Origin of the sequence: Micromonospora sp. NPDC051543, from assembly GCF_044454415.1 — a bacterium.
Lineage (GTDB): Bacteria > Actinomycetota > Actinomycetes > Mycobacteriales > Micromonosporaceae > Micromonospora.
Map to the genome: position 1 here is coordinate 17,264 of NZ_JBITDT010000022.1, position 56,584 is coordinate 73,847.

53 protein-coding genes and 1 pseudogene are annotated in these 56,584 nt (G+C 71.3%); 20 read left to right on the plus strand and 34 right to left on the minus strand.

What is annotated here, in order from left to right; translation table 11 throughout:
- Positions 1–161: 161 nt before the first annotated feature.
- The 8 genes from ACIA3K_RS28845 to dapE all read right to left on the minus strand — a co-directional run bounded on the left by ACIA3K_RS28845 (position 162) and on the right by dapE (position 12,553).
- A complete protein-coding gene (locus ACIA3K_RS28845) occupies positions 162–362 on the minus strand; it encodes a hypothetical protein (protein ID WP_396804743.1) in 201 nt (66 codons plus the stop codon).
- 201 nt (positions 363–563) lie between these two features.
- Positions 564–1,877, minus strand: a complete 1,314-nt coding sequence (locus ACIA3K_RS28850; protein WP_396804744.1) for a DEAD/DEAH box helicase — start codon at positions 1,875–1,877, stop codon at positions 564–566.
- Between the two features lie 224 nt (positions 1,878–2,101).
- Complete coding sequence (locus ACIA3K_RS28855; protein ID WP_007464836.1) at positions 2,102–2,305, minus strand: cold-shock protein; 204 nt, start codon at positions 2,303–2,305, stop codon at positions 2,102–2,104.
- Between the two features lie 226 nt (positions 2,306–2,531).
- Entirely contained in the window at positions 2,532–5,942 is a 3,411-nt protein-coding gene (locus tag ACIA3K_RS28860) for an ATP-dependent helicase (RefSeq protein WP_396804745.1), read from the minus strand.
- Complete coding sequence (locus ACIA3K_RS28865; RefSeq protein ID WP_396804746.1) at positions 5,939–9,580, minus strand: ATP-dependent helicase; 3,642 nt, start codon at positions 9,578–9,580, stop codon at positions 5,939–5,941. The genes ACIA3K_RS28860 and ACIA3K_RS28865 overlap by 4 nt, the downstream gene beginning before the upstream one ends.
- A 126-nt stretch (positions 9,581–9,706) precedes the next feature.
- A complete protein-coding gene (locus tag ACIA3K_RS28870) occupies positions 9,707–10,252 on the minus strand; it encodes a TIGR00730 family Rossman fold protein (protein WP_396804747.1) in 546 nt (181 codons plus the stop codon).
- Positions 10,252–11,115 (minus strand): TIGR00730 family Rossman fold protein, encoded by an 864-nt coding sequence (locus tag ACIA3K_RS28875; protein WP_396804748.1) that lies wholly within the window; start codon positions 11,113–11,115, stop codon positions 10,252–10,254. The genes ACIA3K_RS28870 and ACIA3K_RS28875 overlap by 1 nt, the downstream gene beginning before the upstream one ends.
- Positions 11,116–11,479: 364 nt before the next feature.
- Positions 11,480–12,553, minus strand: coding sequence for a succinyl-diaminopimelate desuccinylase (dapE, locus tag ACIA3K_RS28880; RefSeq protein WP_396804749.1), 1,074 nt, complete (start codon positions 12,551–12,553; stop codon positions 11,480–11,482).
- A gap of 78 nt (positions 12,554–12,631) precedes the next feature.
- Here dapE and dapD point away from each other — a divergent pair, with 78 nt between their 5' ends.
- Positions 12,632–13,591, plus strand: coding sequence for a 2,3,4,5-tetrahydropyridine-2,6-dicarboxylate N-succinyltransferase (gene dapD, locus ACIA3K_RS28885; protein WP_396804750.1), 960 nt, complete (start codon positions 12,632–12,634; stop codon positions 13,589–13,591).
- Between the two features lie 175 nt (positions 13,592–13,766).
- Here the strand turns inward: dapD and ACIA3K_RS28890 are convergent, their stop codons facing one another.
- Positions 13,767–17,111, minus strand: a complete 3,345-nt coding sequence (locus tag ACIA3K_RS28890) for a S8 family serine peptidase (protein ID WP_396804751.1) — start codon at positions 17,109–17,111, stop codon at positions 13,767–13,769.
- 155 nt (positions 17,112–17,266) lie between these two features.
- Between ACIA3K_RS28890 and ACIA3K_RS28895 the strand changes: the two genes are divergently transcribed.
- The gene (locus tag ACIA3K_RS28895; protein WP_355050592.1) at positions 17,267–17,824 is read left to right on the plus strand and encodes a sugar O-acetyltransferase; all 558 of its coding nucleotides are present in this window, start codon (positions 17,267–17,269) and stop codon (positions 17,822–17,824) included.
- On the opposite strand, the gene ACIA3K_RS28900 is transcribed toward ACIA3K_RS28895, so the two are convergent.
- The 5 genes from ACIA3K_RS28900 to fdxA are packed head-to-tail and all read right to left on the minus strand — an operon-like array spanning position 17,821 to position 21,759.
- Positions 17,821–18,456, minus strand: coding sequence for a nucleoside/nucleotide kinase family protein (locus ACIA3K_RS28900; protein ID WP_396804752.1), 636 nt, complete (start codon positions 18,454–18,456; stop codon positions 17,821–17,823). The two genes, ACIA3K_RS28895 and ACIA3K_RS28900, sit on opposite strands and share 4 nt — an antisense overlap.
- Positions 18,456–19,103, minus strand: coding sequence for an SIMPL domain-containing protein (locus ACIA3K_RS28905; RefSeq protein ID WP_396804753.1), 648 nt, complete (start codon positions 19,101–19,103; stop codon positions 18,456–18,458). The genes ACIA3K_RS28900 and ACIA3K_RS28905 overlap by 1 nt, the downstream gene beginning before the upstream one ends.
- 59 nt (positions 19,104–19,162) lie before the next feature.
- Entirely contained in the window at positions 19,163–20,314 is a 1,152-nt protein-coding gene (locus ACIA3K_RS28910; protein ID WP_396804754.1) for a prephenate dehydrogenase, read from the minus strand.
- A gap of 15 nt (positions 20,315–20,329) precedes the next feature.
- A complete protein-coding gene (dapC, locus tag ACIA3K_RS28915; protein ID WP_396804806.1) occupies positions 20,330–21,436 on the minus strand; it encodes a succinyldiaminopimelate transaminase in 1,107 nt (368 codons plus the stop codon).
- Positions 21,433–21,759 (minus strand): ferredoxin, encoded by a 327-nt coding sequence (fdxA, locus tag ACIA3K_RS28920; RefSeq protein WP_007464872.1) that lies wholly within the window; start codon positions 21,757–21,759, stop codon positions 21,433–21,435. The genes dapC and fdxA overlap by 4 nt, the downstream gene beginning before the upstream one ends.
- Before the next feature lie 79 nt (positions 21,760–21,838).
- Here fdxA and ACIA3K_RS28925 point away from each other — a divergent pair, with 79 nt between their 5' ends.
- On the plus strand, positions 21,839–22,846 hold the full coding sequence (locus tag ACIA3K_RS28925; RefSeq protein WP_396804755.1) for a GNAT family N-acetyltransferase: 1,008 nt from the start codon (positions 21,839–21,841) through the stop codon (positions 22,844–22,846).
- Between the two features lie 63 nt (positions 22,847–22,909).
- Here the strand turns inward: ACIA3K_RS28925 and ACIA3K_RS28930 are convergent, their stop codons facing one another.
- The 3 genes from ACIA3K_RS28930 to mshB all read right to left on the minus strand — a co-directional run bounded on the left by ACIA3K_RS28930 (position 22,910) and on the right by mshB (position 24,835).
- Positions 22,910–23,374, minus strand: coding sequence for a hypothetical protein (locus tag ACIA3K_RS28930; RefSeq protein ID WP_396804756.1), 465 nt, complete (start codon positions 23,372–23,374; stop codon positions 22,910–22,912).
- A gap of 79 nt (positions 23,375–23,453) precedes the next feature.
- Positions 23,454–23,891 carry a hypothetical protein gene (locus tag ACIA3K_RS28935; protein WP_396804757.1) on the minus strand — a complete coding sequence of 146 codons (438 nt, stop codon included), beginning with the start codon at positions 23,889–23,891 and terminating at the stop codon, positions 23,454–23,456.
- Between the two features lie 17 nt (positions 23,892–23,908).
- Positions 23,909–24,835, minus strand: coding sequence for an N-acetyl-1-D-myo-inositol-2-amino-2-deoxy-alpha-D-glucopyranoside deacetylase (mshB, locus tag ACIA3K_RS28940; RefSeq protein ID WP_396804758.1), 927 nt, complete (start codon positions 24,833–24,835; stop codon positions 23,909–23,911).
- Between the two features lie 87 nt (positions 24,836–24,922).
- Here mshB and ACIA3K_RS28945 point away from each other — a divergent pair, with 87 nt between their 5' ends.
- Complete coding sequence (locus ACIA3K_RS28945) at positions 24,923–27,067, plus strand: prolyl oligopeptidase family serine peptidase (RefSeq protein ID WP_396804759.1); 2,145 nt, start codon at positions 24,923–24,925, stop codon at positions 27,065–27,067.
- A 72-nt stretch (positions 27,068–27,139) separates the two neighbouring features.
- On the opposite strand, the gene ACIA3K_RS28950 is transcribed toward ACIA3K_RS28945, so the two are convergent.
- From ACIA3K_RS28950 to ACIA3K_RS28970, 5 genes are all read right to left on the minus strand, one after another.
- On the minus strand, positions 27,140–27,514 hold the full coding sequence (locus ACIA3K_RS28950; RefSeq protein WP_396804760.1) for a DUF805 domain-containing protein: 375 nt from the start codon (positions 27,512–27,514) through the stop codon (positions 27,140–27,142).
- A 132-nt stretch (positions 27,515–27,646) separates the two neighbouring features.
- Entirely contained in the window at positions 27,647–28,300 is a 654-nt protein-coding gene (locus ACIA3K_RS28955) for a DUF7003 family protein (protein ID WP_396804761.1), read from the minus strand.
- Positions 28,301–28,555: 255 nt separating this feature from the next.
- Positions 28,556–29,101, minus strand: a complete 546-nt coding sequence (locus tag ACIA3K_RS28960) for an AAA family ATPase (protein WP_396804762.1) — start codon at positions 29,099–29,101, stop codon at positions 28,556–28,558.
- A 16-nt stretch (positions 29,102–29,117) separates the two neighbouring features.
- On the minus strand, positions 29,118–29,804 hold the full coding sequence (locus tag ACIA3K_RS28965) for a uridylate kinase (protein WP_396804763.1): 687 nt from the start codon (positions 29,802–29,804) through the stop codon (positions 29,118–29,120).
- 73 nt (positions 29,805–29,877) lie between these two features.
- Positions 29,878–30,171, minus strand: coding sequence for a hypothetical protein (locus ACIA3K_RS28970; protein WP_396804764.1), 294 nt, complete (start codon positions 30,169–30,171; stop codon positions 29,878–29,880).
- 94 nt (positions 30,172–30,265) lie between these two features.
- On the opposite strand from ACIA3K_RS28970, the gene ACIA3K_RS28975 reads away from it, so the two are divergent.
- Positions 30,266–31,078 carry a DUF427 domain-containing protein gene (locus ACIA3K_RS28975; protein WP_396804765.1) on the plus strand — a complete coding sequence of 271 codons (813 nt, stop codon included), beginning with the start codon at positions 30,266–30,268 and terminating at the stop codon, positions 31,076–31,078.
- A 95-nt stretch (positions 31,079–31,173) separates the two neighbouring features.
- Here the strand turns inward: ACIA3K_RS28975 and ACIA3K_RS28980 are convergent, their stop codons facing one another.
- From ACIA3K_RS28980 to ACIA3K_RS29000, 5 genes are all read right to left on the minus strand, one after another.
- Positions 31,174–32,916 carry an ABC transporter substrate-binding protein gene (locus tag ACIA3K_RS28980; protein ID WP_396804766.1) on the minus strand — a complete coding sequence of 581 codons (1,743 nt, stop codon included), beginning with the start codon at positions 32,914–32,916 and terminating at the stop codon, positions 31,174–31,176.
- A gap of 146 nt (positions 32,917–33,062) precedes the next feature.
- Positions 33,063–34,049 (minus strand): ABC transporter permease, encoded by a 987-nt coding sequence (locus tag ACIA3K_RS28985; protein ID WP_396804767.1) that lies wholly within the window; start codon positions 34,047–34,049, stop codon positions 33,063–33,065.
- Positions 34,050–34,060: 11 nt separating this feature from the next.
- Positions 34,061–35,068, minus strand: a complete 1,008-nt coding sequence (locus ACIA3K_RS28990; RefSeq protein ID WP_396804768.1) for an ABC transporter permease — start codon at positions 35,066–35,068, stop codon at positions 34,061–34,063.
- Complete coding sequence (locus tag ACIA3K_RS28995; protein ID WP_396804769.1) at positions 35,065–36,174, minus strand: dipeptide ABC transporter ATP-binding protein; 1,110 nt, start codon at positions 36,172–36,174, stop codon at positions 35,065–35,067. The genes ACIA3K_RS28990 and ACIA3K_RS28995 overlap by 4 nt, the downstream gene beginning before the upstream one ends.
- Complete coding sequence (locus tag ACIA3K_RS29000) at positions 36,171–37,214, minus strand: ABC transporter ATP-binding protein (RefSeq protein ID WP_396804770.1); 1,044 nt, start codon at positions 37,212–37,214, stop codon at positions 36,171–36,173. Before ACIA3K_RS29000 ends, ACIA3K_RS28995 begins: the two co-directional genes overlap by 4 nt.
- 215 nt (positions 37,215–37,429) lie before the next feature.
- Here ACIA3K_RS29000 and ACIA3K_RS29005 point away from each other — a divergent pair.
- The 6 genes and pseudogenes from ACIA3K_RS29005 to ACIA3K_RS29030 all read left to right on the plus strand — a co-directional run bounded on the left by ACIA3K_RS29005 (position 37,430) and on the right by ACIA3K_RS29030 (position 45,071).
- Positions 37,430–37,979 (plus strand): annotated as a pseudogene (locus ACIA3K_RS29005) (Uma2 family endonuclease).
- Positions 37,980–38,011: 32 nt separating this feature from the next.
- Positions 38,012–39,448: a TldD/PmbA family protein gene (locus ACIA3K_RS29010; RefSeq protein WP_396804771.1), complete on the plus strand. Its 1,437-nt coding sequence runs from the start codon at positions 38,012–38,014 to the stop codon at positions 39,446–39,448.
- Positions 39,449–39,630: 182 nt separating this feature from the next.
- A complete protein-coding gene (locus tag ACIA3K_RS29015; protein ID WP_396804772.1) occupies positions 39,631–41,028 on the plus strand; it encodes a TldD/PmbA family protein in 1,398 nt (465 codons plus the stop codon).
- A 231-nt stretch (positions 41,029–41,259) separates the two neighbouring features.
- Entirely contained in the window at positions 41,260–42,066 is an 807-nt protein-coding gene (locus ACIA3K_RS29020) for a hypothetical protein (RefSeq protein ID WP_355050620.1), read from the plus strand.
- Between the two features lie 12 nt (positions 42,067–42,078).
- Complete coding sequence (locus tag ACIA3K_RS29025) at positions 42,079–44,007, plus strand: fumarate reductase/succinate dehydrogenase flavoprotein subunit (protein ID WP_396804773.1); 1,929 nt, start codon at positions 42,079–42,081, stop codon at positions 44,005–44,007.
- Complete coding sequence (locus ACIA3K_RS29030; protein ID WP_396804774.1) at positions 44,004–45,071, plus strand: succinate dehydrogenase/fumarate reductase iron-sulfur subunit; 1,068 nt, start codon at positions 44,004–44,006, stop codon at positions 45,069–45,071. The genes ACIA3K_RS29025 and ACIA3K_RS29030 overlap by 4 nt, the downstream gene beginning before the upstream one ends.
- A 181-nt stretch (positions 45,072–45,252) precedes the next feature.
- Here the strand turns inward: ACIA3K_RS29030 and ACIA3K_RS29035 are convergent, their stop codons facing one another.
- A complete protein-coding gene (locus ACIA3K_RS29035; protein ID WP_396804775.1) occupies positions 45,253–45,693 on the minus strand; it encodes a (deoxy)nucleoside triphosphate pyrophosphohydrolase in 441 nt (146 codons plus the stop codon).
- 183 nt (positions 45,694–45,876) lie between these two features.
- On the opposite strand from ACIA3K_RS29035, the gene ACIA3K_RS29040 reads away from it, so the two are divergent.
- From ACIA3K_RS29040 to ACIA3K_RS29055, 4 genes are all read left to right on the plus strand, one after another.
- On the plus strand, positions 45,877–46,185 hold the full coding sequence (locus ACIA3K_RS29040) for a 4a-hydroxytetrahydrobiopterin dehydratase (protein WP_357126121.1): 309 nt from the start codon (positions 45,877–45,879) through the stop codon (positions 46,183–46,185).
- Between the two features lie 40 nt (positions 46,186–46,225).
- Positions 46,226–46,588: a PH domain-containing protein gene (locus tag ACIA3K_RS29045; protein ID WP_355050625.1), complete on the plus strand. Its 363-nt coding sequence runs from the start codon at positions 46,226–46,228 to the stop codon at positions 46,586–46,588.
- A gap of 219 nt (positions 46,589–46,807) precedes the next feature.
- Positions 46,808–47,539, plus strand: a complete 732-nt coding sequence (locus ACIA3K_RS29050) for a class I SAM-dependent methyltransferase (protein ID WP_396804776.1) — start codon at positions 46,808–46,810, stop codon at positions 47,537–47,539.
- 146 nt (positions 47,540–47,685) lie between these two features.
- Positions 47,686–48,993 (plus strand): MFS transporter, encoded by a 1,308-nt coding sequence (locus ACIA3K_RS29055; protein WP_396804777.1) that lies wholly within the window; start codon positions 47,686–47,688, stop codon positions 48,991–48,993.
- 57 nt (positions 48,994–49,050) lie between these two features.
- On the opposite strand, the gene ACIA3K_RS29060 is transcribed toward ACIA3K_RS29055, so the two are convergent.
- The gene (locus ACIA3K_RS29060) at positions 49,051–49,812 is read right to left on the minus strand and encodes a class I SAM-dependent methyltransferase (RefSeq protein ID WP_396804778.1); all 762 of its coding nucleotides are present in this window, start codon (positions 49,810–49,812) and stop codon (positions 49,051–49,053) included.
- Positions 49,813–49,931: 119 nt separating this feature from the next.
- Positions 49,932–50,363: an ArsI/CadI family heavy metal resistance metalloenzyme gene (locus tag ACIA3K_RS29065; protein WP_396804779.1), complete on the minus strand. Its 432-nt coding sequence runs from the start codon at positions 50,361–50,363 to the stop codon at positions 49,932–49,934.
- A gap of 93 nt (positions 50,364–50,456) precedes the next feature.
- On the opposite strand from ACIA3K_RS29065, the gene ACIA3K_RS29070 reads away from it, so the two are divergent.
- The 3 genes from ACIA3K_RS29070 to ACIA3K_RS29080 are packed head-to-tail and all read left to right on the plus strand — an operon-like array spanning position 50,457 to position 51,957.
- A complete protein-coding gene (locus ACIA3K_RS29070; RefSeq protein ID WP_396804780.1) occupies positions 50,457–50,825 on the plus strand; it encodes an ArsR/SmtB family transcription factor in 369 nt (122 codons plus the stop codon).
- Entirely contained in the window at positions 50,822–51,559 is a 738-nt protein-coding gene (locus tag ACIA3K_RS29075; protein ID WP_396804781.1) for an aquaporin, read from the plus strand. Before ACIA3K_RS29070 ends, ACIA3K_RS29075 begins: the two co-directional genes overlap by 4 nt.
- Positions 51,556–51,957: an arsenate reductase ArsC gene (locus ACIA3K_RS29080; protein ID WP_396804782.1), complete on the plus strand. Its 402-nt coding sequence runs from the start codon at positions 51,556–51,558 to the stop codon at positions 51,955–51,957. Before ACIA3K_RS29075 ends, ACIA3K_RS29080 begins: the two co-directional genes overlap by 4 nt.
- A 403-nt stretch (positions 51,958–52,360) precedes the next feature.
- Here the strand turns inward: ACIA3K_RS29080 and ACIA3K_RS29085 are convergent, their stop codons facing one another.
- Both ACIA3K_RS29085 and ACIA3K_RS29090 read right to left on the minus strand, forming a co-directional pair.
- A complete protein-coding gene (locus ACIA3K_RS29085) occupies positions 52,361–53,095 on the minus strand; it encodes a cation transporter (RefSeq protein ID WP_396804783.1) in 735 nt (244 codons plus the stop codon).
- Complete coding sequence (locus tag ACIA3K_RS29090) at positions 53,095–53,424, minus strand: ArsR/SmtB family transcription factor (protein ID WP_396804784.1); 330 nt, start codon at positions 53,422–53,424, stop codon at positions 53,095–53,097. The genes ACIA3K_RS29085 and ACIA3K_RS29090 overlap by 1 nt, the downstream gene beginning before the upstream one ends.
- 114 nt (positions 53,425–53,538) lie before the next feature.
- On the opposite strand from ACIA3K_RS29090, the gene ACIA3K_RS29095 reads away from it, so the two are divergent.
- Positions 53,539–54,120, plus strand: a complete 582-nt coding sequence (locus tag ACIA3K_RS29095; RefSeq protein WP_396804785.1) for a Uma2 family endonuclease — start codon at positions 53,539–53,541, stop codon at positions 54,118–54,120.
- A 38-nt stretch (positions 54,121–54,158) separates the two neighbouring features.
- Here ACIA3K_RS29095 and ychF read toward each other — a convergent pair whose 3' ends face one another.
- A complete protein-coding gene (gene ychF, locus ACIA3K_RS29100) occupies positions 54,159–55,244 on the minus strand; it encodes a redox-regulated ATPase YchF (protein WP_396804786.1) in 1,086 nt (361 codons plus the stop codon).
- Between the two features lie 109 nt (positions 55,245–55,353).
- Between ychF and ACIA3K_RS29105 the strand changes: the two genes are divergently transcribed.
- Entirely contained in the window at positions 55,354–55,698 is a 345-nt protein-coding gene (locus tag ACIA3K_RS29105) for a hypothetical protein (protein ID WP_396804787.1), read from the plus strand.
- A gap of 7 nt (positions 55,699–55,705) precedes the next feature.
- Here ACIA3K_RS29105 and ACIA3K_RS29110 read toward each other — a convergent pair whose 3' ends face one another.
- Complete coding sequence (locus ACIA3K_RS29110) at positions 55,706–56,440, minus strand: Type 1 glutamine amidotransferase-like domain-containing protein (RefSeq protein ID WP_396804788.1); 735 nt, start codon at positions 56,438–56,440, stop codon at positions 55,706–55,708.
- Between the last annotated feature and the right edge of the window lie 144 nt (positions 56,441–56,584).

The window sequence follows — 56,584 nt, forward strand, 5'->3', positions numbered from 1 at the left end:
AATAATAAAAAAAAAAACCCCAAACCGCGCGGCCCCCGCCCCCCCGGGCCAACGGGGGGCGGGGGGTGGTGGGGGGGCGGGGCCCCCGCCGCCCCCACCACACCTCGTACCGATCCTGACCGGGCCTGCCCCTCCGCCGGCGCCGGTCGGCCGGTCGCTGCTCAGCCCCGGTGCTCGACCGTCGGGCCGGAGCCCGGGTCGCCGGGACTGCGCAGCTCCACCAGACCGGCGGGAGCGTTGCCCGCCGTGGTGGCATGCCAGGGGCCGAAGGCCGCGAGCATGGCGAGGAGCAACCCGGCGAGCCCGACCGCGACCACCAGGATCAGTTCACGCAGCGCCCCCGAGCCGGCTTCGCCCACCATTGCCGCTCCTCCCCCGTGCCGGGCCCCCGCCCAATTCCCCCGCTGGTCAGCTTCGACCACCCGGGGGCAGGGCACAGTCGGCCAGCCGACCCAACGGAGGCTGATTACCGATTCAACCGAACGGTCAAGTGGCGGGAAGCCGCACGGAACGAACCGACCCGCCCAGCCGAAGCGGGACGGGTCGGTGTCGTGCGGAGAAGATCAGACCGTACGCGGGCGGCGCGGGCGGCGGGACCGGCCCGACGCCCGGTGCGCGGAGCGGGGCGCGCCGTCGGCGGCCGAGCCACCTGCGGCCCGTCCCCGGTTGGCCGCGGCCTGCGGGACGGCGATGGTGACCGGCACACCGGAGGGCTCGCGGGCCCCGGTGACCCGGGCCAGCGCCTCGTCACCGGGACGCACCTGGAACGACTGCGGCCGGATGCCGGCGGTGGCCATCAGCCGGGACACGTCGCGGCGCTGCTCGGGCAGGACCAGCGTCACCACCGAGCCGGACTCGCCGGCACGGGCCGTCCGACCGCCCCGGTGCAGGTAGTCCTTCGCCTCGGTCGGCGGGTCCACGTTGACGACCATGTCGAGGCCGTCCACGTGGATGCCGCGCGCCGCCACGTCCGTGGCGACCAGGGCGGTCACCTGACCGTTGCGGAACTGCTCCAGGATGCGGGTGCGCTGCGGCTGGGACTTGCCGCCGTGCAGCGCGGCGGCGCGTACACCCTTGGAGAGCAACTGGCGGGCGAGCCGGTCGGCGCGGTGCTTGGTGCCCATGAACAGGATGGTGCGGCCCTCGCGGGCCGCGATCCGGGCCAGCGCGTCGGGCTTGTCGAGCGCGTCGACGTGCAGCACGTGGTGGGTCATCGCGGTGACCGTGGCGGTGCCCGGGTCGACCGAGTGGGTGACCGGGCTGCTGAGGAAGCGGCGGACCAGCCGGTCCACACCACCATCGAGGGTGGCGGAGAAGAGCATCCGCTGACCCTGCGGGGCGACCTGCTCCAGCAGCTTGGTCACCTGCGGCAGGAAGCCCATGTCGGCCATCTGGTCGGCCTCGTCCAGGACGGTGATCTCGACCTGGTCGAGCCGGGCGTCGCCGCGGTTGATCAGGTCGTGCAGACGACCGGGGGTCGCCACGACCACCTCGGCGCCGGCGCGCAGCGCGTCGGCCTGGCGCTGCAACGACAGTCCGCCGACGACGGTGGCGCAGCGCAGACCGACGGCGCGGGCGTACGGGGCCAGCGCGGTGGTCACCTGCTGAGCCAGCTCACGGGTCGGCACCAGCACCAGGGCCAGCGGGCGACCCGGCCGGGCCTTACGGCCGGCGGTACGCGAAAGCAGGGGAAGCCCGAAGGCGAGCGTCTTACCGGAGCCGGTACGACCCCGGCCGAGCACGTCCCGACCGGCGAGCGAGTCGGGCAGCGTGGCCGACTGGATCGGGAACGGCTCGGTGATGCCCTGCGCGGTCAGGGCGCTCAGCAGCGCCGGCGCCAGACCGGTATGGGCAAAAGACGGAATAACTGTGGTCACGCAGAAGCCTTCCTCGACGCGGCACGTGTCGAGGGAGGGCGCCGAACTCGGCGCTGTCACCGGCGTAACAAGGCCGCCAGGACTCACAAGCACGAACCGATTAGGGTACGGGCCGGCCCGCCGCCGAGCCGCCGCCCGCGTTGAGCGGGTCGACGGCGGGGCGGGCCGGTCCCGTCACCGTCACACCCGGAGGGCGCGACGGGTACTACGAACCGATCCGAAGATCAGAGCGGACGGATGTTCTCCGCCTGCGGGCCCTTCTGGCCCTGGGTCACCTCGAACTCGACCCGCTGGTTCTCGTCCAGGCTCCGGTAGCCGGAGGACTGGATCGCCGAGAAGTGGGCGAAGACGTCAGCGCCGCCGCCGTCCGGGGTGATGAAGCCGAAGCCCTTGTCAGCGTTGAACCACTTCACGGTGCCAATAGCCATGTGTTTCGTCTCCTTGACGGAACGTCGGACGCGCACTTGTTGCGCGCCCGAAGAGGAGCGCTCCGCGCGGGGATGCGCGAATCGCCTGTCGCTTCTGGTCGCCCCGCCCGGAGAACTCCGGACACAACAAAGAGCGCCTGGGGCCACAATCCCGCCAGGCGCACACAGAGTCTCTGGTAACCAAAACTGCAACCCGGTCAACGTACCACGGATTTCCCCGTCGTGGTCAAACTTGGTCGGAATCCACGGGCAAGTGGGCGATCATGGCGGTGAGCCCGGTCACGTCCAGCAGATCGGTCGGACGGACGGTCGCCCCGTCCCGCACGTAGTGGAACGCCGCGCCCACCCGCTCGACGTCGACACCGGCCAGCTCGGCCCAGGCCAGCCGGTACACAGCCAACTGGACCGCCGCCACCTGGGCCGCCGTGCCGGTGGGACGCGCGCCGGTCTTCCAGTCGACCACGTCGAACCGCCCGCCCGGGCGGGAGAAGACCGCGTCCATCCGCCCCCGGACCACCACACCCGCGATCACCGTGGCGAAGGGCACCTCCACCTCGACCGGCACCCGGTCGGCCCACTCGCTGGCCAGGAAGCGCTCCTGAAGCTCGACCAGGGCCTCGTCCGGCGCGGCGTCCGCGTCCGCCGCGCCGGGCAGCTCGTCCACGTCGAGCAACCGGTCGGCGCCGAAACGCTGCTCCAGCCACGCGTGGAAGGCGGTGCCCCGGCGGGCGTACGGATTCGGCTCGGTGGGCACCGGGCGGCGCAGCGTACGGGCCAGCGCGGCCGGGTCACGCCGCAACGCCACCAACTGGGTGACGCTGAGCTGCCCCGGCAGGGCCACCTCGACCGCGCCGGAGAGCCGGGTCAGCTCGGCCCGCTCGGCCAGCAGCAGGTCCGCCTCCTGCCGCCAGCGCGCCACCTCCGGGTCTGCGGTCTCGACCGTCTCGGCGTCCGACCCGGTCGACGGCAGCGCACCGGCGAGCGCCGGCCCGACCGGACCCGGCAGCGCCGACGCCGGACCGTCGCTCATCAGCCGGCGGACCAGTCCGGCCGCCTCGGCCAACGCCGGCCGGCGGCCGCCCAGCGGGTCGGCCGGCCACTCCGCGCGGAGCACCACCTCCGCCGTCGGGTTCGTGGCGTCCGGGGTGGGCTCCGGCGTCCACGTGTCGACCAGGTGCCCGGTGCCGCCGTCCAGGCAGGCGTCGTACACCTCGCGCAGGAAGACCGACGGACCCCGCGGTCGCTTCGTACCCTCGCCCCACCAGTACCCGGAGCACAGCAGCAGCCGGCGCGGCCGGGTCACCGCGACGTACGTCAGCCGGCGCTCCTCCCGCTCGTCGTGGGCCCGCCAGGCATCGGTGAAGTCGGCCACCGCCCGGGCCACGGCACGCTGGTCGGCAGCCTCGTCGAGCGCCAGCTCGGGAAGCCCGTCGGCGTCCCCCCGCAACGGGAACGGCAGCACTCCCAGACCGCCCAGCCAGTGGTCGGAGTTGCGGACCGGACCGGGCCACGACCCACGGCACAGCCCGGCCACCGCCACGACGTCCCACTCCAGGCCCTTGGCGGCGTGTGCGGTGACCACCTGCACCGCGCCCTCCACGACCTCGACCTCGCCCGGGGCCAGGCCGCGCTCCTCGTCCTCGGCGGCGGCCAGGTAGGACAGGAAGCCGGAGAGCGTCGCGCCGGGCGTCTCACCGCTGAAGCGGGCCGCCACGTCGGCCAGGGCGTCCAGGTGACCCCGCGCCAGCCCGGCGTCGCCCGCGCCGTCGCGGCCGGCGCGCACCGCGACCTCCACATCCAGGCCGATGGTCCGCTCGATGTCCGCGATCAGATCCGGCAGCGCCTGGTCCAGGCGGTAGCGCAGCAGCGCCAACTCCATGCCGTACGCCCGCAGCCGCGCGAACCCCTCCGCCGAGTACGCCTGCGCCGGCCCGAGATCGGCCAACGCCTCCACCAGGGTCGCCTCGTCCAGCAGGTCGGGGCTGATGTCCGAGTCCTCGTCGGCGGCCACCTGTTGGCGGGCCTTCGCGATGCCCCGCGCCCGTCGGTGCAGCGCCACCAGATCACGCGGTCCGATCCGCCACCGGGCGCCGGTGAGCAACCGCAGCAGGGCGGCCCCGTCGGTCGGGTCGGCCAGCACCCGCAGCGTGCACACCACGTCCCGGACCTCGGGAGTGTCGAGCAGGCCACCCAGCCCGACCACCTCCACCGGAAGGCCGCGCTCGCGCAGCGCCGACTCGATCGCCGGAATCTGGCTACGGACGCGGACCAGCACGGCCGTCGTCGGGCGCTGCGCCACCGGGATGTGCTCGGGCGCGGCGCCCGGCATCCGGGCCGCGCCACGCCACGCGGCGAGCACACTGTCGGCGATCCACGCGGCCTCGTCGGCGTACGTGTGCAGCAGCGCGCAGTGCACCGTGCCACCGGCCGCCCCACCGGGGCTGCGATGCGGAATCGGGTCTCGGACGGTCAGCGCGGAGCGCAGCTCCGGAACCCGGGCGCCGGCCGCCCGCAACGGCGTGGACAGCGCGTTCGCCACCCGTAGGATCTCCGGGCGGTTACGCCAACTGGTGGTCAGCCCCAACGCCCGCGCCGGCTCGCCGTCGGACCGCGCGAACTCGGCCGGGAACCGGTCGAGAGTGCCGGCGCTGGCACCCCGCCAGCCGTAGATGGACTGGCAGGGATCACCGACCGCGGTCACCGGGTGCCCGCCACCGAACAGCGCGTTGAGCAGCACCACCTGCGCGTGGCTGGTGTCCTGGTACTCGTCGAGCAGCACCACCCGGAAGCGGTCCCGCTCGATCTCGCCGACGGCCGGGTGATCCCGTGCCACCCGGGCCGCCCGGGCGAGCTGGTCGGCGAAGTCCATCGCCTCGAAGTCGAGCTTGCGCCGGGCGTACGCGCGGACCAGCGGCAGCAGGCGCAGCCGGGTCTGTTGCAGGGTGAGCGCCTTGCGCACGTCGGCGTAGACCCGGCCCGGTCGCGACTGCACCTCGGCGAAGAACCGACCGGTCCAGGCCGCCAACTCGTCCGGGCCGACCAGGTGCTCGTCCAGCTCCCCGGCGAGCGCCAGCACCGCGTCGGTGATGGTGCTCGGCATCCGGTCCACCTCGGACATGTCGCCGTCGTAGTTGCGCACCAGCAGGTCGACCAACTGCCAGCGGGACGCCTCGGTGAGCAGCCGGGTCGACGGCTCGTAGCCGGCGCGCAGACCGTGCTCGGTGACGATCCGCCCGGCGTACGAGTGGTAGGTGGAGACGGTGGGCTCACCGGCGAGCGGGTCGCGGTCCTGCCGGCCGACCCTCCGGATCAGTTGGTCGAGCCGGGTACGGACCCGGTGCGCCAGCTCACCGGCCGCCTTGCGGGTGAAGGTCAGCCCCAGGATCTGCTCCGGGCGCACGTACGAGTTGGCCACCAGCCAGACCACCCGGGCGGCCATCGTCTCCGTCTTGCCGGACCCGGCGCCCGCGACCACCAGCAGCGGCTCCACCGGGGCGGCGATGATCTCGGCCTGTTCCCGGGTCGGCGCCGGCAGCCGCAGCAACTTGGCCAGCTCCACCGGCGTGTAGCGGGGTCCGGAGTCCGCGAGCCGGGGTGTCGGCGCGGGACCCGCGCCGAACAGGGTGGGCTGGGTCATGAATTCTCCGGGGGACGGACGGTCGGCGGCTCGACCACCTGGCGTCCCTGCCCGGAGACTGGACAGCTGGTCCGCACCGGGCAGACCCGGCACTTCGAGTTGGCGACCGCCGCGAACGTGGCGGCTGCCATCGTATCGGCGGTCCGCCGGACCAGCGCCGTCGCCCAGCCGGCCGCCGGGCCCTCCCCCGCCGCGGCCTGGTTCTGCTCCCGGGCGTCCTTGGCGGAGGTGCCGAGCTGCACCAGCGCCGCGCCACCGGACTCGTCGCCGAACTCGGCGAACGCGCCCGCCTCCACCGCAGCCTGGTACGCGCCGAGCTGCGGGTGCTCGGCCAGTTCGCTGCCGGTGACCGCGGTGGACTTGCCGGTCTTGAGGTCGATCACCACGAGCCGGCCGGCCTCGTCGACCTCCAGCCGGTCGACCCGCCCGGTCAGGTCGACCGGGCGCTGCGGATCGTCCAGCCGGACCGCGAACTCGTGTTCGATGGCGAGCAGCCGACGCGGGTTGGTGGCGAGCCAACGCAGCAGCTTGTCGACCATCGCCTCGGCGCGCTCCCGCTCGGGGCCGGCCATCCACCGGGCGGCCAGCTCGATCGCGTCGAACCGGGCGGCCACGTAGTCGAGCAGTGCGCCCCGGTCGGCGCTGGCGTCCTCGGCGAGCATCGCGGCGGCGTGCACCAGGTTGCCGACGCCCTGCGCGGTGCTGGTCGGGCCGCTGCCGCCGTGCCGTTCCAGCAGCCAGCGCAGGCTGCACCGCAGCGCGCTCTCCATCGCCGAGGGCGTGACCCGCACCGGCGCGCCGTCGTCGACCAACGGCCGGTCGTCGGAGAGCGCCCGCAGCCCCCACCAGTCGTCGGGGTGCGCGCCGGGCACTCCGGCGGCGGCGAGCCGCGCCAACTCGGCCGCCGCCGCGCGCCGCCGGGCCGCCGGCGCGGCCGGGTCGATGATGGCGGTACGCAGCTCGGCGACCAACGCCGGCAGGGTGAGCGCCCGTGGCGGCCGGGTGACCGGCAGCCCACCGGGCTGGTCCGGTTCGTCGTCTCCATCGGCCAGACCGTCACCGCCACCAACGGCCGCGGCGGTACCGCCGTTGCGTGCCCCGCCGTTGCCGGTCGCGTTGGCGGCGACCACGCTGTCGTCGGTCGTGCTGGTGCTGGTCGCGTCGGCGGCGACCGCGCTGGTGCCGGCCGCGCTGGTGGTGAAGGCGGCGTCGGTGGCGGGCCCAGCACCGGGCGGGCCGGTGCGCGGGCCGGGCGGACCGGCTGGGCCGATGGGCGGCGTCGGCGCGTCGGGCGGACTCGGCGGAGCGATCGGGCCCAGCTCGTGCAGGAACCGGCTGGGCTGCTCCTCATGGTCGTCGCCACCGACCGCCGCCGACGCCACCGCGCTGACCAGCAGGCGGTGTCGGGCCCGGCTGATGGCGACGTGGAACAGCCGGCGCTCCTCGTCGAGCAGCGCCGAGGTCTGACCCACGACGTTGGCGGCCCGGGCGCCGCCGACGGACCGGCCGGCCAGGACGTCGACCAGCCGTTCCGACCCGAGCAGGCTGCCGCGCAGGCGCAGGTCCGGCCAGATGCCCTCCTGCACGCCGGCGATCGCCACCAGGTCCCACTCCAGGCCCTTCGCGGCGTGCGCGGTGAGCAGTCGTACCGCCGCGCCCCGGTCGGCGGTCGGCGCGATGGTGTCCGCCGGCAGGTCCTGGGCGAGCACGTGGTCGAGGAAGACCTCGGTGCGCGCGCCCGGTAGCCGGTCGGTGAAGCGGGCCGCCGCGTCGAAGAGCACGAGCACGGCGTCCAGGTCGCGGTCGGCCGCCTCGGCCCGCCGACGCCGGGCCAGGTCGCCCTCGCCGGCCACCGGCCGCCCCTGGGCGATCGCGCCGGCCCAGCGTTCGGCCAGGCCGCTGGCATCCCACACCTCCCAGAGGACGGTCTCCGCGGTGGCGCCCGGTTGGGCGGCGGCGTCCCGGGCGGTGGCGAGCAGACCGGCCACCGCCTGCGCCGGCTCCGCCCACCGTCGGTCGATGGTGGCCAGCTCCGTCGGGTCACGCAACGCCTCGACGATCAGCTCGCCGGACGGGCGGCGGTCGCCCCCGGCCAACGCCAGGGCGCGCAGCCCCTGCCGCAGCCGTCGTTCGGCCAGCGGGTCGGCGCCGCCCAGCGGCGAGTGCAGCAGCGCGACCGCGGCCTCCTCGTCGAGCCGGTCCGGTTCGAGGGCGCACCGCAGCAGCAGCAACAGCGGCGCCACCGCGGGTTGCAGGTGCAGCGGAAGGTCCTCGCCGTGCACCACGGTCGGGACGCCGGCGGCGTGCAGCGCGCGTCGCAGGGTCGGCAGTTGCAGGGCGGTGGACCGCACCAGCACCGCCATCCGCGACCACGGCACGCCGTCCAGCAGGTGGGCCGAGCGCAGCATGTGGGCCAGCCAGGCGGCCTCGCTGGTCGCCGACCGGAAGGTGTGCACCTCGACCACGCCGGCCGGGGCGTCCGGAAGCGGACGCAGTCGGCGGTGCGCCGTCGGGCCACGGAGCCGGCGGCCCAGCCGGGCCACCGCGTCGAGCAGAACCGGCCCGGCCCGGTACGACGTGCTCAGCAGCACCTGCGCGGCCGGCGCTCCGGAGGCCGTCCGGAAACGGTGCCGGAAGGTGGACACTCCCGCCGGGTCGGCACCCCGGAAGGCGTACGTGGAGGAGTCGGGGTCGGCGAAGGCCACGAGCGGCTTGCCACCACCGGCGATGACCGAGAGCAGTTCGAGTTGGGCGGGATCGGTGTCGGCCAGCTCGTCGACGTACACGTGGGCGAGGCGGTGGCGCTCGGCGGCCAGCAACTCCTCGTCGTCGCGCAGCAGACCGGTGGCCGCCCGGACCAGCTCGGCGGGGTCGTACGCGATCGAACCCCGGTTGCTGACGTCGCGCAGCGCGAGCACCTCGACGTACTCCCGCAGGAAGCGCGCGGCGGCCGGCCAGTCGGCGCGGCCGAGCTTCTCGCCCAGCCGGGCCAGGTCGCCCGGACCCACACCGCGTTCGGCGGCGCGCATGAGCAGGTCACGCAGTTGACCGGCGAAGGCCCGGGTGCGCAGTGCCGGCCGCAGGTCGGTGGGCCAGCCGACCGTGTCGTCCTCGGGCGCCTCGCCCACCGCGTCGAGCAGCTCGCGGATGATCAGATCCTGCTCGGGGCCGGTCAGCAGGCGGGGTGACGGCTCGCCGCGCTCGGCGGCGGCGCGACGCAGCAGCCCGAAGGCGTACGCCGGGAAGGTACGCACCAGCGGCTCCCGCAGCACCCGGTAGCCGTCCTGCGCGACCCGGGCCTCGATGCGCTGGCGCAGTGCGGTGGCGCCCCGGCGGCCGAAGGTCAGCACGAGGATCCGTTCCGGGTCGACCCCCTCGGCGATCCGGGCGGCGACCGCCTCGACGAGGGTGCTGGTCTTGCCGGTGCCCGGGCCGCCGACGACGAGCATCGGCCCGTCGGTGTGCCCGACGATCTCGGCCTGGACGGGATCGGCGTGCCAGCGCGGGCCCGCCGACCCGGTCGGGTCGGCCGCGACGGCGAGGACGCCACCGTCACCCGGCGCGGTCCCGTCCCCCGGCGCGGTCCCGTCCCCCGGCGCCGGCCCTCCGGGCCGCCGCACCAACCGGTACGACTGCATCACCAAATCCCATCACCTCCCTACGACAGCAACCCCATCCCACGCCGCCACGCCGATCGTGAAGGTGGCGGCACGACACGCCGACGGCCCTGCCGCCACCCTCACGACCGACGAGGTGGCCCGGAGTCAGGGTAGGTGGGACTCCAGCGCCTTCAGGGCCTCGGGGACCGTGGTGACCACGGTCAGCAGGTCGAGGCCGGCCGGTTTGAGGAAGTGCTGGTCGGTGATGGTGTGCAACCAGTCCAGCAGGGGGCGGTAGAAGCCGTCGGCGTCGATCAGCACCATCGGCTTGGTGTGCAGCGCCAGGGTGGCGGTGGTCCAGACCTCGAACAGCTCGTCCAGCGTGCCGAGGCCGCCGGGCAGGGCGAGGAACGCGTCCGACCGGTCGATCATCAGGGTCTTGCGATCGGCCATCGAGTCGGTGACCAGCAGTTCGTCCGAGGCCAGGTCGGCGACCTCCAGGTCGACGAGCGCCTGTGGGATGACACCCACCGTGCGTCCGCCGGCGGATCGGGCGCCGTCGACCACCGCGCCCATCATGCCGACGCAGCCACCGCCGCTGACCAGGGTGTGCCCGCGCCGGGCGAGCTCCGCACCGGTCTCGGTGGCGAGGTCGAGCCAGCGTTGGTCGAGGGTACGGGAGGAGGCGCAGAAGACGCAGACGGCGGCCATCAGTCCTCCCGGGGCCGGTCGGCGGCCTGCTCGGCGGCGGCCTGCTGGTCGGCGCCGGTACGCGCCACGGCCTCGTCGCGGACCGCGTCCTGCTCGGCGGAGAGCGCCGCCTCGGCCTCGACGATGTGGCGGACGGCGGCGTTGACGTCGTCGGTGAGGCAGATCAGGTCCAGGTCCACCGGGCCTATCTTGCCGCTGGCGGCCATCGTGTCGCGCAGCCAGTCGAGCAGTCCCTGCCAGTAGGCCACCCCCATCAGCACGACCGGGAACCGGGTGACCTTGCCGGTCTGCACCAGGGTCAGCGCCTCGAAGAGCTCGTCCATGGTGCCGAACCCACCGGGCAGCACCACGAACGCCTGGGCGTACTTGACGAACATGGTCTTGCGGGCGAAGAAGTAGCGGAAGTCGATGGCCAGGTCGACCCAGTCGTTGATGCCCTGCTCGAACGGAAGCTCGATGCCGAGCCCGACGGAGAGCCCGCCGGCCTCGGTGGCGCCCCGGTTGGCGGCCTCCATCACGCCCGGCCCGCCGCCGGTGATCACCGCGTAGCCCGCGCGGGCCAGCGCGCCGCCCACCTCCTCGGCCAACCGGCACTCGGCGGTGTCCGGACCGCTGCGCGCCGAGCCGAACACGCTGACGGCCGGCGGCAGGTCGGCGAGGGTGTCGAAGCCCTCGACGAACTCGGAGAGGATGCGCAGCGCGCGCCAGGCGTCCTTGGTCTTCCAGTCGCCCCGTCCACGCGAATCCAGCAGCCGCTGGTCGGCGGTGCTGTTCGGAATGGCACCCCGACGCAGCGTGACAGCGCCCCGGTGCCGCTCCTGTCCGGGACCGCGGCCGGCCTCCCGCCCGTTGTTCTGGCTCATGCAGCAACCGTAGTGGAGCGGCACACCGTCGGGGTCCGGGGCGGGGAGCCGGAGAAATAGTTCGCGATCAAGGGCAACTATTTGGCTTCCCCGTACGTCTTACTATTCGCATACCGGGTATGCCCGGGCGCGCGCCTTCGGGGGAGGAGACAGCGTGATCAGCAACAGCGAGATGATCCGGATCCGTCGACAGATGCAGCGACGGATCCGAGACGTGGTGGCCGAGCGCCGTCGCATTCGCGCCCTCGATCCCGCCTTCTCGCCTGCCGCCGCTGGATCCGGAGCCGACCAAGAGGTTCGCGCCGCCGACAACGGGCCAGGCTGACGCGAACCTCTTGGTCACCGGCAACGAAGGTGACCGGGATCAGGCCGGCGCGAGCCAGCGGTGCAGCGTCGCCGCGCCGTCACGGATCTTGCTGATCTCGACGTGCTCGTCCCGGTGGTGGGCCAGGTTGGGGTCACCCGGGCCGAAGTTCAACGCCGGAATCCCCATGGCCGCGAACCGGGCCACGTCCGTCCAACCCAGCTTGCCGATCGGTGCGGCGCCGACCGCCGCCAGGAACTCCTTCGCCGGGGCGGCGCTGAGCCCGGGCGGGGCGCCCGCGATCGAGTCGGCGAGCCGCAGCTCGAAACCGGCGAACACCTCACGCAGGTGCGCCTCCGCCTCGGCCGGGGTCCGGTCGGGGGCGAACCGGTAGTTGACCTCGATCTCGCACAGGTCCGGGATGACGTTGCCGGCCACCCCACCGTTGATCCGTACCGCGTTCATGCCCTCGCGGTAGTCGCACCCCTCGATGGTGACCCGGCGGGCCTCGTAGGTCTGGAGACGCCGCAGCACCTCACCGGCCCCGTGGATGGCGTTCACACCGCGCCAGGAGCGCGCCGCGTGCGCCCGCTCACCGGTCGTCGTCACGATGGCGCGCATGACGCCCTGACAGCCCGCCTCGACGATGCCGTACGTCGGCTCCAGCAGCACCGCGAAGTCCGCCTCCAACCACTCCGGGAACGCCTGGGCGACCAGGTTGAGCCCGTTGTACCGGGACTCGATCTCCTCGGCCTCGTAAAAGAAGTACGTCACGTCGTAGCGCGGCTCGGGCAGCGTCACCGCCAGGTGCAACGCGTAGGCGGTGCCGGACTTCATGTCGGAGGTTCCGCAGCCGTACATCAGGTCGCCGCGCATGGTCGACGGGAAGTTGTTGTTCAGCGGCACGGTGTCGAGGTGCCCGGCCAGCACGACGCGCTGCGAGCGACCCAGGTCGGTACGGGCCATCACGGTGTTGCCGTGCCGGTGGGTACTCAGGTGCGGTACGCCCCGCAGCACCTCTTCGACGCAGTCGGCGATCGCCTTCTCGTTGAGGGACACGGACTCTATGTCGACCAGAGCGCGGGTCAGCTGCACCGGATCGGCGAGGACCTCGGGGGTCAGCGGGTTCTCCATGGTTCGCACGGTACCTTCAGGTCTGTCAGCGCGAGGAGCGAGCCGAGGCCGGCCTGGCCGCGACCGAGAGGGTTAACAGTGACGTCCGCAGATTCCGCTTGGGGCATCGGCCTGGCCACCGTCACCGCCGACGGGCAGGTGCTCGACACCTGGTACCCGACCGGCAAGCTGGGCCTGGGTGAGCTGCCGCTGATCGCCGGCGAGGACAAGTCGGACGTGCTCGACCTGCCGCCGGGCGCGCTGGGCGACCGGCCGCTGCCCGGTCTGCGTACCGTGCAGGTGGTCACCGTCATCGGCTCGCTGGACGACCCCATCAAGGACGCCTCCGACGCGTACCTCCGGTTGCACCTGCTCTCCCACCGCCTGGTGCGGCCCAACCAGCTCAACCTCGACGGCATCTTCGGCAAGCTGGCGAACGTGGCCTGGACGTCCGCCGGGCCGTGCCCGCCGGAGCGGGTGGACGAGCTGCGGGTGATCGAGCGGGCCGCCGGCCGCCACCTGTCGGTGTACGGGGTGGACAAGTTCCCTCGGATGACCGACTACGTGGTGCCCTCGGGTGTGCGGATCGCCGACGCCGACCGGGTGCGCCTCGGCGCCCACCTGGCCGCCGGCACGACGGTGATGCACGAGGGCTTCGTCAACTTCAACGCCGGCACGGTCGGCACCTCGATGGTCGAGGGGCGGATCGTGCAGGGGGTGCTGGTCGGCGACGGCTCCGACGTCGGCGGTGGCGCCTCGATCATGGGCACCCTCTCCGGTGGCGGTACCGAGAAGATCAGCATCGGCGAGCGGAGCCTGATCGGCGCGAACGCGGGTGTGGGCATCTCCCTCGGCGACGACTGCGTGGTCGAGGCCGGCTGCTACATCACCGCCGCCTCCAAGATCACCCTGCCGGACGGCCGGGTGGTCAAGGGCCGGGAGCTGTCCGGCGTCGACGGCCTGCTGTTCTGGCGCAACTCGGTGACCGGCGCGCTGGAGGCCCGGCCGCGCACCGGCCGGGGCATCGAGCTGAACGCCGCCCTGCACGCGAACGACTGACGTACCCGCCGGGGGCGCGGCGCGCGGCCGCCGCCCCCCCCGGGGGGCGCCGCCGCGCCGGCGGGACGCCGGGATGATCCGCTGCGGCACCCAGTTGGCGGCGGGCTGCCCCCTGGCAGCCCCGCGCCGGGCGCGCGGGGGCGGGGGCCCCCCCCCCCCCCGACGGGGGTGCGCCTCAGCGCAGGCGGTACGCCTGGATGATCCGCTGCGTCACCGTGTTGCCGGCGGTGTCGCGGGCGCTGGCCCGCAGCGACACGTAGCCGGGGCCGGCCGGATGCCGCAACAGTGCCGACCAACCATCGGCCGAGGTGCGAAGCAGCTTCGCCCTGGCCCAGGTCTTCCCACCGTCGTACGAGACGTCGACGGTGAGCCCCTGGACCCCGGCGGCCGGAGCCCCGGGCTGCCGCTGCACCTGCACCGGTACGAGGAAGCTCCGCCCGGCCGGTGCGCTGCCGTCGACGCGCAGCGGCGGCGCGAAGCGCACCGCCATCAGCGGCAGGCGGGCCGGCGTGTCACCGGCGACGTGCCGGGACCGGAAGGTCCAGCTCGACTCCACCTCGGTGCTCAGGTCGGTGAAGCTCCGCTTCGACGACGTGACGAGCCGGTAGTCCGCCTTACCCGGTGGCACGGCGAACTCTCCGTAGCCGGCGTACTCGCTCTCGCCGACCAGCTTGCCGTCGCGCCAGAGCTCGGTGTGCTCGCTGTCGCTCAACGAGCCGCCCGGGTGACCGGCCGCGTCGCTGAAGATCGGCATGTCGACCACGATGGTGTCGCCGGCCCGGGTGACGCTCTGGTGCGGCCAGCGCGGGTTCGGGAAGGAAGGCCCGAACGGCGCCTGGTTCCAGATCTCCTGGACCGTCCGCCCGGCCCGGTACGCGGTGGGGACGGAGAGGAGCACGGCCTGCGGGTTCAGCCAGCCCTCGTCGTCGTCCCGGGTGCCGAAGTAGATGTCCGACTCCCACTGGACGCCCCGGGTGTTGTAGTACTCGACCCGCTGACCGGGCACGCTCGTGGGCAGGACCAGCGTGGAGCCGCCGACGTTGTACTCCAACACGGGGTACACGGAGCGCTCGGCGTCCATGCCCGCGTAGCCGCCGAGGAACCGGTGTACGACGGCGGCCAGGTCGCTCCGGGCGTAGTCGCGGACGAAGCCCGTCGGCATTCGGCCAGGGATCGCTTCGGCCAGCGCGTACAGGTACGGGCTGTCGGGCGTCCCCGGTTTGATCCACTGGCTGCTGACGGTGGAGACGAACTGGTCGGCGGAGACCGTCTTGCCGAGCTGACCGCTGGCCAGTCCGGTGAAGGTGTCGGCCCAGAGTCCGATCCCGTACCCACTGCCGTCCGCAGCCGTGAAGTTGCCGCTGACATCGATCAGTTCCGGGGCGGCGTCACGGTCCGGAATGGTGGTGCGGACCGGCTTGGCCCGCCGGGCATCCACGACGACCCGGGTGTCCCGCTCGATCGTCAACACGGGCTGCATCAACAGCGACATCCCGCGCTGCGCGTCCTCCGGCCCGGGCTCGAAGACCAGGCCGCTGAGGCCGTAGTGCCCCTTGGGCACCCGCACGGTGGCCACCCCGTCGGAACTGAAGAGGTCCCAGGCGGCGAAGGTGTCCATCCCGACCAGCGCGCTCCAGTGGTCGGCGGTACGCGCGCCCGCGCGGTTCAGGTGTTCCACGGTCAACGTGTAGCTCTCCACCTCCCGGTGCACGGCCAGCGGCGTGACGGCGACCGCCGACCCCGCCCGGGCCACGATCCGGCCGGTCCAGTAGCCGTCGGCGTCGCCGATCCGGGTGTCCGTGGTGACGGTCGTGGCGGCCGTGCCACCCGCCGGCACGGTGAGCTGGCTGGCGCCCAGTTGGAAGAAACCGGCCGGCAGCGCTCGACCGCCCGGGCCGGCGCCCTCGACGCTCAGGTCCACGGTGACCGGGGTCGGACCGTCGTTGCGCCAGGTCACCGTACGGGTGATCGGGGTGTCGTCGTTGTGCGGCCAGAGCGCACGCCCGAAGGAGACGCTCACCGGGTCGGTGGTGAGCTGCTGGGTGATCGCGTGGGCGACGTCGACGCGCCCGGCGCCCTGCTGGTAGGCGGTCTGCTCCGGGTGCGGCTTGGCGGCGGCCATCAGGGTGGCCTTGAGCCGGTCGGCCCGCCATCCCGGGTGCTGCTGGGCCAGCAACGCGGCCGACCCGGCAACGTGCGGGGTGGCCATCGAGGTGCCGGAGAGCGTGACGTACCGGTCCCCCACCGGATCACCGATGACGCCGTTGGCGGACTTCGCCGCGACGATGTCGACGCCGGGGGCGGTGATGTCGGGCTTCAGCGCGTCGTCACCGATCCGGGGCCCCCGGCTGGAGAACTCAGCCAACTCGTCGTCGCGATCCACCGCGCCCACGGCGAGCCCGGCGTCCGCGCTGGCCGGGGAGCCGACCGAGCCGTCCGAGCCGTCGTTTCCGGCGGCGAGGACGAACAGCGTGCCGGTCTGCGCGGTCAGGGTCTGCACCGCCTCTTCGAGCGGGTCGACCTCGGGCGTGTCCCAGCCGCCGAGGCTCATGTTGATGACGGCGGCCTTCTTCTCCACGGCGGCCCACTGCATGCCGGCGAGGATCGCCGAGTCGGGGCAGCCCCGGTCCTCACAGACCTTGCCGTCCAGCAGCGTCGCGTCCGGCGCCACACCCCGGTAGCGGCCGTCGGAGGCCGCGCCGGAGCCGGCGATGGTCGAGGCCACGTGCGTGCCGTGGCCGACGGTGTCCCGGGCGTCGGCGACCTCGGTGAAGTTGCGCGCCTCGGCCACCTTGCCGGCCAGGTCCGGGTGGGTCGCGTCGACACCGGTGTCCAGCACGGCCACGGAGACGCCCTTGCCGGTGAACCCGGCCGACCAGGCGGCGGGCGCCCCGATCTGCGGCACGCTGTGGTCGAGGGCCACCCGTCGACGGCCATCCAACCAGATTCGCTCGACGCCCCCCGCAGCGCCGAGCCGAGCCGCGCTGGAGCCGGTGCTGACCGCCGCCCAGACCGCGCCGAGGGAGGACTTGTCGCTGCTGAGGGCGGCCCCCTCGATCGCCGGCAGGTCGCGGACCACCCGGGTGCCGGGCAGCGCGGCCGGGGCTCGCCGGGCGGCATCCGTCGAGCCGTACGACACCAGCAGCGGCAGCGTCTTGCGGTGGGCGTCGTCGTAACCCGCCTCGATCAGCCCGGTGACGTCGAAGAGCCGCCGGTCCACCCGACCCGAGCGCAGCAACGGCAGCGCGTCCGTCGGCAGCACCGAGAGGCGTCCTCTCTCGCGCTGAAGCAGGAACTGCACGCCTTCACGGCCGGGGCCGGGCTGGGCCGAGGCGCCGGATGCGGTGACGGTGACGCGGTCACCGGTGATCAGTGTGACGGTGGTCGAGCGCTCGGGGCTGGCTCCGGGCGCTGTGGACTGTCGGTCGGCGCCACCGGATGGGGCGGGCGCGGCGGGCGCGGCTGAGGCCGGAGCCGGCGCGGCGAGCGCCAGCACTGACACGAGGCCGAGAGCGGCCATTCTTCTTCCCTGGTGCAACGTTTCCTCCTGGTCGTGCGTCTTGATTGATAGGAGTCGCATTGACAACCCAGAATTGCATACCGAGTATGCAAAAAGAAGTCGAAAATACGACGAACCTGCCACGGGACACCGCCCCCCGCCGGCATCATCGACCGGTGACCTCCATGAAGGACCGGATGCTGGCCGGTGAGCCCTACCTCGCCGACGATCCCGAACTCGTCGCCGACCTGGACCGGGCCGCCCGCCTGATGGAACGCTTCAACACCAGCTCAGCGGCCGACCCGGCGGCCCGGCTCGCGGCGCTGCGCGACCTGCTCGGCGACCTGGGCGACGACACCTGGGTCCGTCCGCCCTTCTACTGCGACTACGGCTGGAACATCCGGATCGGGCCGCGCAGCTTCGTCAACTACCACGCGGTCTTCCTCGACGTCGCCCCGATCACCCTCGGCGCGGACGTCCAGGTCGGACCGAACGTGCAACTGCTCACCCCGACCCACCCGGTGCAACCCGGCCCACGCCGCGACAAATGGGAGGCCGCCAAGCCGATCACCATCGGCGACAACGCCTGGCTCGGCGGCGGCGCGATCGTCCTGGCCGGAGTCGCGGTCGGCGCGAACACCGTCGTCGGCGCGGGCGCCGTGGTCACCCGGGACCTACCCGCCAACGTCGTCGCCGTCGGCAACCCGGCCCGACCGGTCCGCGAGCTCGACTAGTCCAGCAGGCGGACCACCAGGTCGGCGTGCACGGCCGTCGGAGTGATGAGAGCCGCGTTGGCCTCGTCGCTGCCCAGCGCCCAGATTCGGGCCTCGTCCCGCGAACGCCCGTACGCCTCGTGCCGGGCGGTCAACCGACGCTGACGCAGCTCGGCCTCCAGGTCGAGGAACCACACCTCGTGCAGCAACGTGCGAACCTCCTCCCAGGGAGAGTCCGGCACCAGCAGGTAGTTGCCCTCGGTAACCACGAGACGGACCGACGGCGGCACCTCGATGGCACCGGCCACCGGCTCCTCCACCTCCCGGCGGAACTCCGGCGCGTACACCGAGGTCGGCTCCAGCCGACGCAACCGGCGCAGCAACGAGACGTACCCGTTGGCGTCGAAGGTGTCGATCGCGCCCTTGCGGTCGGCGCGGCCCAGCCGTTCCAACTGCGTCTGGGCCAGGTGGAAACCGTCCATGGGCACCAGCCGCGCGCTCGCCCCGACCTCGGCGACGATCCGCTCGGCCAGGGTGGACTTCCCCGCACCGGGCGCCCCGGTGATGCCGAGCAGTTGTCGCGGGCCGGCGTCGGCCAGTGCACGCGCCCGCGCCACCAGCTCGTCGATGGCCAGCACCCGGGCCGGCGGCATCAGTCGAGCACCGGTTCGCTGATCGTGAACCGCGCCTGCACCGCCGCCTGCACGGTCTGCGGTTGCGGGTCCAACTCCAGTTCGGGAACACCACCGCCGGCACCGCCTCCGGCGTACGCCGCGCGGGCGAACATCGGCCGGTCGGCCGGACCGGCGTCGGCCAGCTCGATGAGGGCGGTGACCCGGGCGCCCAGCGCCTCGGCGTACTCCCGGGCGCGCAGCAGCGCGTCGCCGATCGCGGCGTGCCGCGCCTCGCGGTACGCCGGACTGTCCGGGCGCAACTCCCACCAGGGGCCGGACACCTCGACCTGATCCTGGTCGGCGAGCCGGAGCATCAGCTCACCGAGCGCGGTGAAGTCGGTGACCGTCACGTTGGTGGTGACGCTGCCGAGCCAGCCCACCACGCGTTCACCCGAGCGCTTGGTCTGCGGCCGGACCCACAGGTCGCCGGTCTCCCGCCGGGCCACCGCCGGCTCGGAGCCGTCCAGCAGCACCCGGACGGCGGCTGCCCCCTCGGCCAACTGGGTGAGCGTCGCCTCCCGGTCCCGGCCGCGCGCCGTCACGGTGACCCCGAACCGGGCCAGCTCGGGCGGCACCTCCCGGGTCGCCTCGCCGCGTACCTGCACCACCGGGCCGTCCGTCGCCATGGCTGTCAGCCTAGGGCCTGTTTCATGAGGGCGGCTGGCCAGTCCTTGTGAACCAGACCCTAGTCAGCCAGCGGCAGCAGTGCCGGGTAGGAGACGACGTCCGGACCGACCCGGCAGCCGGTCAGGTGGCCGCCGGCAATACCCAGTTCGCGCAGCCAGGCCACCTCGACGGTGTGGTCGCCGTCGGCCGGGAACTCGCGGTCCGCCGCGGCGAACCGCCGATCCCGCAGCGCCGAGCGCGCCGCGCCGGCCTGCGCGTACCGGGCGGTCAACCCCGTCGCGTCGGCGGACCGCAGCGCGTCCGCCAGCTCATCCAGGAGTACGCGCACCTCGTCCAACTCGTCCAGCACCCGCTCTCGGTTGCCGAGCAGCATGTTGGCCGTCCGCTCGGCCGGCGTCCCGGCGACCCGGGTGCCATCGGAGAAGCTGCCCGCGGCCAGGGCCAATACCGCGTCGCGCAGCGGCGACCGCTGCGTCGCACCGGCCAACGCGCCGGCCAGCAGGTGGGGAACGTGCGAGGCGAGCGCGGCCACCGAGTCGTGCGTGGCCGGGGACATCGGCACCACCCGGGCGCCGAACACCTCCACCAGGAGCCCGGTGAGCCAGCGGAAGGCGAGCGTCGCCGCGCCCGGCGCCGGGCAGAGCACCCAGGCGGCGCCCGCGAGCAGCGTCGAAGAGGCCGCCGCCAGCCCGGCGGACTCCGCGCCCGCCATCGGATGCCCCGGTACGAAACGATCGGTGAGCCCGAGCCGGTCGGCGGCCTCGGCCACCTCGACCTTGGTGCTGCCCACGTCGGTGAGCACACAACCCGGCGCGGTCAGCTCGGCCACCTGCGCCAACGTCCGGGCAAGGGTGGGCAGCGGGCCGCAGAGGAAGACCAGATCCCGACCGGCGACGGCCTCCTCGACGGTGTCCGGGGCCGACACACCACACGACCGCATGCGCTCCCGGGTGGCCGGATCGGGATCCCAGCCCGTCACGTCGAGGCCCGCGTCGCGCAGCCGCAACAGCACCGAACCGCCGATCAGGCCGGTGCCGACGACCGCCACCCGCGTCCGGGCGTACGCCCCGCCGGCCGCGGGATTCCGGTCGTCCGCCTCCGGGCCCGACCCGGCGGCCTCGCGGCGTTGGTCACTCGCCTCGCGGCGTTGGTCGCCCGCTGGCGTGGCGGCACCGGCGTCCGGCGTCGGGACGGTCGTGCCGTCGGTCATCGCCGGACGCCCCGGTCAGGCCCGCAGCCGGCCGGCAACCGCGGCGACGTGCTCGTCGGACTCGGTGAGCGCCACCCGCACGTACCGCTGGGCGGCGGGGCCGTAGAACGCGCCGGCCGCCACCAGGATGCCGCGCCGGGCCAGCCAGTCGACGGTCTGCCAGCAGTCCTCGTCGCGGGTGAGCCAGAGGTAGAGGCCCGCCTCCGAGTGCTCGATCGTGAAACCAGCCTCGGTGAACGCGGCGCTCAACACCTCGCGCCGGGCGCGGTAGCGCTCCCGCTGCTCGACGGCGTGCCCCTCGTCCTGCAGGGCGGCCACCATCGCGGCCTGCACCGGCGCGGGCACGATCATTCCGGCGTGCTTACGGACCTTCAGCAGCTCGGCGACGAGAGCCGGATCGCCGGCCACGAACCCTGCTCGGTAACCGGCGAGGTTGGACCGCTTGGAGAGCGAGTGCACGGCCAGCACACCGGTGTGGTCGCCACCGCAGACCTGCGGAGACAGCACCGAGACCGGCTCGGCCGACCAGCCCAGCGGCAGGTAGCACTCGTCGCTGGCGACCACCGCGCCACGTTCCCGGGCCCAGTCGACGACCTTGCGCAGGTGCGCCGCGGGCAGCACCCGGCCGGTCGGGTTACCGGGCGAGTTGATCCAGACCAACCGGACCCGCGAGGTCGGCCCGACCGAGGTGAGCGAGTCGGCGCGGACCACGGTCGCGCCGGCCAGCCGGGCACCGTCCTCGTACGTCGGGTAGGCGATCGACGGCACGACGACCACGTCGCCCGGGCCGATGCCGAGCAGGGTGGGCAGCCAGGCGACCAGCTCCTTGGAGCCGATGGTCGGCAGCACACCGAGACCGTCGACGCCCGCGCCACAGGCCCGGGCCACCCACGCGGCGATGGCGTCGCGGAGCGCCGGGGTGCCGGCGGTCAGCGGGTAGCCCGGCGCGTCGGACGCGTCAGCCAGCGCCTGACGGATCACCGCCGGGACCGGATCGACCGGCGTACCCATGGAGAGGTTGATCAGGCCCTCCGGATGCGCCGCGGCCAGGGTGGCCGCGGCGTCCAGGGTGTCCCAGGTGAACTCGGGTAGCCGTGCCGAGACCGGCGCGGGCCGGTTCAGTGGCCCTCGCCGCGCGGCGGCTGCGCGGCGACGAAGGTCGCGTCCTTCTCCACCTTGCCGATCTTCGAGGCGCCCCCGGGCGAGCCCAGGTCCTCGAAGAACTCGTAGTTCGCGCCGGTGTAGTCCTTCCACTGCTCCGGGACGTCGTCCTCGTAGAAGATCGCCTCCACCGGGCAGACGGGCTCACAGGCACCACAGTCGACGCACTCGTCGGGGTGGATGTAGAGCATCCGGTTGCCCTCGTAAATGCAGTCGACCGGGCATTCCTCGATGCATGCCTTGTCGAGCACATCCACGCACGGCTCGGCGATGATGTAGGTCACCGGTCTTCTCCTCCGCAAGACGCGCCGCGATCTCCCGCGACGGTAAGAGCCTAGTATCTCGCCGGGGAGGGGGTCGATCGTGCTCCGACAGCAGGATGTGGGACATCGGATCGTAGTACGCCGGATTGTGGGGATTCGCGAAGGCCGCCCGCTGTTCAGCGACGCTCTCGGCGAGCTGGTCGAGCTGAGCGAGACCCATCTCACCCTCGCGACGGCGCAGGGCCCCCTACGTGTCCCGGTGGCGCAGGTGCACCGGGCGAAGCGGGTACCGCCGACCCGCCGGCCGACGGCCGCGGCGGTGGTGGCGCTGGAACGGGCCGCCAACGAGGCGTGGCCCGCCCCGACCCGAGGCCGACTCGGTGACTGGCTGCTGCGCTCGGCCGAGGGCTGGACCGGCCGGGCCAACTCGGCCCTGCCCATCGGCGATCCCGACCGGCCGTTGCCGGCGGCCGTGGACGCGGTGGAGCGCTGGTACGCCGAACGGGGTCAGCCCGCGATCATCAACACGCCGCTGCCGCTCGCCGCGCCGGTCGGCGCCGAGCTGGACGAGCGCGGCTGGACCACGCGCCCACCGACCCTCGTCCAGACCGCGCCCCTACCCGTCGACGCCCTCGCGCTCGGTGGGCCGGGCGTCGCGGTCGTCGAGGTGGCGACCGCGCCGAGCGAGGACTGGCTCGCCATCGCGGCCGGCCGCAAGGGCGGCCTACCGGATGCCGCCCGGCACGTGCTCACCGCCGTGGACCAGGTCCGCTTCGCCCACGCGTACGTCGACGGCGCGCTGGCGGCCATCGGCCGGGCAACGGTGACCGGCCAGGGCCGGTGGCTGGGCCTCAGCCTGATCGAGGTGGTGCCGGCCGCCCGCCGGCAGGGGCTGGCCCGCCGCGTGCTCGGCGAGCTGGCCGCCTGGGGCGTGTCGGCCGGCGCGACCCACGCGTTCCTGCAGGTGGAACAGCGCAACACCCCAGCCATCGCCCTCTACCGAACGCTGGGCTTCACCACCCACCACACCTACCTGACGCGCGTCGCCCCGAGCCCGCCCCCGCACCGCCCCCCGAGCGTCGATCTTGCACTTTCTGCGGCGACATAAAGGGCATCTGCCCTCATATCGACAACCGAAAGTGCAAGATCGACGAGAGGTTCCGGGTTGGCGTCAGCGGCGGACTACGCGGCGGGGCTTGGCGGCCTTGGTCTCGGCGTAGCGCTTGAGCTGCTGCGAGCGGTAGTCGAGACCGAGGGCGGTCGCCACCAGGTAGCCGCCCAGCACACCGAGGCCGGTGGCCAGCAGGTAGAGCCAGATCTGGGCGAAGAACGTCCCCGCGCCACCGGCGAACGGGCTGTGGCCGACGACCAACGGCCCGACCAGGACGGTCAGGGCCACCGCGATCACCACCACGACGGCCACGTCGGCCGCCCAGACGGCCAGCGGCCGGACGCGTCCCCAGCGGAAGGCGACCACGGCCAGGGCCAACCCGATCACCACGAACATCACCAGTGAGACCCGGTCGGCCGCAGCGTCGTCGCTGTCGAAACCGAATCGGGTGACCAGGCGAGCGACCACGTTGACCGCGAAGAGCCCTCCCGCGAGCACCCCGATGGTCCGCCACCGTCTGTCCATCGCACGACCTCCTGCCGTACGCCCCGTTCGCGGGGCCGCTTCCCTGGCAGGAATATCTACCACTCGTAGCTGTGTGACGTCACCAGCCGCCCAGCGTCGGTGGCGGGGCGAGGACCTGCCGGAAGCCCATCACGGCGAACGTCATCGCGCCGGCCACGATCATCGCCAGGCCGACCCAGTTGTCGCCGGCCAGCAGCAGGTCGCCCTCGGTGGTGCGGATGGCCGCCACCGCCATCAGGGCGAACCACGGCACCGCCGGCAGCGCCACCGCCCAGCGACGGCCGACCACCTCGTGCGCGAACCAGCTCAGCAGGATGTTCGCGCCGACGGCGAGCAGCGCCGAGAAGCCGATGAGCTGCCCGCCGACCCGGACGGTGGCGAGCAGCAGCTCCAGCACCCCCGTCACCACACCGGCCACCACCACGACGATCGCGCCGGCCACCCGTAGGCCCAGGTCCAGCAGACGCGGCGGCGGCCCCGCCGGTGGCGGGGCGTCCTGATCGTTCACGACCGACATCGGCGCGGCGGGCAACGTCACCGGAGACCGGCCGCCGCGACCGGGGAGCGGTCCGCGTCGGCCACATCCGGCAGCCCGGCGAAGAGGTCGTCCTCCCAGCCGTACGGGCCGAAACCCGGACCCTTCGCGCCGACGGCGAGGGTGAAGAACTCCACACCCATGAACTCGCCGCCGAAGTTGCCCGCGATCGAGTAGAGCCACGAGGTGGCCGGGATCTGGGTGCCGTGCGCCCGCATCGCCGCCTCCTTGGCCGCGTGCTGGTCGGTGCCGTCGATCCGGGCGGCGATCTGCTCGTCCGGAGTGCCGAAGGGCAGCTCGGCCAGATCCTGGATGCCGGCGAACGGATTGTCCGAAGATTCGGCGAAGTGCGACATGCCGGCCTCCAGCACGCTGAGCGGCATGGCCGTCCAGTAGACCTTGGCCGGGGCGCAGCCCTCGACGGCGGCCAGCTCGACGGCGCGCATCGCCACCCGGTGCGCCTGGATGTGGTCGGGGTGGCCGTAGAAGCCGTTCGGGTCGTAGGTGATCAGCACCTGCGGGCGTACCTCTCGCATGATCTCCACCAGGTGCCCGGCGGCCTCGTCGAGGTCGGCCTGCCAGAAGGCCCGGGGGTGCTCGTTCGTCGCGAGGCCCATCATCCCGGAGTCGCGGTAACGACCGGCGCCGCCCAGGAAGCGGTGGTCAGCGACGCCGAGCGCCGCGCAGGCGGCCGCCAGCTCCGCGATCCGGTACCCGCCGAGCTGGTCGGCCTCGGCGGCGGCGAGCTGCGCGAGCGCCGGTACGTGGATCTCGCCCTCCTCGCCGAGCGTGCAGGTCACCAACGTGACGTGCGCGCCGGCGGCGGCGTAGTGGGCCATGGTCGAGCCGGTGCCGATCGACTCGTCGTCAGGGTGCGCGTGGACCAGCAGCAGGCGGCGGTCGGGCAGCGTCGTCACGACGGTCACTCTAACCGGCGGTACGGCCCGGGAGTCGTTGGACGCGTCCGCCCAGGTCGGCCACATCACGCCCGGCGCGGCTCTACGATTTGGCCTGTGGACTTTCCGGAGCTGGCCGCCCGTACCCGCCGGTTCAGCCACGGCGCGCCCCGCGCTGTCTCCGTGGCCGCGGAGGGCTCCCGGGTGATCTTCCTGCGCTCGGCCGGGCCGGAGGATCCGGCGGACGCGCTCTGGCTGCTGGACGTGGCGACCGGCGAGGAACATCTCGTGGCCGACCCGGCTGCCCTGCTGGGCGACGACGGCGACGTCCGGGCGCTCAGCCCCGGCGAGCGGGCGCTGCGGGAACGGCTCCGGCTCAGCGCCGCCGGCATCGGCTCGTACGCGTTGGACGCCGCCGGCCGGGTGGCCGTGTTCGCGCTGGCCGGCCGCCTGTTCCGGGCCGACCTGGTGCACGGCGACGTGGTGGAGGTGGCCACCGTCGGTCCGGTGCTGGACCCTCGACCCGATCCGACCGGCGAGCGCCTGGCCTACGTGACCGACGCGGCCGAGGGCGTACGCCGGGGTGAGCTGCGGGTGATCGACGCCGACGGTGCCGACACGCTGCTGGCCGGCGAGGACGCGGGCGTGAGCTGGGGGTTGGCCGAGCACATCGCGGCCGAGGAGTTCGGCCGGTACCGGGGCTACTGGTGGGCCCCGGACGGGCGCATGGTGCTCGCCGCCCGGGTGGACGAGTCCCGGCTGGAGCGCTGGCACCTGCACGACCCGGCCGAGCCGGGCAGTCCGCCGACCGCCGTCGCGTATCCCCGGGCCGGCGGCCCGAACGCCGAGGTGAGCCTGCACCTGCTGGACCTCGACGACGGCTGGGTCGACGTGCACTGGGACCGGGAGACCTACCCGTACCTGACCGGGGTGAGCTGGGGTGAGGGCAGCCCGCTGATCACCGTGCTGCGCCGCTCGCAGCAGCACGGGCTGGTCCTCGCGGTGGACCCGCGTACCGGTGAGACGCAGGTCCACGCCGAGCTGGCCGACCCGCGCTGGGTGGAGCCGATCGCCGGTACCCCGGCGCACCTGCCCGACGGCCGGGTGCTGGTCGGGGGCGAGTTGGCCCACGACGGGTACGACGCGCGGTGCCTGTTCGCCGACGGCACGCTGCTCACCCCACCCTCGCTGTACGTGCGGCGGGTCGTGGGTCGGCTGCCGGCCGTCAGCGGTCCCGCCGACCTGCTGGTGGAGGCGAGCGACGGCGAGCCCAGCGAGAAGCACCTGTTCCGGGTCCGTACGACGATCGGCGGCGGAGTGGACGCCCGCCGTATCACCACCGACTCGGGCTGGCACACGGCGGCCGTGGGCGGGGACGTGCTGGTGGTCGGGACGGCGTCGCTGGACCACGCCGGGGTGCGCTGGATCGTGTCGCGCGGCGGTCAGGAGTTGACCGAGCTGCGGTCGCTGGCCGCCGAGCCGCCGTACTCGCCCCTGCCGCTGCTGGAACGGGTGACCGACCGGCGGCTGCCGACGGCGGTGCTCTACCCGGACAATCACGTGACCGGCCGGCGGCTGCCGGTGCTGCTGGACATCTACGGCGGCCCCGGGCACCAGGAGGTGGTGGCGGCGCGGGCCGCGTGGTTGGAGCGGCAGTGGTGGGCCGACGCCGGGTTCGCGGTGGTCACGATCGACAACCGGGGTACGCCGGGAGTGGCGCCCTCGTTCGAGAAGGCCATCCACCGGCGGCTGGCCGACGTGATCCTGACCGACCAGATCGACGCGTTGACCGCGCTCGCCGGCAAGCACCCGGACCTGGACCTCGGCCGGGTGGCCGTCCGCGGCTGGTCGTTCGGCGGGTGGCTGGCCGGGTTGGCGGTGCTGCGGCACCCGGAGCTGTTCAAGTGCGGCATCGCCGGCGCCCCGGTGACCGACTGGACGCTGTACGACACCGCGTACACCGAGCGGTATCTCGGCCTGCCGGAGGACGGCATGGACGTGTACGCGCACCACTCGCTCGTCGAGTTGGCCGCCGAGCCGGTCACCGGTCCGGACCAGGCCCGCCCGCTGCTGCTGGTGCACGGCCTGGTCGACGACAACGTGGTGGCCGCGCACACGCTGCGGCTGTCGGCGGCGCTGCTGTCCACCGGCCGGCCGCACGCCGTGCTGCCGCTGACCGGCGCCACCCACATGGCCGCGAACGGCACCGCCGAGCGGCTACTTCCGCTGGAACTGGAATTCCTGCGTACTCACCTGGGGTGAGCGGCGGAAACAGAAGCGACCCCCGTTCCGACGCTGCTGCCGGAACTGGGGTCGCTTTGTAGCGCGGACAGGTCAGTGCTTGGGGCTGGGACCGAACCGGTTCGCTCCGGGCGTGCCGTCCTGAACGAGGAACACGATCAGGACGATGGCGCCCACGATGGGCACCAGGCCGATCAGCAACCACCACCCCGTCTTGTCGGTGTCGTGCAGGCGTCGCACCGCGACAGCCAGCGACGGGAGCAGCAGCGCCAGGGAGGCGATGAGGCCGATAAAACCGCTGGACGAACCGTCCACGAAGGTCAGTCCCAGTGCGTTGTCCAGGACCGAGGCGACGATGCTGACAAGGACGGTGAACAGGACGAACCACCAGTACTCAGAGCGGCGGGCCCGACCTGTGAATCCGACGTACTGGCTGAGCACCGATTTGACGGCGGCACCGAAGGACATGGCTATCTCCCGTTGTGTGAGGGGTTTTCGAGATCAACGCGAGGGCAGCCAAACAGACCGATATGACACGGTCAACGGCCGAGCAGCCGAACAGCAGTGGCTGGAGCGCCTGACCTCCGGCGACCTCGTCGGCTACAGGCTCCCCGACTCCGGCCAGTGGGACCAGTGTGTGTTCGGCCGCGCTTGGGGTGCGTAGCGGGTGCGATCGCCGGTCGCCAGGACATCGGCGATCTGGCGGAACGTCTCGGACTGGCCTGGACGTGAGCCACCAGCCAGGTCAGGGTGGTGCCACTCGTCCAGCCGCAGAATCTCGGGCAGGTCGACGGGGATTCGGCGGCGTAGTTCCCGTTCGTTCGCCAGGAGAAGCTCGCGGTGACGCGGAACAAGCCGACGCAGTACGTCGATGAGATCCTCACCTGATTCGCCGGCAACGGCGATGTCTTGACCGCGGAGCACCAAGGGACCGCCCCGGTACGTCTCCGGCTCCTCCGGATCCTCTATCTCGTCCCAGTTGTCGACCCGATCGAGAAAGTCGCCGTTGTCGGCGCCAGGTTCGCCGCTGGTCAGGCAGTTGCCGAACACGAAGAGCACGTCGGTGAGGTTGCCGGCCCGTGGCGAGTAGCCGATCGTCTCGACAATGAGAGCCCACCGCCCCGCGTCCCGATAGCCGTGCAGCCGGGCGTCGACGGCGTAGGAGTAGCCGTTGTCGAGGTCCGGAAACCGGAACTCTTTGGCTGCGGCGTCGAGTTGTTCGAGGATGTCGGCCGAGCGCACAGCCGGGGTCATCGTGTCCCGCCCTCCCAGACCGACCCGCTTCCCATCGCACAGCAGGCCGGTGACGATGCGTTCCTTGGCATAGCCGTCCAGTTCGACACGGCCGCATCGTGTCACCTGTTCCGGCTCGCCGGTGGGCGCCCCACGCCCCGGATCGTCACAACATCAGGGTTGTTGCTGCTTCAGAGGCTCGGCAGGCGGCAACATCAGGGTTGTTGCTGGCTACGGGCCCAGCACGCACCGCCATCGGCGTCGTTGCCGCGTCGATCAGGGAAGATCGCGCCGACTCGGCGGCCATCGGTCAGCCCGCCACTCGTGCCAGGTCGTGAACCCGGCCGGGGGGTCGTCGAGAGGTTCGGAGCCGTCGAGTTCGCCTGGCGTCGGGACGTCCATGCGGGTGGCCCACTCGGCGAGTTCCTCGTCGGACATGGGCCACGTCGTGTGGGGCACATCCGCCTGGCGCTGATCGAGCCGCACACGCTGCTCGGCCGGGGTGAGTTCGAAGTAACGCAGCTCCACCTCCGCGCCGAGGTCGGCCGCGGCCTGCCGCAGAGCGGATCGCTCGTCCCGACTCCAGAGGCCGAAGTCGATCACCACGTTGTTGCCGAGTTCGAGGGCGCGCAGCCCGATCTCGATGAGCCGCCCCTCGATCACGTCCGAGGCCGCGGGCGGATTCTCGGCTCCGTAGAGGGCCTTCACCCACTCGTCCTTGGTCAGCCGAAGCGCCTTCTGCTCGACCTCGATCGCCCGGGCCGCAGTGGTCTTTCCCGTACACGGGAGCCCCACCGTCAGGAACAGTGTCGGTCGCGTCATCACAGCTCCCATCCGGTCAGCGTGCGCGGGTCTCCCAGACCGGCTGCTGCGGCTCGTCATTGTGCACGACGAAGTCGACGTGATCGGCCGGGCGCACGGTGTCGAAGTAGAGCTGTTGAGCGGGGATGTAACGCTCCCGCCAGCGCCGTTCGACCTCGGCCCGGGAGGACACCCGCCGCTCTCGGATCACGGCACGGTCCACCGTCGTCTCGATCGCTGTGGAGACGAGAATGCGCAGCTCCCACCGATCGATCAGTTCCGGGCGCATGAGGAAGACGCCGTCGAACACCAGCACGGCGTCGGCGGGGGCCGTCCTGCTCGGCGGGGACAGCACGGTATCCGTGGGTCTGTCGTACACCGCGGGTTGGAAGCCCCGATCGCCGCCCGGTCCGAGGGGATCGAGCAGAACCCGGTTCAGCGCCGCCCAGTCGTGGGTGTCGAAGTAGCAGCCTTCGGCCGAGTACTCGCCGCGCGGATAGCGTCGGGCCCGGGGAAAGAGGAAGTCGTCGATCGTCGCGCGGATGACGTATCGGCCCTGACTCCGCAGGACGACGGCGAGCTCATCGGCGAGGGTGGTCTTGCCGGTGGCTGGTGGACCGTCGACGGCAACCCGTACCGGGTGTGCGACATCAACGGACCCGATCGCCTCGGCGAGACGGCCGAGCAGCTCCACGCGGCGCGACCCCGGCCGCTCCTCACTCACCGCAACTCGCAATCTTGGACAGTTTCGTCAGCACGTAACGAAACTGTCCAAGATCTGCCGCCAAGGCTTCACGCTAGTCGTCCTCGATGCGCCCGGTGGCGGGATCGACCATCGCCAGGAAGTCGCGGATGTTCTCCCGGTGTTCGTCGAGCGACAGGCCGAGAGTCGGACCAACACCGAATCCGTAGCCGGGGTTCGGCCCGGTGAGCCACGTGTAGTCGGTGCCGTCGCACTCGTTCGGGCGCAGGGCGAACGTCTCTCCGTCGACGTCGACCGTGACTGAGGTCGCGTCGTCCGTAGGTACGGGGCGCAGACCTGGTACGGCGTTCCGATCGACATCGCCGTCATCTGGGTAGATCGGCTTCACCTGGCCATCATCGCGCGGGACTCGTCACGATAGGCGAGATCGGCTACGGTCTCTGCAACAAACTCATGTGACGACGCGGGGGCCACCCTGATCGTTGAACCGGCGCCTGCCCGAGCCGGCCGTCACATCACGGGAGGACAACGTGTCGGATTATCCGAAGATGATCGTCCCGGTCGACCACATTGAGCCGGTGCCTCGCCGGATCCGAGCCTTCCTCGGCGGCGAGCAGGTCCTGGAGACCACGCGGGCGTTGTACGTGTGGGAATGGCCGTTCTTCCCGCAGTACTACATCCCCGTCGACGACGTGAATCGCAACCTGTTGATCGAGGGCGAGGGCACCGAGGCGTCCCGGCGCGGGACCGCGCGGCTGCACGGGCTGCAGGTTGGCGAGACGATCCGTCCTTCGTGCGGGCGGTTGTACGGAGACGACGCGCTCGCCGGGTTGGCGGACACGATCCGGTTCGACTGGGCAGCCATGGATGCCTGGTTCGAGGAGGACGAAGAGGTCTTCGTGCACCCCCGCAACCCGTTCTCGCGGGTGGACGCAGTGCGTTCCACCCGCAGCGTCAGGGTGGAACTGGAAGGGGTCGTCCTGGCCGAGTCGACGTCGCCCGTGATGGTCTTCGAAACCGGTCTACCGCCCCGTTACTACCTCAACCGGACCGACGTGAACTTCCGGCACCTCGTGGCGTCGGCGACGAGGACCGCCTGCCCGTACAAGGGCCAGACCAGCGACTACTGGTCCATCCGCCTCGATGACCAAACCCACCCGGACCTGGCCTGGTCGTACGACTTCCCGACCGCCGCACTCCTGCCGATCGCCGGCCTGATCGCCTTCTACAACGAAAAAGTCGATCTCTTCGTCGACGGCGAGCGACTGACCCGGCCGGCAACGCCCTTTCACTGAACCAACTTGACGCCGCACCCAATTGATCAAAATCCGGCAAGGTCCCCGCCCGACGGCGTTGTCGGGCGGGGACCCTTGTCTTTCCGCGGTGTGACCTACGGCTTCACGTACGCGTTGACGAACGCCGGGTAGCCGAACACGCTGGAGACGAAGACGCCGCCGGCCTTGGAGCCGTACACGTGGTACGCCACGTCGACGTAGAGCGGCACCACGGGCGCGTGCTCCTTCATGATCCGCTCGTCCAGCTTGGCCCACTCCGGGCCCTGCTCGGACGGGGCGAGCGCCAGGATCCGGTCCATCTCGGCGTTGATCGTCGGGTCGTTGAAGTAGGACTGGTTGCTGTTGCCCTCGGCCTTGATGCTGCGGCCGTCGTACAGCACCGGCAGGATCGCCGCGCCGCTCGGCCAGTCCGCCGCCCAGTTACCGATGTACAGGTCCCACGGGTTGTCCTTCTTCTTGATCTCGTCGAGCTTCGCGTCGTCGGAGATGTTCCGCAACGTGATCTTGAAGCCGGCGCGCTCCAGGTTGGCCTTGAGCTGGGCGCCCTGCTGCTGCTCGGTCGAGTTGTCGGCGACACCGAGGACCAGCTCCGGAGTCTGCCCGCCGAGCAGCTCCTTGGCCTTGGCGACGTCGCCGTTGGGGCCCGCCGGGTACGCCTCGTACGCCTTGTAGCCGATCGTGGCCGGCGGCATCAGCGTGGTCAGCGGGGCGGCGACGTTCTGGCCGCCGAGCGCCTTGACCATGCCCTCCCGGTCGATGGCGTAGTTGAGCGCCTGGCGGATCTTCAGGTCCTTGACCCGCTGGTTGTTGATGACGAGCTGGTTCGCGCTCGGCGTCGGCGAGAGGATGCTGCGCGACTTCAGCGCGGCGTCCCCGGCCACCTTGGCGACCAGCGAGGCGGGTACGGCGTTGAAGGCGAGCGCGCTCTGGTCGGCGCCGTTGTCGGCGATGACCCGGTTGTTGGCGGCGTCCGCGGTCGGGCCGAAGCTCCAGACGAACTGGTCCGGGTACTGGTGCCGGACCGGGTCGGTGTTCGGGTCCCAGTTGGTGTTGCGGTCGAGCGTGATCTGGACGCCGACCTGGTTCTTGGCGACCTTGTAGGGGCCGGACGAGAACGGCTGCTTGTCCAGGTCGATGCCGGTGTCCTTGTCCGGGGGCAGCGGCGCGGTGGTCGGCAGCGACACGGCGAACGGCAGGTCACAGCGCGGCTTGGCGAACTCGAACCGCAGCGTCTTCGCGTCCGGCGTGGTCAGGCCGGGCGGCAGGGACGTCTTGTTCTTCTTGAAGTCCCACTTGGTGTCGAACTGCGGGGTGTCGGCCAGCCACTCCTGGATATAGGTGGGGCCACCGGAGAGGTCGGGGTCGAAGGAGCGGGCGATGCCGTACGCGATCTCCTTGGAGGTGATCGGCCGGCCGTCCTCGAACTTCACCCCGTCCTTGATGGTGAATTCCCAGACCTTGCAGTCGTTGTTGACGTTCTTGCCCGGCGTCTCGGCGAGGTCACCGACGAGGACGAGGCCGCCCTTGCCGTCGTCCTTCCAGGTGGTCAGGTAGCGCGCGAAGAGCGGGTTGGTCATGAGACCGGCGAACGAGTACGTCCGCTGCGGGTCGAGGTGGGAGATCGGCGACTCCCGGATGATGGTGAAGGTGCCGCCCTTCGCGGCGCCGCTCACCTCGGCCGCCGGCCCCTTCGAGTCCTTGGGGTCGGTCGCGATGACCCCGGTCTGCTGCCGGTTGTTGTCCACCGTGGTGCCCTCGCCCGTGTTCTTCGAGCACGCACCCAACGTCACAACCAGAGCGATCGCGCCGCCTGCGGCAACCGCCACGCGTGGTCGCATGAAGTACCTCCTTCACCCATGTGTCGTGCGGTTCCGTCGGGGCGGGAACCGCCGACGTCCCGAGGATCGTAAGGAAGAAAACCTACAAGTTGTGTAACAGTTGTCGATAAATTCCGCCAGCAGCCACGCGCGGGACGGCGCACGGCTCAGCGCAGCCGCACCCGTGGGTCGATGGCCGCGTACAGCAGGTCCACCAGCACGTTCGCCAGCACCACGAAGACGGCGGCGATCAGCACAGTCGCCATGATGGTGGGCAGGTCGCCCGAGCGCACGGCGTCCACCGCCGTACGCCCCAACCCCTGGATGCCGAACGTCGTCTCGGTGATCACCGTGCCGCCCAGCGCCCCGCCCACGTCCAGCCCCGCGATGGTCACCACCGGGGTGATCGCCGCGCGCAGCGCGTGTCGCCCGTACACCTTGGGTTTGGCCAGGCCCTTGGCCCGCGCGGTCCGGACGAAGTCCTCGGACAGCGTCTCCAGCATCTGCGCCCGCGACAGCCGGGCGTAGATCGCCGAGAACAGGAACGCCAGCGCCACCCAGGCGAGCACCAGCCCACTGGCCCACTTCGCCGGATTGTCGAACAGGGACGTGTAGCTGGGCACCGGCAGCCACCGCAGGTTGTAGACGAACACCAGCAGCAGCACCGCGCCCACGAAGTAGAGCTGCAACGACGCGCCGGTGAGCGAGAAGCCGATGGCCGCCCGGTCCAGCCAGGTGCCCCGGCGCAGCGCCGAGACCATGCCCAGTCCCACCCCGAGCAGCAGCCAGAGGATCGCCGCCGGGATCACGATGCTCAGCGTCACCGGCAGCACCCGGGCGATGGTGTCCGAGACGGCCTCGTTGGTGACGTACGACCAGCCCAGGCAGGGCGCGTCGCACCGGCCGCCCTGGGCGCTGCCCAGGTCACGACCGGTGACGATGCCCTTCATGTAGCCGGCGTACTGGCTGATCAACGGGTCGTTGAGGCCCAGGTCGTCGCGGACCCGTTCCAACCGCTCCGCGTTGCAGTTCTTGGAGCAGATGCTGCTCACCGGGTCGCGTGGCAGGGCGAAGAACATCAGGAACGTCAACACGCTCACCGCGAACAGGGTCAGCGTGGCGGAGAAGAGTCGCTTGATCAGGAATCGCGCCATGTTTGTGACCCCTACCGGGACGACTTCGGGTCGAGCGCGTCCCGCAACGCGTCGCCGAAAAGGTTGAAGGCGAACACCAGCGCGAAGATCGTGATGCCCGGGAAGAACACGTACGCCGGGTCGGTCTGTAGGAAGTCCAGACTGCGGTAGATCATCCGGCCGAAACTCGGCGTCTCGTCGCTGAGGCCGACGCCGATGAAGGACAGCGCGGCCTCGCTCGTGATGAACTGCGGCACCGCCAGGGAGAACGACACCAGGATCGGCGCCCAGATGTTCGGCAGGAGCTGCCGGAAGATGATGTGCCCCAACCCGGCGCCGCTGGCCTTGGCGGCCTCCACGAACTCCCGCTCGCGCAGCGCGATCACCTGCCCACGTACCAGTCGGGCCGTGCTGGTCCAGCCGAAGATCGCGAAGACGGCGATCAGCACCCCCACCCCGAACGCGGACGACACCTGCCCCCGCTCGCCGTAGAAGCGCAGCGTGATCGTGGGGGTGAGCGCCAACGCGATGATCAGGAACGGCATGGCCAGGGTCAGGTCGGTGATCCAGTTGATCACCGCGTCCAGCCAGCCGCCGAGGTAGCCCGCCAGCGCGCCGAGCGCGATGCCGATCGCGGCCGTGATCAGGGCCGCGGCGAACGCGATGAACAGTGACGTACGCAGCCCGTAGATCAAGCGGATGAAGATGTCCCGGCCCAGCCCCGGCTCCAGGCCGAACCAGTGCTCCCCGGTGACCCCGCCGACGTAACCCAACGGCATGCCGAACCCGTCCAGCAGGCTCTGGAACTGCTCGCGCGGCCCGACGCCGTAGACCATCTCGATCAACGGGGCGGACAACCCCAACACCATGAAGAACACCAGGAGTACGCCGCTGACCACGGCCGTGCGATCGCGGCGCAGCCGCATCCAGGCGAGCTGACCGGGCGAACGACCGACGACGCCCTTCACCTCCGGTCCGTCCGCGTCCGAGCCGGACTCGATCTCGGCCAGCGCCACACCCTCCACCGGGGACAGGCTCACGACGACACCTCCTCGATGATCGGCGCCGCTACCTCGGGGCCGGCGCTGCCCGCTTCCCCTTCGGGGCGGGTGCTGCCTGCTTCCCCTTCGGGGCGGGTGCTGCCTGCTTCCCCTTCGGGGCCGGTGCTGCCCGCTTCCCCTTCGGGGAAGTGACACGCGGTGGCCTGCCGACCCCCGTCGCGCGGCGTCAGCGCGGGCTGCTCGGTGGCGCAGACGTCCTGCGCCTTCCGGCAGCGGGTACGGAACCGGCAGCCCGACGGCGGGTCGAGCGGCGTGGGCACGTCACCGGTCAACCGGATCCGGCCCGCCGGACCGAGCTGCGTGACGTCCGGGATCGCCGAGAGCAGTGCCCGGGTGTACGGATGTTGCGGGCGCTCGTAGATGTCCTCCCGGTCGCCGATCTCCACGATCCGGCCCAGGTACATGACCGCGACCCGCTGACAGAAGTGCCGGACCACGGCCAGGTCGTGCGCGATGAACACGAACGCCAGCCCGAGTTCTCGTTGCAGGTCCCGCAGCAGGTTGACGACCTGCGCCTGGATCGAGACGTCCAGCGCGCTCACCGGCTCGTCCGCGACGATCAGCTTCGGTCGCAGCGCCAACGCGCGGGCGATACCGATGCGCTGGCGCTGCCCGCCGGAGAACTCGTGCGGGTACCGGTTGTAGTGCTCCGGGTTCAACCCGACCAGCTCCAGCAGCTCCTGCACCCGCGCCTTGATCCCGCCGGGCGGCTTGATGCCGTTGACCTGCAACGGCATCGCCACGATCCGACCGACCGTGTGCCGGGGGTTCAACGACGCGTACGGGTCCTGGAAGATGATCTGGAGTTCCTGCCGCAGCGGGCGCAGCTCGCGCCGGCCGGCGTGGGTGATGTCCCGCCCGTCGAACTCGATGCTGCCGCTCGTCGGCTCCAGCAGCCGCACCAGCATCCGGCCGGTGGTCGTCTTGCCGCAGCCCGACTCTCCCACCAGGCCGAGCGTCTCGCCGGGGCGCACGTCGAAGTCGAGCCCGTCGACCGCCCGCACGATGCCGGTCGCGCGCAGTCCCTGCCGTACCGGAAAGTGCTTGGTCAGCCCGCGGACCCGCAGCAGTGGTTCGTCGCTCATCGGGCCACCCCCACGGATGCCACGTTCTCGGCGTAGATCGCCGCACGCTCCTCGGCGCTCAGGTGGCAGGCGACCAGGTGGCCGTCGCCGCCCGCCGGCCGCAACTCGGGCACCTCGACACGGGACCGGTCGCCGACCCGGTCGTCGTAACGGCAGCGCGGGTGGAAGGCGCACCCGGACGGCAGGTTGATGAGGCTCGGCGGATTGCCGGGGATCGGCACCAGGTCCGCGTCCGCGTCGCCGTGCAGCGACGGCACGCTGGAGAGCAACCCCCAGGTGTACGGATGCTGCGGCGAGCGGAGCACCTGCTCCACGCTGCCGTGCTCCACGGCCCGCCCGCCGTACATGACCAGCACCTCGTCGGCGACCTGGCCGACCACACCGAGGTCGTGGGTGATCAGGATGATCGCGGAGTGGAACTCGGCCTGGAGGTCGGCGAGCAGGTCGAGGATCTGCGCCTGCACCGTGACGTCCAGCGCGGTGGTCGGCTCGTCGGCGATCAGCAACGCCGGGTCGTTGACCAGCGCCATGGCGATCATCGCCCGCTGGCGCATACCGCCGGAGAACTCGTGGGGGTACGCATCGAAGCGACGGGCGGGCTGCGGGATGCCGACCCGGTCCAGCATGTCCACCGCCCGCTGGCGGGCCGCACGCCGACCGACCTTCGGGTGGTGCACCCGGTACGCCTCGGCGATCTGCCGGCCGACGGTGTAGTACGGGTGCAGCGCGGACAGCGGATCCTGGAAGATCATCGCCATCTCCCGGCCGCGCAGTCGGCGTACCTCCTCCTCGGGCAGACCGACGAGCTGCCGGTCACCGACGGAGATCTCCCCGGTGATCGTGGCCCGCTTGGGATCGTGCAGACCGAGGATGGCCAGCGACGTGACGCTCTTTCCGGAGCCGGACTCACCGACGATGCCGAGCGTGCGCCCCCGCTCGACGGCGAAGGACACCCCGTCGACCGCGCGCACGACGCCGTCGGAGGTGTCGAAGCGGACCCGCAGGTCACTCACCCGCAGGTAGGGATCCGAGCTGTCCACGGCACCTCCCTCAGTGACGAAGAGAACTTACAACAATGTCCAGAGGGTGAAAATAAGCTACAAGTTCGGCACGTGTCAGCGGGCCCGAGCGTAACGAGTCCGCATCAGCCCCGCACCCCGTCACCTCGCGCATCCATGGCCCCGGACGCACGCGAAGTGCGATCATTGGACCCGCAACCAGCAGAGGCTGCCCGTGGCACGAGGTGGAGGTGACGATGACCGCGGCGGTGTTCAACCACGAAGGCCCGTGGACCGAAGAGGACTACCTCGCCCTCGGCGAGACGCAGCAACGCGTCGAACTCTTCGACGGGAGCCTCCACGTGACCCCAGCCCCCACCCCCCCGACACCAGCGCATCTCCCGCAGGCTCGGCAACATCCTCGAAGCAGCCACCGGACCCGCCGGCCTCGAATTGCTGGAGGCGGTGAACGTCCGACTCCGGCCCGGTCGGATCCCGATCCCCGACCTCGTGATCACCGGTCCGATCGACTTCGACGAACTCAACGTCGAAGCGTGTGACGTGCGGTTGGTATGCGAGATCATCTCACCGAGCAACGCATCCACCGACAAGGTGTTGAAGATGCACTACTACGCCGCCGCCGGGATCGGGTGGTATCTGTTGGTGGAACAGGAGACCGGTGCGCTGCGCCTCTACCAGCGCCAAGGCGGCCACTATGTCGAAGCAGCGGCCGCGAAGCACGGCGAGGTGCTGGAAATGACCGAGCCGGTGCGGGCAACGATCCGGCCGGAAGAACTTCTTCCCTGACGGGCGTCGGTCCGCTGCCCTAGGGTCGTCGCATGACCGAGTTCGACGCGGCCACCGCCGCCGTTCAGGCCGCTCTCGACGCGGGCGCCCGGTACGCCGACGCGCGGGTGATGCACCGCCGATACGAGTCGATGACCGCACGCAACGGCGACGTGGAGGAGTTGACCCAGGACGAGAGCATCGGGCTCGGCGTCCGGGCGCTGGTCGGCGCCAGCTGGGGCTTTCACGCCGTACCCGATCTGTCGGACGCCGCCGCCCGCGACGCCGGCCGGCGCGCGACCCGGACCGCGATGGCCAGCGCCCGGGTGCCCGGCCCCGCCGTCGACCTGGTCGCGGTCGAGGCCGTGACGGCGAGCTGGTCCTCGGACTGCCGGATCGACCCGCTCGGTGTTCCGCTGTCGGACAAGGGCGACCTGCTGGTCGGCGCGACCCGCACCATGGCCGAGCACGGCGCGGACCTGGCCGAGGGGCTCTACCAGATCTGGGACACCGCCAAATGGTTCGTCTCCAGCGAGGGTCACCGCATCGACCAGCGCATCCGTGAGTGCGGCGGCGGCATCTCGGCCACCTCGATCGGCGACGGTGAGACGCAGCGGCGGTCCTGGCCCAGTTACCGGGGGCAGTACGGCACCACCGGTTGGGAGCTGGTCGATTCGCTCGACCTGGCCGCGCACGCCGCGCAGATCGCCGAGGAGTCACGGGCGCTGCTCACCGCGCCACCCTGCCCGGCCGGCGAGACGGATCTGATCCTCGGCAGCGAGCAGTTGGCCCTGCAGATCCACGAGTCGGTGGGCCACGCCATCGAACTGGACCGGATCCTCGGCTGGGAGGCCGCGTTCGCCGGCACGTCCTGGCTGGACCTGGCCCAGCTCGGCTCGCTGCGCTACGGCTCCGAACTGATGAACATCACCATCGACCCGACGATCCCCGGCGCGCTGGGCAGCTTCGGTTTCGACGACGAGGGCTCCCCCGCCGTCAAGCGGGACGCGGTACGCGACGGCCGGTGGGTGGGGGTGCTCGCGGGCCGCGACTCCGCAGCCGTGGCGGGTCTCGACTACGGCGGCAGCGTACGCGCCGACGGCTGGGCCCGGCTGCCGATGGTGCGAATGACCAACGTGGGCCTGGAACCCGGTCCGCACACCCTGGAGGAGATCATCGCGGCCACCGACGACGGCGTGCTGATGGACCTCAACCGCTCGTGGTCGATCGACGACAAGCGGCTCAACTTCCAGTTCGGTTGCGAGATCGGCTGGGAGATCAAGAACGGTCGGCGGGGGCGGATGCTGCGCAATCCGACGTACACCGGGATCGGGCCGCTGTTCTGGCGTTCGATGGACATGCTCTCCGGCGAGACGGTGCCCTGGGGGACCCCTAACTGCGGCAAGGGCCAGCCGGGCCAGATCGGGCACACCGGCCACCCGGCCGCGCCGGCCCGCTTCCGCAACGTCCGGGTGGGGGTGTCCGCGTGAGCGCGAGGAGTGAGCCGGTCTTGCGAGCCCCGCAGTCGCGAACGAAAGGTGGCCCAGCGTGAGCGCGAGGAGTGAGCCGGTCTTGCGAGCCCCGCAGTCGCGAACGAAAGGCGGCCCAGCGTGAGCGCGAGGAGTGAGCCGGTCTTGCGAGCCCCGCAGTCGCGAACGAAAGGCGGCCCAGCGTGAGCGAGTTGGAGCTGGCGGGGCAGGTCGTCGAGTTGGTCCGGCGGCTCGGTGGTCCGGCCGTGCAGGCCGAGGTGGTGGCGACGCGGGCGGATCTGGCGCTCACCCGCTTCGCCAACTCGGCCATCCACCAGAACGTCTCCGAGTCGACGGTCGGCGTCCGGCTGCGGGTGCACGTCGACGGACGCACCGTCGCCGGCAGCGGCAGCATCGTCACCCCTGACGGGCTGCACGCGCTTGTCGAGCGGACCTTGGCCGCGACACGCCTCGGTCCGCTCGACCCGGGATGGCCGGGCCTGGCGCCGCCCACGCCCGCGCCGGTCGCGCCGCCCGTCGACGAGGCGACCGCCCACGCCGAGCCGGACCAGCGGGCCGACCGGGTGGCCGCGTTCGTGGCCGCCGCCGGCCCTCTCACGACGGCGGGTTACTGCCGTACCGCGCACCGCTCGTCGGCGTTCGCGAACTCGGCGGGGCACAGCGCGTACGGCCGGTCTGCGGAGGCGGCGATGGACGGCATCGCCCGCCGCGACGGCGCGGACGGCGTCGCGCGGCACAGCGCGGACCGGCTGTCCGACCTCGACGGGGCCGAGTTGGGCGCGCATGCCGCCGCGAAGGCGCAGGCGGCAGCGGATCCGGTCGAGTTGCCGCCGGGGCGCTACGAGGTGGTGTTCGAACCGGCCGCCGTGGCGGACCTGTTGCAGAACCTGTCCTGGTACGGCTTCAACGGCAAGCGGTACGCCGAGCGGCAGTCCTTCGCCGAGCCGGGGGCGGCCCAGTTCGACCCGCTGGTGACCCTGGTGGACGATCCGCTCGGCGCATCCGGACTGCCGTTCGACGCCGAGGGCACCGGCCGGCGGGCGGTGACCCTGGTCGAGGCGGGCACCACGCGGGCCGTCGCACACGACCGGCGGACCGCCGCCGACGCGGGCACGGAGTCCACCGGACACGCGATCGCGGGCGGCGCAACGTGGGGCCCGATGGCCCGCAACCTCCGACTCTCGCCTGCGGCGGCCGGCCCGGCCAGCACGGTGGGCCGGACCACCACGGGCACGGCCGCCGGCGCGGTGGTCGACGCGGACACGGCGGCGCTGGTCGCCGGAGTACGACGGGGGCTGCTGGTCAGCGACCTCTGGTACACCCGCGTGCTCGACCCGAAGAGCCTGGTCGTCACCGGGTTGACCCGCAACGGGGTGTGGCTGATCGAGGACGGCACGGTCGTCCGGGCGGTCCGCGACCTGCGGTTCACCGAGTCGTACCCCCGGGCACTCGGGCCGGGCGCGGTGCTCGGGCTGGGCTCGGCGACGGTGCGCCAACCGGACCGGGTGGACGGTGCCTGGTGGGCGGCGCCCTCGGTGCGGCTGGCGTCCTGGCACTTCACCGGAGGCGCGTCGGGCTGAGGACCGCGACGGTCGGCTCGCCTCGGCGTTTCACCAGGCCAGACACACGGGACACTCCCTTGCGCGGACGGCTCGCAAAGATCGGCGTAACGTGTGTCACTTAGCTGCGTCGGTCGATCCGGCGTGGTCGTTGGTGTGCGCATGACGTGGCAGCGGGTGCGGGTTCGCCGGTCCGCGTGCCGACCGGAGACAGCAGCCCGCCCGTACGGGCCCGTCGAGGAGACGACTCGAATGACTTCAACGGCAACGAGGCCGCGGGGGGCGCGGGCGCGCGCCGCCATCACGGCGAAGACGTTGCGTACCGACCGATGGTGGTTCGCCCCGCTGATCACGGTGATCGGGCTCGGCGCCTGGGTGGCGTACGCGACGGTCCGGGTGTTCATGCACAAGTGGTACTGGGTGGACCAGTTCCACTACCTGACCCCGTTCTACTCCCCGTGCGTGACCGACCGGTGTGTCGAGCAGGCCTCGCACTTCGGCCGGTTCCTGCCCGGCTGGTGGATCATCCCGGACGCCGCGCTGACCCTGCCGTTCCTGCTGCTGTTCCGGCTCACCTGCTACTACTACCGCAAGGCGTACTACCGGTCCTTCTGGCTGTCGCCGCCGGCCTGCGCCGTCCCGGACGGTCACAAGGAGTACGGCGGGGAAACCCGTTTCCCGCTGCTCGGTCAGAACCTGCACCGCTACTTCTTCTACGCCGCCGCGATCATCTCGCTGATCAACACGTGGGACGCGATCCTCGCGTTCCACTCACCCAAGGGCTTCGGCTTCGGGCTGGGCAACCTCGTCCTGCTGCTCAACGTGGTGATGCTCTGGGCGTACACGATCTCCTGCCACTCCTGCCGGCACATCATCGGCGGCCGGCTCAAGCACTTCTCCAAGCACCCGGTGCGCTACCGCGCGTGGACCTTCGTCTCGGCGTTGAACGTCCGGCACATGCAGCTCGCCTGGATCACCCTCGGCACCCTCGCGCTGACCGACTTCTACGTGATGGCGCTGTCGGCCGGCTGGTTCAACGACCTGCGGTTCATCAACTAAAGGGCCCCTGACATGACCACTACCACTCGTATCGAACGACACCACTACGACGTCGTCGTCATCGGGGCCGGCGGCGCCGGTCTGCGCGCGGCCATCGAGGCCCGCCTCGCCGGCAAGAAGACGGCGATCATCTCGAAGTCGCTGTTCGGCAAGGCGCACACGGTGATGGCCGAGGGCGGCGCCGCCGCCGCGATGGGCAACGTGAACAGCCGTGACAACTGGCAGGTGCACTTCCGCGACACCATGCGCGGCGGCAAGTTCCTCAACAACTTCCGGATGGCCGAGCTGCACGCGAAGGAGTCGCCGCAGCGGATCTGGGAGCTGGAGACGTACGGCGCGCTCTTCGACCGTACGAAGGACGGCAAGATCTCCCAGCGCAACTTCGGTGGGCACGAGTACCCCCGCCTGGCGCACGTCGGCGACCGGACCGGCCTGGAACTGATCCGCACCCTCCAGCAGAAGATCGTCTCGCTGCAACAGGAGGACAAGCGCGAGTTCGGCTCGTACGACGCCCGGATCAGGGTCTTCTCCGAGACGACCATCACCGAGTTGCTGCTCGACGGCGACCGGGTCGCGGGCGCGTTCGGCTACTACCGCGAGTCCGGCGAGTTCATCCTCTTCGAGGCGCCGGCGGTGGTACTGGCCACCGGCGGTGTCGGACGCTCCTACAAGGTCACCTCGAACTCCTGGGAGTACACCGGGGACGGCCACGCGCTGGCGCTGCGCGCCGGGGCGACGCTGATCAACATGGAGTTCCTCCAGTTCCACCCGACCGGCATGGTCTGGCCGCCCTCGGTGAAGGGCATCCTGGTCACCGAGTCGGTCCGGGGCGACGGTGGTGTCCTCAAGAACTCCGAGGGCAAGCGGTTCATGTTCGACTACGTCCCCGACGTCTTCCGCAAGCAGTACGCGGAGACCGAGGAGGAGGCGGACCGCTGGTACACCGACCCGGACAACAACCGGCGTCCACCGGAGCTGCTGCCCCGCGACGAGGTGGCCCGCGCGATCAACAGCGAGGTCAAGGCCGGTCGGGGTTCCCCCGCCGGCGGTGTCTTCCTGGACATCGCGAGCCGGCGCTCGTCCGACGAGATCCGCCGCCGGCTGCCCTCGATGTACCACCAGTTCAAGGAGCTGGCCGACGTCGACATCACCTCCGAACCGATGGAGGTCGGGCCGACCTGCCACTACGTGATGGGCGGCGTCGAGGTGGACCCGGACTCGGGTGCCGCCTTCGGTCACGTACGCGGTCTGTTCGCCGCCGGTGAGGTGTCCGGTGGCATGCACGGCTCCAACCGCCTCGGCGGCAACTCCCTGTCCGACCTGCTGGTGTTCGGCAAGCGGGCGGGTGGGCACGCGGCCAGCTACGCCGACGGGCTGTCCGCCCGGCCGAAGGTGGCCGTCGACGCCGTCGAGGCCGCCGTGGAGACCGCCCTCGCCCCGTTGCAGCGGGACACCGGCGAGAGCCCGTACACCCTTCAGCAGGACCTCCAGGCGGTCATGGGGGATCTGGTCGGCATCATCCGGCGCGAAGGTGAGCTGGCCGACGCGCTGGTGCGGCTGGCCGAGTTGCGCGAGCGGGTGGCCAAGGTGAGCGCGGCCGGTGGTCGGCGCTACAACCCGGGCTGGCACCTCGCCCTGGACCTGCGCAACATGCTCGTCGTCTCGGAGTGCACCGCGAAGGCGGCGCTGGAGCGGCAGGAGTCGCGCGGCGGGCACACCCGCGAGGACTATCCGGCGATGGAGCCGAAGTGGCGGCAGGTGAACCTCGTCTGCTCCCTGGACGGCGACACCGTGCAGCTGACCCGCAAGCCGCTGCCGAAGATGCGGCCCGAGTTGATCGGCCTCTTCGACCGGGCGGAGCTGGCCAAGTACCTCACCGACGAGGAGCTCGCCGACTTCGACGCCCTCGTCGCCGACGCTGGAGAGGCGGACAACCGATGAGCGCGAAGCGTCAGTTCCGGATCTGGCGGGGCGACGAGACCGGCGGCGACCTGCAGGACTACATGGTCGAGGTGAACGAGGGCGAGGTCGTCCTCGACGTCATCCACCGCCTGCAGGCGACGGATGCGCCCGACCTGGCCTGCCGGTGGAACTGCAAGGCCGGCAAGTGCGGCTCCTGCTCCATGGAGATCAACGGCAAGCCGCGGCTGGGCTGCATGACCCGGATGTCGACCTTCGGCGACGACGAGACGGTCACGGTCACCCCGCTGCGGACCTTCCCGGTCATCCGGGACCTGGTCACCGACGTCTCGTTCAACTACGAGAAGGCGCGGGAGACGCCGGCGTTCGCCCCGCCGGCGGACGTCGCGCCGGGCGACTACCGGATGCAGCAGGTCGACGTCGAGCGCTCGCAGGAGTTCCGCAAGTGCATCGAGTGCTTCCTGTGCCAGACGGTCTGCCACGTGATCCGTGACCACGAGGAGAACAAGCAGGCGTTCTCCGGGCCGCGGTACTTCATCCGGGCGGCCGAGCTGGACATGCACCCGCTGGACGCCCGGACCGACCGCAAGGAGTACGCACAGGCGGAACAGGGCCTCGGTTTCTGCAACATCACCAAGTGCTGCACCGAGGTCTGCCCCGAGCACATCAAGATCACCGACAACGGGATCATCCCCATGAAGGAACGCGTCGTCGACCGCAGGTACGATCCCCTTGTGTGGCTTGGTAGCAAGATCTTCCGTCGGGGCGAGACGCCCCAGACCAGCGTGACCACCGCCCGTCAGGGCTCGGCGAACCTGCCGGGTACGAGCCGAGGTGGCGTGCACTCGCACGCTGGTGGCTCGCACGACCCGCAGGCCGAGGCGCAGGCGCAGAGCGGCGTCAACTGGGATCGCGAGGTCCCCCACCCGACCGCGCCAGCGGTCGACGACCGGGGCCGGCTGCCGCTGACCGAGCTCACCTTCGACCGGCCCGCCGCGCCGTCGCCCTTCGGCGACGACGTGACCTTCCCGCTGCCTCCGGAGCACCTCAACTTCGCGCACCCGGACCAGGACGACAAGCACTAGCAAGACCACCGGATACGGGGGCTGTCGGCGATGCCGACAGCCCCCGCCCCATTCCCCCACCCCCACCCTTGCCCTTGCCCTCACCCCGTTGATCATGAAGTTATTGCCCTTCCTGCCGGCGTGTCGTGGCAATAACTTCATGATCAACGGGGTGAGGGGCAGGGGTGGGGGCCCGGGGGGGTTAGGGGTTTTTTAGGTGGGGGCGTAGGGCGGCCACGATGGGGGCGTCGGCGGGGAGCCAGGTGACCGAGTCCAGTTCGTCGGCGGTCAACCAGCGCAGCGCCTGGTGCTCCAGCGCCTGCGGCTCGTCACCGTGGAGCAGGCGTGCGGCGTACACCTTCAGCACCGACCGGCCATGGGCCATCCGGACGTTGCGGCCGACCCGAGCACCGATCTCGACGCGTACGGCCAGCTCCTCGGCGCACTCCCGGATCAGCGCCTCGGTCTCAGCCTCCCCCGGCTCGACCTTCCCGCCAGGGAACTCCCACATGCCGGCCACCTCCGGCGGGGCGGAGCGCGCACAGGCGAGCACCCGTCCGTCCCGGATGATCGCCGCTCCCACGATCACCTTCAGGTCCCGTCGCTGGGCCTGCCCGCCACCATTAGCCCGTTCGGTCTGCACGGGCGTCCAGGGTGCCAGATCAATCGGCGGTTTGGGTACCGACACCGTCCGCTAGGCCAATAGAACACGGAAGTGTGGGCGTGGACACCCCTACCGAGCGACGACAGACTAGAAGGCACCGACAAGACACGGGATGGCGACGATTTGGCCACAAGCCGGCAACGGCGCTTGGGGGGTGCGGTAATGCGCGTGCTGTTCAGCAGCCGAGCCAAACACGACTACCTTTCCGACGCGTTGACCTTGCTATCTGGTTGGACGCGGGACGGTGAGCAGATCCGGCGCACGCTGGTGATCGACGATACCCAACACGCGGCCCTGACTGAACGGGTCAAGGTCGTGGCGGACGCCCTGCACCTGCGTCCCGAGATAAGCCGCCGGTCCGACAGCACCCTGATCCGGGTGGGGCACGGCAACGGTGATCCCTTGACCGAGGGTGAGGTCCTGCTGGCCGCCCGCATCGAGGACGCCTACCGGGCGGTCACCGAGTCCTGACGAGCCGGCGCGTTGGCACCGGTTTTCTAGCCTGGATCGTATGGCGAACATCGCGTACGACCGCAAGGAGCAGGTCCAGCAGATCGAGAGTGGGCTGCTCGACGGTGAGCAGATCATCGCCGTCTACGACGCCGTCGGCACCGGCACCGGGTTCATCGGGCTGACCGACCGGCGCGTGATCATCCAGGACCGCTCCTTCGTCGGTAAGCGGTATGCGATCACCAGCATCCCGTACTCGAAGATCACCAGCGTGAGCGTGGTTAGCAACAAGTCCTGGGGTGGGTCGTTCTTCTCCACCGGCGCGATCGCGATCCACGTCGGTACGCACACCTACGAGGTGGAGTTCCGCGGCGCGCAGAAGAGCCACCACGTGCACAACGTGATCCTGCACCACATCTCCTGACGATCTCCTCGACCGGGAGCCCGGCGGGCGTAAATGCCTTGCCGGGCTCCCGGCGTCTCTGGTGTCCTCGGTGCACCGCCACGCGAAGGGAGCAGTGCCATGCCCAACACGACGAAGTCCCCCCGACCGAACGTCATCCGACTTGAGGAAACGAGGCTTCGTGAGCAGAACTGCTCCGCAGAGGACGCGCGTCACTGAGCACAACCCCGGAGGCCGCTGATGTCGGTCTTCGACGATCCCGGCCTCTTCGGCCGGCTGTGGGCTGCCGGATACGACAGCCCCGGCAACCCCGACCCGGCGCCCGCCGTGGACTTCCTGGCCGATCTGGCCGACGGCGGTCCGGTCCTGGAACTGGCGATCGGCACCGGCCGGGTCGCACTGCCACTTGCCGAGCGCGGCCTCAGCGTGCACGGCATCGAGGCGTCCGAGGAGATGCTGGCGCTGATGCGGGCCAAGCCCGGTGGCGACCAGATCCCCACGGTCGTCGGTGACATGGCGGACGTGGGCGTGCAGGGCCCCTTCCGCATGGCGTACCTGGTCTTCAACACGCTGTTCAACCTGGTGGACGCCGAGCGGCAGGCGGACCTGTTCCGCAACGTCGCCCGGGTGCTGTCGCCCGGCGGGGCGTTCGTCATCGAGACGTTCGTTCCCGACGAGCGCGGTTTCGACGCGGACGAGCGGATACAGGTCCGCGAGGTGACCGAGGACTCCGTGACGATCCGAGTGCACCGGTACGACCGGCCGGCGCAGCGCTTCATCCGCCAGACCATCACCTTCGACGACAACGGCGTGCACCTGAAGCCGTTCGCGATGCGGTACGCCTGGCCGCACCAGATCGACGAGATGGCGCGACAGGCGGGCCTTGCGCTCACCGAGCGGTACGCCGACTGGCACCGGCAGCCGTTCACGACGGAGAGTCCGTCACACATCTCCGTCTACCGAACGCAGTAACGGTCGGTCGACTCGGGTTCCGCGGAGACGTCCACGGGGGACCCGAGTCGATCCCGACACCCGAACGGAGCGCTTCCGCGCTGGGCTGATTCTGCTGGCAGCAGTACCTGCTGGCGGATGGCGTCGATGCCCGGTCGACTGCTCTCATGCCTCGTCTTCCGCGTACCTCGCCGTACTGGCCGGTGGTCAGTCATCCCCTGCTGCGACGCGTACTACCCGGGTTGGCCGTGTCCGCACTCGGCGACGGCATGGCCGTGGTCGCGGTGCCCTGGCTGGCCCGTCAGCTCGCACCGACCGGTCAGCGCGGTCTCTGGATCGCGGTCGCCGTCGCCGCGTACACCCTTCCCAGCGCTGTCGGAACGGTGGCCTTCGGTCGGCTGCTGGGCGGGCGCGGCGGCGCCCAGCTCGCCGGGTGGGACGCGATCCTGCGGGCCGCCGCGCTCGCCGCGATCCCGATCGCCTACCTGACCGGCACGCTGACGATCGGGCTGTACGCCGTCCTGCTCGCCGCGTCCGCCCTCCTGCACTCGTGGGGTTCGGCCGGACGGTTCACCCTGATCGCCGAGTTGCTGCCCCAGCGACACCATCTGCCGGCGAACGCGGTCCTCACCACCATCTCCGGCTTCGCCACCGTCGTCGGCCCTCCGCTGGCGGGCATCCTCATCGGCTGGGTGGGGTCGGTGTGGGTCATCGCCGTCGACGCCGCCACGTTCGCGGTGCTGGCGCTCACCTATCGGCTCGCGCTACCCGCCACCGGAACAATCCGTCGGTACGAGCACAGCGCCCCACGCACCGCGGGCTTCGCGTTCATCCGCCGTCAGCCCACGCTGCTGGGCCTGCTGGTGCTGAGCGTCGCGTTCTTCTTCCTGTTCGGCCCGGTGTACGTCGCGATGCCGTTGCACATCACCGACGACCTGCACGCGTCCGCGACGCTGCTCGCCGCGTACTACACCGCTTTCGGCATCGGTGGCCTCCTCGGCGGTGTGGTCGCCGGCCACCTCCGGCACTGGCCGCTGCGCGCGACGATCATCGGGATCGTCATCGGGTTCGGCGCGGCGATGCTGCCGCTCGGTGTGGGAGCGCCCGTCGTCCTGTCCCTGCCCGCGTTCGCCCTGGCGGGCCTGATCTGGGCACCGTACATGTCCACGTCGATGGCGCTGTTCCAACGCAGCGCGTCGACCGAGCAGCTGCCCGCCGTACTCGCCGCGAACAGCGCCGTGCTTGTGCTCGCGGTGCCTCTGGGCACCATGCTCGGTGGCCCGATGGTCGGCGCGATCGGGCCCCGGCCGACGCTGCTCCTCAGCGGTATGGCGATTCTGGCGCTCGGGCTGGTCGCGGCCGGGTTCGCCACGCTGCGGCGGAGCACACCAGGTACCGTCAGAATGCCGCTCCGGTCCAGCTCGCGGCCCTGGCGCTCACAAGGCGAGCGCGAGGCCGAGGCCGATCAACACTGACGCGGCGGCGCCGGATCGTGTAACCCGTGCGGCCCCGACGGCGGCCGTCGGCGACCGTCAGAGTCGGCGGGCGCGAAGGACACCGGTCAGCATGGGCAGGGTGAAGTCTCCTTCGGCGGTCTCGGCCCTTCCGGCGAGGAACTCGCGGATCCGGTCGAGCGTGGCCGTCCGCTCCGGTTCCGGCATGACCAGCAACCCGGCCCGGGTGGCGAGCGTCGCGACCAGGGAGTCGGCGCTCCGGCGCTGCCCGTGGGGGAACTCGGCCTGCTCGGGCGTACCGAACTGGTCGGCAATTCCGTTGCCCGGGCTGAGCAGGCCTGCCGTCGCCGCGCGCCAACTGCTCCGGGTGTCGCGCGGACCGATGGCCGCGCTGCCGCTGACCCCTTCGAGGGCGGCCACCCAGTCCACCCGGTCGTCCATGACGTTCCACAGACCGGCCAGGACGCCGTCGGGCGTCAGGACCCGGGCGATCTCCGGCCCCGCGACGGCCATGTCGAACCAGTGCAGGGCGTTGCCGGCCAGCACCGCGTCGACTGACGCGTCCGGCAGGGGGATCGCCTCCGCGCTGCCGGGAAGGGCCCGTACGGTCGGCAGCGCGCGACCCAACTCGGTGAGCATCGCCGGGTCGGGCTCCACCGCCACGACGTCGACACCGAGAGCGACCAAAGTGGCGGACAGTTTGCCGGTGCCGGCGCCAAGGTCGAGGACTCGCGAGCCGGGCGCGTGCTCGAGCACCCACCGCGTCGCGGCCGACGCGTAGTCCGGGCGATGCCGGTCGTACGCGGACGCCGCCGTACCGAACGACGAGCTGAGCAGCATCGATTCCACCGTCCTTTGTATGTCGGTGTCCACATCATCCCCGGTTCCTGGATGTCGGGGTGTCCCAGCCGACCGGACACCCCGACATCCAAGACGCCGGAGGCGCAGATCGGCCGTGGTCAGCAGCAGCGTGAGCCGACTCCGCTGGCCACCGGCTCGGTGTCGGTCGCCCTGGTGAGCGTGTCGGCGTCGGCCTTGACGGTGTAGACCTCCCAGCGCTCGTCACCGGGGCCGCGTACCCAGACCTTGTCCTGCAGGGCGTAGCAGCACTCGGTGTCGTTCTCCTCGAGCGTGATCAGGCCGGCGTCGGTGAGGCGCCTGGTGGCGGCGGTGACGTCGCCGGTGCTGAACACCTCGACGCCCAGGTGGTCCAGCGCGGTGGGCTGGTCGGCCTCGCCCTCGATGAGGACGAGCTTCAGCGGCGGGTTCTCGACGGCGAAGTTGGCGTAGCCGGGCCGGCGCTTGGCCGGGTCGACGCCGAACAGCTTCGAGTAGAACGCGATCGAGTTTTCGAGGTCGGACACGCGCAGAGCGAGTTGGACGCGGGACATGGGAATCCTCCTGCTGGGGCAAACCGCTGTCTAGACGGATTTCGAAGCAACCCCACCGTTGTAGCCTGATTCGATGTCTGTCAAGGTAGACGAGTGTCGAAACAGAATCTGCCGGTCGTGGACCTGCAAGCGGTAGCCTGCTGCGCGCCGCTGGCCGTCCGTCCGATGGACGCCGAGCAGGCGGCGGTCGTCGCGCCGATGTTCAAGGCCCTCGGTGACCCGGTCCGACTGCGACTGATGTCGATGATCGCCTCGGTGCCGGAGATCTGCGTGTGCGATCTGACCCCGGCGTTCGACCTGTCCGGGCCGACCATCTCCCACCACCTGAAGGTGCTGCGAGAGGCCGGCCTCGTCGACTCCGAACGTCGTGGCACCTGGGTGTGGTACCGGGTCGAGCCCGAGGCGTTCCGCCAGCTCGGCGTGCTGCTCGACCTGCCCGCCGCTGCTCCTGCCACCCGGTGAACCGCACCCTCATTCGCCGGGCCTCGGCCGAATTCGCCGGCACCGCGCTCCTGGTCGCCGCCGTCGTCGGGTCCGGGATCGCCGCGGCTCGCCTCTCCCCCGGTGACGTCGGGCTCCAGCTATTGGAGAACGCGATCGCCACCGCATTCGCGTTGGGCGCGCTGATTCTCGTGTTCGGGCCGGTGTCCGGCGCGCACCTCAACCCCGTCGTGTCCGCCGTCGACTGGTGGCTCGGCCGCCGCGCCGGCACCGGCCTGACCGTCCCCGACCTCGCCGCCTACACCGCCGCGCAGGTCACCGGAGCGGTCGCCGGATCCGTGCTGGCGAACCTGATGTTCGACCTGCCGGCGGTCACCTGGTCACACACCGAGCGCGCCGGCGGGAACCTGTGGCTCGCCGAGATCGTCGCCACCGCCGGCCTGGTCGTCCTGGTCTTCGCCCTAGCCCGCAGCGGCCGGACCGCCACCGCGCCCGCTGCCGTCGGCGCCTACATCGGCGCGGCCTACTGGTTCACCTCGTCCACCTCGTTCGCGAACCCCGCTGTCACCATCGGCCGGACCGTCACCGATACCTTCGCCGGCATCGCCCCCACCTCGGTGCCCGGCTTCGTGGTCGCCCAGTTCGTCGGCGGCCTGGTCGGCGTCGCCGCGCTCGCCGCCTGGTACCCCCGAGACGGAGACGTCGCTGACGATGTCCTCGTACCCCACCTCGCCGAGGAGACAGAGGCCCGATGAGCGACAAGCCCAGCGTCCTGTTCGTGTGCGTGCACAACGCCGGCCGCTCGCAGATGGCCGCCGGCTGGCTGCGCCACTTCGCCGGCGACACCGTCGAGGTGCGCAGCGCCGGCAGCGAACCCGCCGAGACGATCAACCCGGTCGCCGTCGACGCCATGCGCGAGGTCGGCATCGACATCACCGACCAGACCCCGATCCGACTCACCTGGGACGCCGCCGAAGCCAGCGACGTCATCGTCACCATGGGCTGCGGCGACGCGTGCCCGGTCTTCCCCGGCAAACGCTACGAGGACTGGAAGCTCACCGACCCGGCCGGGCAATCCATTGATGTCGTCCGCGAGGTCCGCGACGACATCAAGGGTCGCGTCCACGCACTGCTGCGAGAGCTACGCCCCTGACGCCGCCAGCCACCGCGCAGGCAAGGCCCGACAGCTACATTGTCGCCACCAACACTGCCGATCATGGGGGCGTCGTGGCCAGAGACGATGATGGAGCGGCCCGCGGAAGGAACGCGGTCAGGAGCCTGTTCGCCATCGGCAGTCTCAGCGGGATCGCTCTGATTGCCATCGTGGCGCTCGTCGTGCTCCTGTGCTGCGCCCCCTGCCTCTGGTACCGGTCCCTCTCTCCCGACCTGCCCTTCAATTGAAAGGGTCCCCTCGACCGACGGAGGTGCGGACATTGCAGCGGAACTGAGGGCCGCTGCCGCGTTATGGGCGTGATGCTGTCCGACACCTGCTCAGAACGCGTCTCGGGCTGCCATGGTCGTTCGCTGCGAACGCCGGGGCGGGCCAAGCTGGACGATCAGGTCTTCTTAGCCGAGCAGCAGGAGCAGCCGGGCTCGCACCCGCAGGCGTCGACGTGGTCACCATGGACGACAGGTGAGTTCGCGCTGCTGACGGGCAGCGCACAGCACGAATTCCCGCGCCACGCCTCGCGCCCCTCCTTCAGCGCGATCGCCGCGATGACGAGCGCAGCCAGCGGATCAGCCCAGGACCAGCCGAAGAGGCTGTTCAAACCAAGGCCGACGAGCAGTACGGCCGACAGGTAGGTGCAGAGCAGAGTTTGTTTGGAATCGGCCAGCACGGACCGAGAACCCAACTCACGCCCAGCGCGTCGCTGCGCGTACGACAGCGCCGGCATGACGAGGAGCGACAGGGCGGCCAGGACCAGACCGACCGAGGAATGCTCGGCCTCGCCACTACCAGTGAGCGCGCGGACCGACTCGACGGTGACGTAGGCGGCAAGCGCGAAGAACGACACCGCGATGACTCGCAGCGCGACCCATTCCCGCGACTCGGGGTTGCGGCCGGCGAACTGCCATGCCACCGCCGCCGCAGAGGACACCTCGATCACCGAGTCCAGGCCGAAACCGATCAGGGCGGTGGAGTCGGCGGCGGCACCTGCCGAGATCGCCACAACCGCCTCGGCCACGTTGTAGGTGATCGTCGCCGCCACCAGAAACCGCACCCGCCGAGCCAGCAGCGCGCGACGCGCCGCGAAGCTGCCGGACTGGACCTGCAACAGCGGGCCGGGCATCAGCAGCAGCCCTTCTCGTCGGCGTCGACGCACACCGTCGGGTCGACCGTCAGGACGAGATCCAGCAGGTCGCCGAGAGCATGTGCAAGCCGCGCGTCGGTCAACTCGTAGCGGGTCCGCCGCCCCTCGGGGACCGCCACCACCAGACCGCAGCCGCGCAGGCAGGCGAGATGGTTGGACAGGTTCTGCCGACTCGTCCCAATCAGGTCGGCGAGCTCCGCCGGATAGCCCGGGGCGTCCCGCAGCGCCAGCAGCAGTCGCGCTCGGATGGGATCGGACAACGCGTGGCCGAAGCGGGCCAGCGCCTGCCCGTGTGTCAACGCTTCCACTCGACCACAGTACAGCCGAGGCTGAGTTCATATCCAGCTGTACTCAGCCTGCGTCCAGGTCGTGCTGGCCTCAGCGTGCCGGACCTCGCCGTTACGCAATGCTACGGTGACGCCATGTCTGCGGTGCCCGAGTGGATGCGGCCGCCTCGCCTTGAGGGATGGTTCGCCGATGACCTCGATCATCTCCCCGAGGCTCCCCGTCACACCGAACTGATCGACGGAGCGCTCGTCTTCATGATGTCTCCCCAGCGGGCCTGGCACAGCCGAGTCGTCTCCGCCCTGTTGTTTGCCCTCGCGGAGCAGGCGCCAGCGGGCGTCGAGGTCGAGCGGGAAATGACCATCCGACTCGACCCGCGGAATCGTCCCGAGCCCGACCTCCTCGCCACGACTGCGCCCTACTACGACCCCGATCGCACGTTCTACACGCCCGATCAGGTGCTGTTGGTCGTCGAGGTGGTCTCGCCGGAGTCGGCTCACCGTGATCGGACCGTGAAGCTGCGGAAGTACGCGGAGGCGGGCATCGCGAACTACTGGCGGGTCGAGGAGGAGGGTGCGCCGGTGATCCACACCTACGAGCTCGACGGACCGACCCAGTTGTACGCGCCGACGGGGATCCATCGCCACGAGCTACGCCTCACGACACCATTCGCGATCAAGATTGACCTCGACAGGCTGGTGCCCGGACGCAAGGGATGATCCGAGCAGCGCCTCTCACGGTGCAGGACGGATCCGCACTACACGTTGAAGCGGAACTCCACGACGTCGCCGTCCTGCATGACGTACTCCTTGCCTTCGATGCGGACCCTGCCCGCCGCCTTGGCCGCCGCCATCGAGCCGGCCTCGACCAGGTCGCCGTAGGAGACCACCTCGGCCTTGATGAAGCCGCGCTGGAAGTCGCTGTGGATGACACCCGCGGCCTCCGGCGCGGTCGCGCCGGTCGGGACGGTCCAGGCCCGGGCCTCCTTGGGGCCGGCCGTGAGGTACGTCTGGAGCCCGAGCGTACGGAAGCCGACGCGGACGAGCTGGTTGAGGCCGGGCTCGTTCTGGCCGATCGACTCCAGCAGCTCGCGGGCCTCCTCCTCGGGCAGGTCCACCAGCTCGGATTCGATCTTGGCGTCCATGAAGACAGCCTCGGCGGGGGCGACCAGGGCACGCAGTTCGTCGAGGAACGCCTCGTTGGCGAGTTCGGCCTCGTCGACGTTGAAGACGTACAGGAACGGCTTGGTGGTGAGCAGGTGCAGCTCCCGCAGGTGCTCCAGCTCGATCTTCGCGGCGGCGGCCCCGGAGTAGAGGGTGGTGCCGCCGTCGAGCACCTCGATGGCCTGCTTCGCGGCGGCGACCGCGGCGGCCCGGTCCTTGCGGAGCTTGGCCTCCTTCTCCAACCGGGGCAGCGCCTTGTCCAGGGTCTGCAGGTCGGCGAGGATCAGCTCGGTGTTGATCGTCTCGATGTCGTCGGCCGGCGAGACCTTGCCGTCGACGTGCACGACGTTCGGGTCGGAGAAGGCCCGGACGACCTGGCAGATGGCGGAGGCGTCGCGGATGTTGGCCAGGAACGCGTTGCCCCGCCCCTGCCCCTTCGACGCGCCGCGCACCAGGCCGGCGATGTCGACGAACGACACGGGAGCCGGCAGCACCTTCTGCGAGGAGAAGATCTCGGCGAGCTTGCCCAACCGCTCGTCGGGCAGCCCGACCACGCCGACGTTGGGCTCGATGGTGGCGAACGGGTAGTTCGCCGCCAGCACGTCGTTCTTGGTCAACGCGTTGAACAGCGTGCTCTTGCCGACGTTGGGCAGGCCGACGATGCCGATGGTGAGACTCACGACGAGCCAGCTTACGCCGGTGCCGAGCGGGCCGGTCCACGCGGCTCCGATTCCATCGGGCTGAACGCGGCCCTGGTCGCTCCTCTGCGCGTCTGCCAAGGTGGCAGACGTGCCGTCGTTGCAGTTCCTCATCATGGTCGACGGCCCGCTGACCGCGGCGGAACTGCTCGACCTGATCCGCGCCCGGCTGCCCGACGCGAAGCCCTATCGCCGGGACTCGGTCGACGTCCGGGGCAACCTGCTGGAGATCAACACCAACGAGGGCGCCGACCCGCGGCTCGCCGTCACCGACGAGGACGGCTATCTCTACTTCCGGTGGCGGGTGGAGGTGACGCCGACGGACCGGTCGGTCGACGAGGCGCAGCAGATCGCCCTGGCCCGGGAGCTGCTGCGGGCGATCGACGGGCAGCAGGCGCGGGCCACCGTGTGCGCCGCGTTCGAAGATCGGGTCTGACCGGCGCTCACCGGAGCAGCCGGGGCGCGATGACCTCTTCCCGCACACTGCCGTCGGCGCGACGACTCACCTCGTACGCCGAGACGCCCTCGCGGTCGGCGACCGCCTCGACCAGCCGGGTCCCCCGGTAGACCAGGCCGACGCCGTCGTCGGTGCAGTGGCTGGTCGGCAACGTCCCGTCGCCAACCAGCTCGTGCATCAGCGGCCGGCGCTGACTCTCGCTGTCGTAGTGCACGCCATTGCCGTACGGCAGCCAACCCAACGCCTCCGTGTAGGCCCGCAGACGGGGCCCGAAGCTGTCGGTGGCGCCGCCCACGTGCCAGCAGATCGAACCGGCCGAGACGCCGGCCAACACCACGCCGGCCTGCCAGCACTCGTGCAGGATCTCGTCCAGCCCGTGCACCCGCCAGACCGCGACGAGATTGGCGACGCTACCGCCGCCGACCCAGATCACATCCTGTGCGAGCAGGTGGGCTCGGACGTCGTCGACGTTCGGCATCGGGAACAGCGCCAGGTGCGACAGGCGGAACCGCGTGTCGGCGAACGCCCCGTAGACAGCGGTGAACGAGGTCGGCTGGTCACCGACGGCCTGCCCGAGGTGGCAGATCCGTGGCTGCGGACCGGCCTCGGCCAACTCGGCGGCCAGCTCGAAGACCGGGCTGGGACGCAGGTCGGACGGCCCCAGGTCGCCACGGAAGAAGCCCATGCTGGTGGCGAGGATGGTGGGTTCACTGGCGGGCATGAGCGATCCTTCCGTCGGTGTGCTGTGCCCAGCATCCTGCCGTAGTCGATCATTGTTCAAGGGCTGTCGGCATTCGGGCGCGTCGACCTGCCCGACCTCCGTCGATCGGTCGGCGCGGCGTCGGCGCAACCCGCTCGCCCGACG

Coding starts and splice junctions, on each gene's coding strand:
- ACIA3K_RS28845 (WP_396804743.1), bottom strand. CDS start 362: ATGGTGGGCGAAGCCGGCTCGGGGGCGCTGCGTGAACTGATCCTGGTG.
- ACIA3K_RS28855 (WP_007464836.1), bottom strand. CDS start 2,305: ATGGCTATTGGCACCGTGAAGTGGTTCAACGCTGACAAGGGCTTCGGC.
- ACIA3K_RS28860 (WP_396804745.1), bottom strand. CDS start 5,942: ATGACCCAGCCCACCCTGTTCGGCGCGGGTCCCGCGCCGACACCCCGG.
- ACIA3K_RS28865 (WP_396804746.1), bottom strand. CDS start 9,580: ATGCAGTCGTACCGGTTGGTGCGGCGGCCCGGAGGGCCGGCGCCGGGG.
- ACIA3K_RS28870 (WP_396804747.1), bottom strand. CDS start 10,252: ATGGCCGCCGTCTGCGTCTTCTGCGCCTCCTCCCGTACCCTCGACCAA.
- ACIA3K_RS28875 (WP_396804748.1), bottom strand. CDS start 11,115: ATGAGCCAGAACAACGGGCGGGAGGCCGGCCGCGGTCCCGGACAGGAG.
- dapE (WP_396804749.1), bottom strand. CDS start 12,553: ATGGAGAACCCGCTGACCCCCGAGGTCCTCGCCGATCCGGTGCAGCTG.
- ACIA3K_RS28890 (WP_396804751.1), bottom strand. CDS start 17,111: ATGGCCGCTCTCGGCCTCGTGTCAGTGCTGGCGCTCGCCGCGCCGGCT.
- ACIA3K_RS28900 (WP_396804752.1), bottom strand. CDS start 18,456: ATGCCGCCGGCCCGGGTGCTGGCCATCGACGAGCTGGTGGCGCGGGCG.
- ACIA3K_RS28905 (WP_396804753.1), bottom strand. CDS start 19,103: ATGGCGACGGACGGCCCGGTGGTGCAGGTACGCGGCGAGGCGACCCGG.
- ACIA3K_RS28910 (WP_396804754.1), bottom strand. CDS start 20,314: ATGACCGACGGCACGACCGTCCCGACGCCGGACGCCGGTGCCGCCACG.
- ACIA3K_RS28930 (WP_396804756.1), bottom strand. CDS start 23,374: ATGGACAGACGGTGGCGGACCATCGGGGTGCTCGCGGGAGGGCTCTTC.
- ACIA3K_RS28935 (WP_396804757.1), bottom strand. CDS start 23,891: ATGTCGGTCGTGAACGATCAGGACGCCCCGCCACCGGCGGGGCCGCCG.
- ACIA3K_RS28950 (WP_396804760.1), bottom strand. CDS start 27,514: ATGTCCTTCGGTGCCGCCGTCAAATCGGTGCTCAGCCAGTACGTCGGA.
- ACIA3K_RS28955 (WP_396804761.1), bottom strand. CDS start 28,300: ATGACCCCGGCTGTGCGCTCGGCCGACATCCTCGAACAACTCGACGCC.
- ACIA3K_RS28960 (WP_396804762.1), bottom strand. CDS start 29,101: ATGACGCGACCGACACTGTTCCTGACGGTGGGGCTCCCGTGTACGGGA.
- ACIA3K_RS28980 (WP_396804766.1), bottom strand. CDS start 32,916: ATGCGACCACGCGTGGCGGTTGCCGCAGGCGGCGCGATCGCTCTGGTT.
- ACIA3K_RS28985 (WP_396804767.1), bottom strand. CDS start 34,049: ATGGCGCGATTCCTGATCAAGCGACTCTTCTCCGCCACGCTGACCCTG.
- ACIA3K_RS28995 (WP_396804769.1), bottom strand. CDS start 36,174: ATGAGCGACGAACCACTGCTGCGGGTCCGCGGGCTGACCAAGCACTTT.
- ACIA3K_RS29010 (WP_396804771.1), top strand. CDS start 38,012: ATGACCGAGTTCGACGCGGCCACCGCCGCCGTTCAGGCCGCTCTCGAC.
- ACIA3K_RS29020 (WP_355050620.1), top strand. CDS start 41,260: ATGACTTCAACGGCAACGAGGCCGCGGGGGGCGCGGGCGCGCGCCGCC.
- ACIA3K_RS29025 (WP_396804773.1), top strand. CDS start 42,079: ATGACCACTACCACTCGTATCGAACGACACCACTACGACGTCGTCGTC.
- ACIA3K_RS29030 (WP_396804774.1), top strand. CDS start 44,004: ATGAGCGCGAAGCGTCAGTTCCGGATCTGGCGGGGCGACGAGACCGGC.
- ACIA3K_RS29040 (WP_357126121.1), top strand. CDS start 45,877: ATGCGCGTGCTGTTCAGCAGCCGAGCCAAACACGACTACCTTTCCGAC.
- ACIA3K_RS29045 (WP_355050625.1), top strand. CDS start 46,226: ATGGCGAACATCGCGTACGACCGCAAGGAGCAGGTCCAGCAGATCGAG.
- ACIA3K_RS29050 (WP_396804776.1), top strand. CDS start 46,808: ATGTCGGTCTTCGACGATCCCGGCCTCTTCGGCCGGCTGTGGGCTGCC.
- ACIA3K_RS29055 (WP_396804777.1), top strand. CDS start 47,686: ATGCCTCGTCTTCCGCGTACCTCGCCGTACTGGCCGGTGGTCAGTCAT.
- ACIA3K_RS29060 (WP_396804778.1), bottom strand. CDS start 49,812: ATGCTGCTCAGCTCGTCGTTCGGTACGGCGGCGTCCGCGTACGACCGG.
- ACIA3K_RS29065 (WP_396804779.1), bottom strand. CDS start 50,363: ATGTCCCGCGTCCAACTCGCTCTGCGCGTGTCCGACCTCGAAAACTCG.
- ACIA3K_RS29080 (WP_396804782.1), top strand. CDS start 51,556: ATGAGCGACAAGCCCAGCGTCCTGTTCGTGTGCGTGCACAACGCCGGC.
- ACIA3K_RS29085 (WP_396804783.1), bottom strand. CDS start 53,095: ATGCCCGGCCCGCTGTTGCAGGTCCAGTCCGGCAGCTTCGCGGCGCGT.
- ACIA3K_RS29095 (WP_396804785.1), top strand. CDS start 53,539: ATGTCTGCGGTGCCCGAGTGGATGCGGCCGCCTCGCCTTGAGGGATGG.
- ACIA3K_RS29110 (WP_396804788.1), bottom strand. CDS start 56,440: ATGCCCGCCAGTGAACCCACCATCCTCGCCACCAGCATGGGCTTCTTC.